Genomic DNA, 45,323 nt, shown 5'->3' on the forward strand with positions numbered 1-45,323 from the left:
ACGGCTCGCTGCGCCTGTCGTGGGAGACCGCCGAATCCAAGCAGCGCATCGGCCTGGCCGTCGACCACTGGACGAACGCCGGGGTGCAGCCCTTCGACACCCAGGTGCACGAGGACGACAGCAGCGTCCGTTATGTTCTGGCCGTCGGCGCCGACGAGCCGTTCGTGCTGGAAAAGAGCGTCAGCTACGCCGTCGGGCAGGCCTCCGAGGACCTGGCCGACGACGCGGAAGCGGGCCTCAGGACGCTCGCGGAGATCTTCGCCGAAAGTGCGGCGCACTACCGCGAGTACTGGACCACGAGCGACATCGTCCTCGCCGGCCAGACCGAACTCCAGCAGGCCGTCCGCTGGAACCTCTTCCAGCTGGCGCAGGCCACGGCCTGCGCCGACATCGCCGGCATCCCGGCCAAGGGCGTCAGCGGTTCCGGCTACGACGGCCACTACTTCTGGGACCAGGAGGTGTACCTGATGCCGTACCTGACGTACACCAGCCCGGGCAACGCCCGCCAGGTTCTCGAGTTCCGCCACGACATGCTCCCTGAGGCCAAAATCCGTGCCAAGGAGCTCAGCGTGGACGGCGCCCTCTTCCCCTGGCGCACCATCAACGGGCTCGAGGCGAGCGCCTACTACGCCGCCGGCACCGCCCAGTACCACATCGCCGCCGCAATCGCCTTCGCCACCAACCGCTACATCTGGGCCAGTGGCGACCAGGCGTTCCAGGAGACCCTGGGCTCCGAGCTGCTGATCGAGACCGCACGGATGTGGGTCTCGTTGGGCTTCTTCGGCAAGGACGGGCTCTTCCACATCCACGGCGTCACCGGCCCGGACGAGTACACCGCCGTCGTCAACGACAACCTGTACACCAATGTCATGGCCCGGTTTAACCTGCGCGCCGCGGCCGCGCTGGACCACCCGGACATCGACGACGCCGAACGCCAGCTCTGGGAGCAGGCCGCCACCCGGATGCAGCTGCCCTATGACGAGGACCTCCAGGTGCACTCGCAGGACAACGACTTCATGACCCTGGAGCCGTGGGACTGGAGCACGCCCCGGGACAAATACCCGCTGCTGCTGCACTTCCACCCCCTGGTGATCTACCGCCACCAGGTCCTCAAGCAGGCGGACAGCGTGCTGGCCATGTTCCTGCAGTGGCAGGACTTCACCGCAGAGGAAAAGCGCCGCGCCTTCGACTTCTACGATCCGATCACCACCGGCGACTCCACCCTGTCCGCCTGCGTGCAGGGCATCATGGCGGCCGAGGTCGGCTACGCCGACGCGGCGCTGAACCACTTCACGCACGCGCTGTTCATCGACCTGGACGACACCCACGGCAACACGATCGACGGTGTGCACATCGCCTCGACCGGCGGGGTGTGGAGCTCCCTGGTCAGCGGCTTCGCGGGCCTGCGCGACCAGGGCGCCGTGCCGTACTTCGACCCGCGGCTGCCCGCCGAATGGGAGGGTCTGTCCTTCCACCTGAAAATCCACGGCCGGCTGCTGCAGCTCGAACTGGCGCAGGGCTCCATCAGCCTGACCGTGCGCGAGGGCGCGCCGCTCGACATCGACGTGCGCGGCGAGCTATTCACGGTCGACGGCGACACGGTGCGGGTACCGCTGGCCCCGGTCGCGGAACCGGAGCCCACGATCTTCCCGAGCGGACTCCCGACGGCATCGATCCCGATCGTGCGCGCAGCGGTCTGAGCCGCCATAGCAACGCGGGGTCACTAGGCGCCCATGATCCCGAAGGACATGGGCGCTAGGTGACCCCGCGTTGCTTCGGGCCGGCCTGCCCTGCTCCGGAGGCTTCGGCAGGGGCCGTCGCATCCGCGAGGCTCTCCACCTGGTGGTCCAGCGGGTGGGCGAGTTCGTCGGCCATGACCGGGCACACCGTCCCGGCGATCAGGAAGATGAGCCAGACCGGCAGCACCTCGGCCGCCGGTCCGGCGAGGGCCATGGACACCGGCATCAGGGCCAGCGACACGAAGAAGTCCAGGCTCGACACGCGGCCCAGCAGGTGCGGCGGCACCCGGCGCTGCAGCAGGGTCCCCCAGATGACCATGCCCATGCCGCCGGTGGCACCGAAGATGAACAGCGCGGCAGCCAGCGCCCAGAAGCTGTCCATGATGCCGACGGCCGCGATTGGCAGGCTGCCCGCACCCCAGCTCACCATCATCACGCTGAGGTAGCGGCGCGGCAGCGGGAACGAGGCCGTGGCCAGTGAGGCGGCCGCGCCGCCGACGCCCATGATGGCGAGCAGGAAGCCGAACATGCGCGAGTCGCCGCCGAGCTGGTCGCGGACCACGAATGGCAGGAGCACCTCAATGGGGCCGATCAGGAACAACACGGAGATGCAGGCCCACAGCAGGGTCCACAGCAGCCAGGGCGTGCGGACCGTGTAGCTGACACCCTCCCGGAGGTCGTGCAGCAGGGAGGTCCCGGCGCGTTCGCCGGAACGGGCCCCGGATCCGGCGCCGCCCTCCGGACCCGCCCCGCCATCGGCTCCGGGCAGGGGCTGGCGATGGAGCAGGTTCAGGATGGAAAAGGCCAGCAGGTGGCATACCGCCACCCCCGTCACGGCGTGCGCGGGGGACAGCGCGGCGACCAGGATGCCCGCGACGGCGGGACCGGCGGCCTGCTGCAGCATGGGCCGCATCGTCCCCTCCATCCCATTGGCCGCGAGCAGGTCCTCCGGCGGCAGGATCCGGGGGAGGATGGCGGAGTAGGCGGGGAAGAAAAACGCCGCCCCGACGCCCAGCACAAACGCGCCGAGCGCGAGGTGCCAGAGCTGCAGCCAGCCCAGCATGGCCAGCCCGCTGATGCCGGCGATGACGGCAAGGTTGGCTCCCTCCACCGCGATGATCAGGAGCCGCTGCGGGAACCGGTCCGCCGCGATGCCGCCCGCAAGAACAAACGCGACGAGGCCCACGCTGCCCGCCGCCGCCACCAGGGAGAGCTCCAGCGGGCCGCCGCCCAGATGGATCACCTCATAGACCATCGCCACGGCCCACATTCCGGAGCCGAAAATGGAGATGGCCAGGGCCGCAATCAGCACGCGGTATTCCCGGTGCGCGAACGGGCGGAGGGCCCTCAGTGAGCGCATGGCTCCAGTCTAGAGGCCCCGTCCTGACCCGTCCCAGTCCCTGCGGGTACGCGCCGGCGGGGCGCTTCCGCGCCGCGGACGCGCACCCGGCTAGGCTCCTGTCATGAACTCATCGGCCACCGCGACGGCGCGGCGCAGCCTGGCGCTCCTCGGCGCCAACGCGGGACTCGCCCTGCACCCGGTGGACGCCGGCGGAACGCTGCTGCCGGGCGAGCCGGCGAGCTGCTTCGCGTCGTTCTGGACGGTCGACTGGTCGCGCTGGGGCGCAGGCAACGCGCTGCTGGTCGCCACGCTCCAGGGCTGGCGCAGCTACGGCACCAGCGAGTTCTTCGCTGCCTCCCTGGCCACCGAACTGACCCGTCATTTCCCGGAGGCTGCCCGGTTCCCGCTGGACGCCATCAGCCACACCGACGACGAGTTCGACGTGGTGCTCGACGCCGGGCAGGGATTCCGCGCCACCGGCCGGAAGGCCGGGCTGGAGATCAGCGGCGTCCTGGACCGCCGGCAGTTCGCGGCTCCCAACTTCCAGCTCGGCGACTCCAGCGCCTCACTCAGCAACGTGTACCTGCCGTGCAGCACCGGCCGGCTCGTGGAATTCGGGGTGGAATGGCCCGGTGCGGCCACCGTCTACCCCGGGCCGCTGGGCCCGGCGTCGTCGGCGTTCGTGGCCGTGGCTGAATCGTGGGCGCTCTAACTGCCGCCCCGGGACGGTGGCTGAGGCGCGGACAGGGCGGCCCGTGGCCTAGTGTTAAGACCAGACGAAGCTCAGCACCCTTATAGTTCACGAAGAGGCGATGATGGCCAAGCGCAGCAACCCGGCAGTGAAGATTGCCCAGAAGTCAGCACACAACGCGATGTTCGACGCCGAGGGCAAGCCCAAGCCGGGCGTCCACAATGTGCTCCTGCGGGCCGTTGAAGTCCAGCGCCCGCTGGTGCTGGCGAACCTTCGCCGGCTCCAGCGCAGGCATCCGCAGGCCACCGCGGCGCAGCTCGCCGCGATGCTGGAACGGGACTATCTCCTTGCCGTCACCGGCGGCGGCGCGCTGGTGGGCGGCGCGGCCGTGATTCCCGGCGTCGGCACGGTCGCCGCGCTGGGCCTCTCGGCCGCCGCGACCGTCGGGTTCCTCGAAGCCACGGCACTGTTCTCCACCTCCCTCGCCGAACTCCACGGCGTCCGGCTCGTGGACCCGGAGAAGGCCAGCACCCTGGTCATGGCGATCATGCTGGGCGAGGAGGGCACCGCGCTGCTGAGCTCTTTGAGCGGTCAGGCCGCGGGGCAGGGCAAGGGCCCCACGCAGGCCTGGGGCTCGCTCTTCGCCCGCCGGGCCCCCCTGACCGGCTTCGGCTCGGTGCGGGAACGGATGCAGACGATGTTCCTCCGGACCCTGCTCAAAAAACAGGGCACCGCCCTCCTGGGCCGGGCGCTGCCGTTCGGCATCGGCGCCGTCGTCGGCGGCGTGGGCAACCGGATGATGGGCCGCGCCGTCGTCGCGAACGCCAAGGAAGCGTTCGGCCCGATGCCGCTCGTCATTCCCGGGGAACTTGGGGGCCCGGCAGCAGCCGCCAGTCCGGCGGAAACCGAAAGCCCGGCCGCCGTGCTGGGCAGCAAGGACAAGGCAGCGCAGGAAGGCGGCACGCCTTGGATCTGAACGCTGACCTGGGGGAGTCCTACGGGACCTGGACCCTGGGCGACGACGCCGCGATGTTCCCGCTGGTCACAAGCGCCAGCGTGGCCTGCGGCCTGCACGCCGGGGATCCCGTAACCATGCTGGACACGTGCCGGGCAGCCTACGAGCTCGACGTCCGGGTGGGCGCCCACCTCGGCTACCCGGACCTCGCCGGTTTCGGCCTCCGGGCCATGGACATCACCTTCGATGACCTCTTCGGCGCCGTGCTGTACCAGCTCGGCGCCCTGGACGGGGTGGCGCACGCCGTCGGCGCCTCGGTGGACTACGTCAAGCTGCATGGGGCGCTCTACGACCGGACAGTGCGCGACGCCGAGCAGGCCTCCGCCGTGGTCGCCGCCATTCAGGCCTACGATCCGGGTCTTCCCGTCCTGGGGTTCCCGGGCTCCGCCCTGCTCGGCATCGCCCAGGAAGCCGGCCACCCGGTCTTCACCGAGGCCTTCGCTGACCGCGGCTACCTCCCGGACGGCACCCTCGTGCCGCGCTCGCAGGACGGCGCCATGCTGGACGACGTCGGCCGGATCACCGAACGCGCGGTGCGCCTCGCCACGAAGGGCGAGGTCGAGGCCATTGACGGCACCGTGCTCCGGATCGAACCGCAGTCGCTGTGCATCCATGGCGACACCCCCGGATCCCTCGCCACGGCCACCGCGATCCGCGCCGCACTCGAAAGCGCCGGCGTCGAACTGGAGAGTTTCGCCTGAAGCCGGCCTGAATGTGGCCAGCCGCCCTTTCCTCACGGGGATTTGCCTAGTGCCGTAGGGCCCTATCCGGGCCAGAAACGGCAACCTAGCTTTGGGGCATGACTGCCGGAGGCCCCGCGGGGTTAGATGGACCCGCCTCGGAAGCAATGTTGAAGCTCGGCCGGTTTTTCACGAAATGGGACCAAACCGAGGACGGCAGGGCAGTGTTCCGGGAAGGCGGCCGCAAGGGTGACATCTTCTATCGGGACCGGTGGAGCCACGACAAGGTGGTCCGCTCCACCCACGGGGTGAACTGCACCGGCTCGTGCTCCTGGAAGGTGTATGTCAAGGACGGCATCATCACCTGGGAGTCCCAGCAGACCGACTACCCCTCCGTGGGTCCGGACAGCCCGGAATACGAGCCGCGGGGCTGCCCGCGCGGGGCGGCCTTCTCCTGGTACACCTACTCGCCCACCCGGGTCCGGTTCCCCTACGCGCGGGGTGTCCTCGTGGAGATGTACCGCGAGGCCAAGGCCCGGCTGGGCGACCCGGTGCTGGCCTTCGCCGACGTCGTGGGGGACCCGGAGCGGCGCCGCCGCTACCAGCTGGCCCGCGGCAAGGGCGGCCTGGTCCGGGTCTCCTGGCAGGAAGCGATCGAAATCGCGGCCGCCGCGCACGTGAACACGATCAAGAACTACGGGCCGGACCGCTGCGCCGGCTTCTCGCCGATCCCCGCGATGTCGATGGTCTCGCACGCGGTCGGAACCCGCTTCATCCAGCTGATCGGCGGGGTGATGACGTCCTTCTATGATTGGTACGCTGACCTGCCCGTGGCCAGCCCGCAGGTCTTCGGCGACCAGACCGACGTCCCGGAATCCGGCGACTGGTGGGACGCGGGCTACCTGATGATGTGGGGCTCCAACGTCCCCGTCACCCGGACCCCGGATGCGCACTGGATGGCTGAAGTGCGGTACCGCGGCACCAAGGTGGTGACGGTCAGCCCGGACTATGCGGACAACACGAAGTTCGCCGACGAATGGCTCCCCGCCCAGGCCGGAACCGACGCCGCGCTGGCCATGGCGATGGGCCACGTGATGCTGAAGGAATTCTTCATCGACCGCGAGGTCCCGTTCTTCTCCGACTACGTCCGCCAATACACGGACCTGCCGTTCCTGGTCCGGCTCGAACGGCGCGACGACGGCTCCCTTACCCCGTCGAAGTTCCTCACCGCCAGGGACATACCGGCCGAGTCCCTGGCCGAGGACGCGGCGTTCCGCACCGTGCTGTTCGACAAGAAGTCCGGACGCCCAGCAGTTCCCAACGGCTCCATGGGGTTCCGCTACTCCGGCAGCGGGGAGGGCAAATGGAACCTGGACCTGGAGGGGATCGAACCGGCGCTGTCGCTGCGTGAGGTCTCCGGGGCCAGTGCCGAGATCCTGCTGCCCTGCTTCGAGGAGGCGGACGGCACCGGCAGCGTACTCCGGCGCGGAGTGCCCGTCATTGAGGTGGAGGGCGAGCTGGTCACCACCGTGTTCGACCTCATGCTGGCCCAGTATGGCGTCGGCCGCGAAGGCCTGCCGGGGGAGTGGGCCACCGGTTATGACGACGCCGCGACGCCCTACACCCCGGCCTGGCAGGAGGAGATCACGTCCGTCCCCGCGCAGGCCTGCATCCGGGTGGCGCGCGAATTCGCCCGCAACGCCGAGCAGTCCAAGGGCCGGTCCATGATCATCATGGGCGCCGGCATCTGCCAGTGGTTCCACGGCGACACCACCTACCGGGCGGTGCTGGCACTCGTGATGCTGACCGGCTGCATGGGCCGCAACGGCGGCGGCTGGGCCCACTACGTGGGACAGGAAAAGACCCGGCCGGTCACCGGCTGGTTGTCGCTGGCCAATGCGCTGGACTGGTCACGCCCGCCCCGGACCATGATCGGCACCGGCTACTGGTACATGCACACGGACCAGTGGCGCCAGGACGGTTACTCCGCGGATGCGCTGAAGTCCCCGCTGTCCACAGGGGCGATGGACGGCATGCACACCGCGGACGCGCTGGCCCAGTCCGCCCGGCTCGGCTGGATGCCTTTCTACCCTCAGTTCGACCGGAACCCTCTGGACCTCGCGGACGAGGCGGAGGCCGCCGTCGCCGCCGGCACGGCGCAGGACACCCCCAGCTTTATCGCGGACGCGCTCAAGAACCGCACCCTGAACCCGGCGATCGAGGACGTGGACGCCCCGGAGAACTGGCCGCGGACGCTCGTGCTGTGGCGCTCCAACCTGTTCGGATCTTCCGCCAAGGGCAACGAGTACTTCCTGCGGAACCTGCTGGGGACCCACAACAATGTCCTGGGCAAGGACCACGCCGAAGGCCTCAAGCCCCGGGACGTGAAATGGCACGATCAGGCGCCGGAAGGGAAACTGGACCTGCTGGTCTCCGCGGACTTCCGGATGACCTCCACCACGCTGCTGTCCGACGTCGTGTTCCCGGCCGCCACCTGGTACGAGAAGCATGACCTGTCCTCCACGGACATGCACCCCTTCGTGCACGCCTTTACCCCGGCGATCGATCCTCCGTGGGAGACGAAAACGGACTTCGACATGTTCCACCTGCTGGCCCAGGAGTTCTCCCGGATGGCCAAGACACACCTGGGCGTGCGCCGGGACCTGGTCAGCGTGCCGCTGCAGCACGACACCCCGGGCCAGCTCGCCCAGCCCGGCGGGATCGTCCGGGACTGGCGGGACACGTCCATCCCCGCGGTCCCCGGGCAGAACATGCCCATCTTTTCGGTCGTGGAGCGGGACTACACCGCCATCGCGGACAAGCTCGCCGCCGTCGGGCCGCTGGCCGACAAGCTGGGCTTCACGGTCAAGAACGTCACCTACAAACTCGCCGGACCCCTGGACCGGCTCAGCCGCTCCAACGGCGTGATGTTCGGCGGCGCCGCGGACGGCCGTCCCGCGATCGACACCGACGCGAAGATGGCCGAGGCCATCCTGGCCTTCTCCGGCACCACCAACGGCGCGCTGTCCGTGCAGGGCTTCAAGGATCTGGAACTCCGCACCGGGCGGAAACTGGCGGACTTGTCCGAGGGGTCCGAGGAAAAATTCATCACCTTCGCCCAGACGCAGGCCGGCCCGGTCCCGGTGATCACCTCGCCGGAGTGGTCCGGCTCCGAAACGGGCGGGCGGCGCTACGCCCCCTTCACCATCAACATCGAACGGCTCAAGCCCTTCCACACCCTGACCGGCCGGATGCACTTCTTCCTCGACCACGACTGGATGATCGACATCGGCGAGGCCCTGCCGATCTACCGGCCTCCGCTGGACATGCACAAGCTCTTCGGCGAACCCAAACTCGGCCAGGACGGGGCCATGGAGGTGGTGGTCCGCTACCTGACCCCGCACTCCAAGTGGTCCATCCACTCCGAATACCAGGACAACCTGCTTATGCTCTCGCTCTCCCGCGGCGGGCCGACGGTCTGGATGAGCCCCGCCGACGCGGACGCCATCAAGGTCAAGGACAACGACTGGGTGGAGTGCCTGAACATCAACGGCGTCCTGGTGGCCCGGGCCATTGTCAGCCACCGGATGCCGGCCGGTGTGGTCTACGTCCACCACGCGCAGGAACGCACCATCGACGTGCCGAAGTCCGAGGCCACCGGCCGGCGCGGAGGAATCCACAATTCCGTGACCCGGCTGCTGGTCAAACCCTCGCACCTGATCGGCGGGTACGCCCAGCAGGCTTACGCGTTCAACTACCTGGGCCCCACCGGGAACCAGCGCGACATGGTCGCCACCGTCCGCCGTCGTTCCCAGGAGGTGCAGTACTGATGCGTGTTATGGCTCAAATGGGCATGGTCATGAACCTGGACAAATGCATCGGCTGCCACACCTGTTCCGTGACCTGCAAGCAGGCCTGGACCAACCGTGCGGGCACCGAATACGTCTGGTTCAACAACGTCGAAACCCGCCCCGGCCAGGGGTATCCGCGCCGCTACGAGGACCAGGACAGGTGGCGCGGCGGCTGGGCGCTGAACAAGCGCGGCAAGCTGGTCCTCAAGGCCGGCGGCCGGGTCAAGAAGCTCTTCGGGATCTTCGCCAGCCCGGTCCAGCCCGAGCTCAAGGACTACTACGAGCCGTGGACCTACGACTACAAGACCCTCGTGGACGCGCCGCTGGGCGACGATTTTCCGGTGGCCCGGCCCAAGTCCCTGATCACCGGGAAGGACACAAAGATCACCTGGTCGGCGAACTGGGACGATGACCTGGGCGGTTCCACCGAGAACGGGCACCTGGACCCGATCGTGGAAAAGGTCCGGCGGGAATCCGAAGACAAGATCAAGTTCGCCTACGAGCAAACCTTCATGTTCTACCTCCCGCGGATCTGCGAGCACTGCCTGAACCCCTCCTGCATGGCCTCCTGCCCCTCCGGCGCGATCTACAAGCGCGTGGAGGACGGGATTGTGCTGGTGGACCAGGACAAATGCCGCGGCTGGCGGCAGTGCGTCACCGGCTGCCCGTACAAGAAGATGTACTTCAACCACAAGACCGGCAAGGCCGAGAAGTGCACCTTCTGCTACCCGCGGGTCGAGGTGGGGCTGCCGACGGTTTGCTCGGAGACCTGCGTGGGCCGGCTGCGGTATCTGGGGCTGTTCCTGTACGATGCCGACGCCGTCACGGCTGCGGCGTCCGTCACGGACCCCCAGCAACTCTACGACGCCCAGATGGACGTGCTGCTGGACCCGAACGACGCCGCCGTCCAGGCCGAAGCCCGGGCCCAGGGCATCCCGGAGGACTGGATTGACGCAGCCCGGCGCTCGCCGGTCTACGCCCTGGCCAAGGTCTACAAGGTGGCCCTGCCGCTGCACCCCGAATACCGGACCATGCCGATGGTCTGGTACGTGCCACCCCTCTCGCCGGTGGTGGACCTGCTGCGCGACCAGGGGCACGACGGCGAGGACGCCGGCAACCTCTTCGGCGCCATCGACGCGCTGCGCATTCCGGTGGAATACCTCGCGGAACTCTTCACCGCCGGCGACGCGGACCGGGTCACCGCGGTGCTAAGGAAACTCGCGGCCATGCGCTCCTTCATGCGTGGCATCAGCCTCGGCAACGACCCGGACGACTCCATCCCCGAAGCCGTGGGGATGGACAGCCAGACCATGTACGAGATGTACCGGCTGATGGCGATCGCGAAGTACGACGAGCGGTACGTCATCCCCAAGGCGCACGTGGAACAGGCCCACGACCTGGAGGAGATGGGCTGCTCACTGGATTTCGAGGGCGGCCCGGGCATGCAGGATTCCTCCCCGTTCGGTGAAGCCAGCGGCAGGCCCGTCCCGGTGGCGGTGGAAACGTTCAACGCCCTGCGGGACCGCCAGACCTCCGGCACAGCGCCAGGCGAAGCCACGCTGCGCGGCCGGGTGAACCTGCTGAACTGGGACGGGACGGGGGCACCAGCCGGGCTGTTCCCGGAAAAGGCGCTGTTGGCGGAAAAGCCGCCCGCGCCGCACGGTCCGGGTACTCCGGCGGACAGGGAACGGCTGTGAGCCGGCGCGAGCAGGTGGTCTATCTCGCGGCGTCCTGGTGCCTGTCCTACCCGGACGAGGAGCTCATCGGCAAGGTGCCGCTCATGCGGGCCGCGCTGGCGGAGTTCCCGGGCGCGGTCGCGGACTTCCAAGAGGTGCTGGATTCGCTGGAAACCAACCCGCCGATGGCAAGCCAGGCCCACTACGTGCGCGAGTTCGACCTCGGCAAGCGCCACGCCCTGCACCTGTCCTACTGGACGGACGGGGACACCCGGCGCCGCGGCGAAGTCCTGGGCAACTTCAAGAAAACCTACCGGCAAAGCGACATCCTGGTGGACACCCACGGGGAACTGCCCGACTACCTGCCGATGGTGCTGGAATACGCCGCTCTCGTGGACCTTGCCGCCGGCCGTGACCTGCTGGCCCGCTTCCGGGCGAGCCTGGAGATGCTCCGCTTCGGGCTGCTCCGGGACGAACTTCCGCACGCCCGGATCCTGCAGGCCATCTGCGCCACCCTGCCCGGGAAGTCTCCCGCGGACGAGCAGGCCGTGATGCGGATGGCCGGCTACGGTCCGCCCGCCGAAGCGGTGGGCCTGGACCCGTACGATCCGCGGCTGCTGCCCGTGAAGGGGGCCTGACCATGCTGGTGTCCGAAACCGAGCCCGGATCCGCCGCCGAAATCTCCGCCCTGGACATCGTGCTCTGGGGCGTCCTGCCCTACCTGATGGTCGTGGTGCTGGTCGGCGGCCTCGTCTGGCGCTACAGGTATGACCAGTTCGGCTGGACCACCAGATCCTCCCAGCTCTACGAATCCCGGCTGCTGCGGATCGCCTCACCCTTGTTCCACTTCGGCCTGCTCGCCGTGATTGCCGGGCACTTCTTCGGCCTGGTCATCCCGATGGCCTGGACCCAGGCGGTGGGAATGAGCCAGGACTTCTACCACTTCAACGCCCTTTTTGTGGGCGGCATTGCGGGTGTGGGAACGCTCGGCGGGATCCTCCTCCTGATCTACCGCCGCCGCACCACCGGGCCGGTCTTTATGGCCACCACCAGGAACGACAAGACCATGTACGTGGTGCTCACCGCGGCCATTGTGTTCGGCCTGTGGACCACCCTGGCCAGTGTTTTCGAGGGCGAGCACGGGCATAACTACCGCGAGACGGTGGCCCCCTGGTTCCGCTCGCTGTTCATCTTCCAGCCGGACCTGGCGGCCATGGCGGCTGCGCCGTTCTCCTTCCACCTGCACACTCTGGTGGGGATGGCGCTCTTCCTCATCTGGCCCTTCACGCGGCTGGTCCATGCCTTTACGGCTCCGTTCCATTATCTTTTCCGCCCCTACATCGTCTACCGCTCGCGGGACCGGGACAGGGATGGCAGCAAAGCCGGCGCCGCGGCCGCGCGGAACTCCACTGTCGCCGCCCGCCGGGGCTGGTCCGCCGTCGGAACCCGCGACCGGGACACCCGCAACCGCTGAGCCGTGGTCCGGCCGAGCGCACAACTGATGTCGAACTGAGAGGACCACCAGTGGCCGGATCAGCGCCCCTTCCTTCGGCCGCCCCCGCCGGGCGGACAGTCAACCTGGTGCTCGCCACCTCGGCGTCGGTGGTCGGTTTCTGGGCCTGGAACTCGGTGGCCACGCTCGGCGCCTTCTACACGCAGACCCTCGAGCTCACCCCTGCCGCCACCGGCGTGCTCGTGGCCATGCCGGTGTTCGTCGGCTCGCTGGGCCGGATCGTCGTCGGCACCCTGACGGACCGGTACGGCGGCCGGGCCATGTTCACCTTCGTGCTGCTGGCCTCGATCCTGCCGATCCTGCTCGTGGCTGTCGGCGGGCTCCTCAGTTCCTTCGCCCTGGTGCTCGGTGCCGGGCTGCTGCTGGGCGTCGCCGGAACGGTCTTCGCCGTCGGGATCCCCTTCGTCAGCGCCTGGTACGAGCCGTCCCGGCGCGGCTTTGCCACCGGCGTCTTCGGCGCCGGGATGGGCGGCACGGCGCTGGCCGCCTTCCTGAACCCGAGGCTGGTCGCCGGGATCGGGTACTTCCCGACGCACCTGCTGATCGCCGCGATCCTCGCGGTCATGGCGGCCCTGGTCTGGTTCCTGATGAAGGAATCCCCGGGCTGGACCCGCAACAACCTCCCCGTCCTGCCCAAGCTGCTCGACGCCGTGAAGACCCCGGTCACCTGGAAGATGTGCTTCCTCTACGCCGTGGTCTTCGGCGGCTTCGTCTCCTTCGCCACCTACCTGCCCACCTACCTCCGCGACGTCTACAGCTTCGATCCGAGCGGTGCCGGCGCCCGGACCGCCGGCTTCGCGCTGGCCGCCGTCCTGGCACGGCCGGTGGGCGGTGTGCTCGCGGACAAGTTCGGGCCCAAGCACGTGGTGATCACTTCCCTGGCCGGCGTCGCGGTCCTCGCCTGGGTGGTGAACCTGCAGCCCGACGGCGAGGTCCCCGCCGGCCTGACCTTCGTGGCCATGGCGGCGGCGCTGGGACTCGGAACGGGCGGGGTGTTCGCCTGGGTGGGGGTGCTCGCCCCGCCGGGGAAAGTCGGCAGCATCAGCGGAGTGGTCAGCGCCGCCGGCGGCCTGGGCGGCTACTTCCCGCCGCTGATCATGGGGGCAACGTACGACGCCGCGACGCGCAGCTACTCGATCGGGCTGCTGCTGCTGGTGGTCACGGCGCTGGCTGCGCTGGCTTTCACGATCTTCGCCCTGCCGGGCCGGGCGAAGGCGAAAGTCGCGGCCGCCTAGCCTGGGCGTCGGATTGTCAGCCGAAGGTCAGATGCGCCACCGTGAAGATCGCGAGCCCGGCGAGGGCGCCCACCACGGTGCCGTTTATCCGGATGAACTGCAGGTCCTTGCCGATCTGGAGCTCGATCTTCTGCGAGGTCTCCTCGGCGTCCCAGCGGGCCACGGTATCGGTGATGACCCCCGCGATGTCCGAGCGGTACGTCTTCACGAGGTACCCCGCGGCGTCCCCGATCCACTTGTTCACTTTTCCGGCCAGCTCCGGGTCAACCACCAGCCGGGTGCCGAAGTCGTGCACGGCAGCCTTGAACCGAACGGTCAGCTCGCTGTGCGGATCGTCGACGGCGGACAGCAGCGCGGCCTTGATGGTCCCCCAGGTGCGAGAGGCGAGTTCCCGGATCTCCGGATCGCCGAGGACCTGGGCCTTAATGCCTTCGGCCCGGGCGATCATCACCGGATCATGCTGCAGGTCCTGCGCGAGGTCCTTGAGGTACTTGTCGATCGACAGGCGGACCTGGTGCCGGGGGTCGGACTGCACGGCGCGGGTGAACTTCAGGATCTCCACGTAGACCTTGTCGCCCACGAGCCCGTCCACGAACGAGGGCACCCACGTCGGGGACCGGTCGGTGACCAGCCGGTTGACCGTTTCCTGGTTATCCCGCACCCAGTCCACGGTGCGGTCCACGAGCACGTCCACCAGGGAGTGGTGGTGGCCGTCCTCAAAAATGCGCTGGGCGACCCGGCCCACCGGCGGGCCCCACGGCGGGGCAAGCAGATGCCGCCGGACCATGCCCTCGATCACGGCCTGGACGTCGTCGTCGTTGAGCACGGTGAAGGCGCCGCGGATGACGGCGGCGCCTTCCTTGGCGACGCGCTCGGCGCCGCCGGGCCCGGAGAGCCAGGCCCCGGCCTTGCGGGCGATGTCAACGGAGGCGAGTTTTTCGTGGACCACCTGCTCGGAGAGGAAGTTGGTCTCCACGAATTCGCCCAGGGAGGCGCCGATCTGGTCCTTGCGCTGCGGAATGATGGCGGTGTGCGGGATCTTGAGGCCCATCGGGTACTTGAACAGCGCCGTTACCGCGAACCAGTCCGCGAGGGCTCCGACCATGCCGCCTTCGGCCGCGGCCCGGACGTATTCGAGCCAGGGGTACTGCTTCTGCAGGGCGAAGGCGACCACAAAGATGATCGCCATCAGGACCAGCAGCGAGAGCGCCAGCAGCTTCATCTTCCGCAGCGCGGACGCCTTCTCGGCGTCGCCGGCGGCCACGGTTTGGCGGCGGGCGGCACCGCCCGCCGCGGCGGTTCCGGCGTCGCCGTGGCCTTCCGTACGGGTACTTGTCTCAGTATTCACCTGCATGTGCCCAGCCTAGTCCCGCTTTGGCAGCGGCTGTCGGCTAACGTGTCAGCATGACGACTGACGAGTCCACCGCAGCCCGTCCGCTGGTCTACGCCCACCGCGGTTCAAGCGGGGCGTTCGCCGAGCACACCCGCGCCGCCTACCTGCAGGCAATCGCCGACGGCGCCGACGGTGTGGAATGCGACATCCACCTCACCCGCGACCAGCACGCGGTGCTGCTGCACGACGCCAACCTGGACCGCACCTCGGACGGCACCGGCCCGGTGGCGGACCGGACCCTCCACGAGCTCCGGCAGCTGGACTTCTCGTCCTGGAAGGGCGCCAGGATTCCGGACGCCTACGGTGCCAGGTCCACCCAGCTGCTGACGCTTCCGGAGCTGCTGGTGCTGCTGCAGGCCGCGGGCCGGGAGATCGGCCTGGCGATTGAGCTCAAACACCCCAGCCCCTTCCAGCTCAAGCTGGAGGACCGGGTCCTGGAGGTCCTCCAGTCACAGGGCTGGGACCCGGCGACGTCCCGGCTCGGCAACATCACGGTGTCCTTCATGAGCTTCAGCCCGGACTCGGTAAAACACCTGCTGAAGTCAGTCCCCTCCGACGCCGTGTGCCAGCTCGTGGACGACGTCGACGTCTTGGAGATCCGCGAGGAGCTCGGCCTGGGGGCGCTTACCGGCGGCGCGCTCGCGAACCTGATGAAGGCGGCGCAAACCGAAGCCGAGCGGATCCTGGACGACTGCGAGACCGGGCTGGCCGGGCCGGGCATCGACTATGTCCGCGGGCATTCCCGCACCATCCGGCGCTGGCTCAACTCCGGGCGCCGCTTCCGGGTGTGGACCGTGGACTCGGAAAACGACGTCGCGCTCTGCCAGGGGCTCGGGATCCACGAGATCACTACGAACCGGCCCGCGCAGGTCCTCGCCCAGCTGTTGGCCGACACGCAGAGCCTGCGCTAAGCGGGCGGTTGTGGGGGCCTTGGTGAGCGTGCGTCACCAGGTTGAACCACCGCGCTGAAACGGCACGCCCTCGATCACATAGCGGTGCAGTAGGTCTTCGGGGATGGTGTCGTCGAGGGGCTCCGGCCGGCCGGGATCAGGGGGCAGATCCTGGTCCATGTCCGTGCCCAATCCCATGTACCAGTTCATATCCACGTCTATGCCCAAGCTCTTGTTTGTGTCCGTGGCCGGGATGCCGGGTGGCCAGTGGGGTGGTTCCCAGTCCTGGTGTTCGCTGGGGTAGTTCCTTCCGGAGGGTGAGGTCCATCCTGGCGGGTGGTCTTTGCTGGCTCCGGCGGGTGTCCAGGCCGAGGCGTGTTTCAGCCGGTGGTGTTTCGGGCAGGGCTGGCCCAGGTTCGAGATCCCGGTAGCGCCTCCATCGGCCCAGGCCAAAAGGTGGTCCGCGTCGTTGTCCAGGGAGTGGTTGTTGCAGCCCGGGAAGGGGCATTTACCGTCGCGGAGCCGGAGCCAGTGCCGCAGGGCTTTCGTCACGCGGTAGCTGGTCCGGCCGATTTCCAGCGGGGCCCCGTCGCGTGGGTCGGTCAGGACCCGGTAGAAGGACCCGGCGCCCTCGGCGACCAGGCGGCGGGCCATGGACGGCGGAATCGGACCGTACCCGTCCAGGACGGCCGGTTCGTCGGTGGCACCGAGCAGCGACAGGACCGGGACGGTGACCAGGACCTGCGCCCGCGGGACCGGCACACCCCCGCACCCGCCGTTGTCATCGGCATCGGCATCGGTACCGCCGGCGGTCCCGTCGGTGCCGAGGAGCAAGGTCGCGGCGATGTCGGCGCGGAGCTGGGTCAGGGTCCGGGGCTCCTCCGGGCCCTGCACCGCGCGGGCCGCGGCGGTGGTCCGTTCCCAGATCCCCGCGGCGGTATCGGCCGGGAGATACGCGGAGAGCCAGGCCATCCCGTCCCGGTCCGGGACGTACTCGACCCGCCGGTCCGCAGCACACCTGGTGTGGCGTTCTTCGATGCTGACCGGGTGGTGGCGTTCCCGCCAGGCACGTGCCTTGGCGCGGAACCGTCCCGGGACGAGCTCACCGGCCGGGCACCCCCGGGCCGGGCTGGGCGCGTCGGGGTCCAGGAAATGCGCCTCCAGGCCCGCCGCGCCGGCCGGGTCCAGGTTGCCGGTTTCGGCCACGATGATCCGGGCGTGCTGCCAGGAAATCGTCCCGGCCTGCAAAGCCGCCAACGTCAACGGCAACCCAGACGTCAGGGCCACACACTCGGACAGGAACGCACTCGCGGTTCGTTCACTGACCGTCAGCACACACGCGACCTCAGCTACCACGGCCATCTCCCGGGCGGTACATTCCTGCGGAGACACCGCCGGGGACGCCAACGCCGTGGTGGCCTGCAGATACTCGGCGGCAAAGCGCACGTTCAACGCCGCGGCCCGGGCCTCCCACCGCGCCATCTCCGCCATCCCGTCCAGGCAAGCATCCGCCAGGTCCCGCAACAGATCCACGTCCCGGAACGGATCAGCTTTTCGCAAAGCATCCCCGCCTGGCAGGCCATCCGCCCCCGCCCCGGCGAAGGCGGCAAGCGCAGCCGTGGACTCAGCGAAGGCCGCCAGGGCCTCCCTGCTGTCCACACTCCAGGCTGTGCTGCCATCCACACTTCCAGAATATGACCGGGCTCCGACAAAAATGATGGACCGGCTTGGGTTGCCGCGGTACGCCCGCACTGGCTGACACCCGGAGAGGGCCTTGTCGTCAAGGCACGGGTGCTCCCGGGGTGCTCGGCCTGCACCCATAAGCGGCAACTACCCGCATAAGCGGCAACTAGCCGCTTCAGGACGTCCGCTGGACATGGTTCCGGCACGCCAAAGCCGACGTGTACCACTGGCAGCGACGCCCTACGCGGCGAGATCGCGGCGGCGCCAGCCGGAATAGCCCAGCGCCGCGAGGGCCGCTGCGGCCACGCCGAGGACCGCCAGCGCCGGCACGTCACCGGCGTCCACCGGGAGCAGCGGGGAGTGCCGGAACGGGGAGAGGTCCATGAGCCATTCGGGGGCGTTCCAGAGCACCCCGAATTCCCCCAGGGCGACGAGGGCCAGCAGGAGGCCCCAGACCGCCCCGGCCAGCCGGGGCGCCCAGCCGAACACCGCCAGCGCAACGCTGGTCACCACCCAGGCGGCGGGGACCTGGGCCAGGGCGGCCGCGGCGCTGCGGCCCACCAGCGCGGCGTCGTCGACGGCGAAGGCGGCGCCCGCCCCGATCGATACGCCGGCCAGCAGGAGCAGCAAAGCGACTCCGGCCAGGGCAAAGATGAAGTGGCTGCTCGCCCAGCGGACCCGGGTCGTAGCCGTCGCCAGCAGGGCTTCGGTGTGGCCCGCGGCCTCCTCGCTGCGCAGGTGGCTGGCGGAGGACACCCCGTAGGCGGCCGCCAGCACCCCCATGATGCTGATCTCCGCGGCCAGGAAGGCGTCCGTCAGTGCCTGCTGGCCGCCCATCAGCTTGATCAGGTCCTGCGCGTTCGGCGAACTCAGCAGCTCGCCCACGTTGCTGGCCAAGGATCCGATCACGACGCCGAAAATCACAAACGCCACGGCCCAGGCCAGCAGCACCCGATACTGCAGCCGCACGGCCAGGTCCCACACGCCGGAGAGAGCGCCGACAGCCGGCCCGGGGCGCGCAGCGCGGAGTCCGGAGCCCAGGTCGCGCCGGGCACGGAGCACAAAGGCCGCCGGAACCAGCACGAGGCACAGGCTTACCGGCAGCACCAGCACCCACAAGCGGTCCCCGGCGAATGCCCGGATCTGCTGGTTCCACCCGATGGGCGAGAGCCAGGAGAGCGCCGAGGGGCCCGGTTCGGCCAGGTCACCCACGGCGCGGAGCGCATAGGTGATCGCGACGAAACCGATGCTGAGCCCGGTGGCGGCCCGGGCACTGGCGGTCAGCTGGGCCGCCAGTCCCGCCACGGCACTGAAGGCCATCCCCGTGGCAGCCCAGCCCAGCCCGAAGGCAAGGGACCCGACGGCCGGCAACCCGCCGGCCGTCAGCGCGGCCGCCGCGAGCAAGCCGAGGACCACATTGGCGCCGAGGCCGATGCTGAGCGCGGCCGCCAGCGGGGCGTCCCGGCCCAGCCTTCCGCCGCCAAGCAGCTCCAGGCGTCCGCTCTCCTCGTCGCTGCGGGTATGCCGGATGGTGAGGATCACCATGAGGACGGCGAGGATGGCGGTCATGAAGGCGGTGTACTTGATCAGTGAGAGCGCACCGATGGAGGTGGGATCGTAGATCCGTCCGAACAGGGCCACCATCGAGGCAGTCGCGTTCAGGACCGTGGCGGCCTCGACGCGGCTCGCCAGATCCGGATAAAGCTCGGTTCCGGCCAGCGCCGTCGAATAGGCGATCAGGGCAAAGCCGAGGATCCAGACCGGCAGCAGCAAACGGTCCCGCCGCAGCCCGAGCCGGATCAGGACACCGGTTCCGGCCAGGGTCTCAGGCATCGCCGGCCTGCCGTCCGCCCGGCCCGGGGGAGCCGGGCCTGCCCGGCGGGGTGCCGACGGCGGCGGCCGGAACCCCGGCGGCGATGTCACCGTAGTGGCGCAGGAAGAGGTCCTCCAGCGTCGGCGGCTGGCTCGTGAGGGACTTCAGTCCCGCCGTCGTCAGCGCTTGCATCAAGTGGGTCAGTCCGGCGGGCTCGACCTGGGCGTTGACCCGGTGGTTCGTCACGACGACGTCGTGGACGCCGGGCAGGAGGTCGAGACCGGGAGGCACCGTGGCGACGTCGGCCGTGACCGCGGTGCGGGTCAAGTGCCGGAGCTGCTCCAGCGGGCCGGTCTCCACCACCCGCCCGGCGCGGATAATGCTGACCCGGTCGGAGAGCGCTTCAGCCTCGCTGAGGATATGGCTGCTCAGCACCACGGTGCGCCCCTGGGCGCGCAGTTCGCGGACGCAGCCGCGGAAGGCGTCCTCCATCAGCGGGTCCAGGCCGCTCGTCGGCTCGTCCAGCAGGAACAGCTCGGCGTCGGTGGCCAGGGCAGCCACGAGGGCCACTTTCTGCCGGTTTCCCTTCGAGTAGGTGCGGGCCTTCTTCGTGGGGTCCAGCTCGAACAGTTCCAGCAGCCGCTCGCGGCGCGCACGGTCCTGGCCGCCCTGCAGCCGGCCCAGCAGGTCGATGACTTCTCCGCCGGTGAGGTTCGGCCAGAGGGCCACGTCCCCCGGGACATAGGCCAGCCGGCGGTGCAGGGTCGCCACCTCGCGCCAGGGGTCCAGGCCCAGCACCCGGATAGAACCCGCGCTGGAGCGCAGGAGGCCCAGCAGGAGCCGCAAGGTGGTGGACTTGCCGGATCCGTTGGGGCCGAGAAAACCGTGCACCTCGCCGGCCGCCACCTCGAAATCCAGTCCGTCCAGGGCCGTCACGGCCCCGAAGCGTTTTACGACGCCGGTCATTTCCACGACACTGCTCATGGTCAACAAGGTACGCCGGATTGACGGACAGGCGCCCCTGCGGAAAGTCCCCTTTTAAGTGCAGACAGCCGCAGTTAGCGAGGGCTCCGCGGCTGTGATTGAGTTGTTCCATGCCATCTCGCTGGTCCGGCCGGGACACCCAGACGCTTTCCGCCGTAGCGATGAGCGCCCTGCTGCTGGCCAGCGCCGCGAAGCACTTCGACGATCCCGGTTTTTTCGCCCCCGTGGTTCCGGACTTCCTGTGCCGCGACGACACCGGCGAACGGTCCAACAGCCCCCTCGCCGTGCTGGCCCGCGAGGAATGGGTGGCGCTCAGTGGCCTGCTGGAGGCGGGCGCCGCCGTCGGGCTGCTGATCCCGGCGACCCGCCGCGCTGCCGCCGGAGGCGTCGCGGCCATGTTCACCGTTTTCCTCGCCGGACACCTCGATGCCCTGCGCAAGGCGTACGGCCCGGACGGGACGCCCGGCCAGCGCCGCGCGCACACCCTGCGGCTGCCGCTGCAGGCACCGCTCATTGCCTGGGCCTGGAGCCTCCGGAATCCTGGCCGGCGGTGAGGCTCCTGCAGTCCCCGGCCGTCCGGGTCGGGCTTTCCATCAGCATCGCCACCGGCCTCTATGGCGTGTCCTTCGGTGCATTGTCAGTCACCTCCGGGCTCGACTTCTGGCAGACCATGGCGTTGAGCCTGCTGCTGTTCAGCGGCGGCTCGCAGTTCGCGTTCATCGGGGTGGTGGCCGGCGGCGGTTCCGGCATCGCCGCGATGGGAGCTGCCACTTTGCTGGGCATGCGCAACGGGATCTACGGCATGCAGATCAACGCGCTGCTGCAGCCCCGCGGCTGGCTGCGGTTCGCCGCCGCCCACGTCACCATCGACGAGTCCACCGCCACCAGCACGGGCCAGACCGACCCGCTTGAGCAGAAGCGCGGCTTCTGGACCGCGGGCCTGGGCATCTTCGTCCTCTGGAACCTGTTCACCGCCGTGGGCGCGCTCGCCGGAGCGTCGCTGGGGGATCCCAAGCAGTGGGGCCTGGACGGAGCCGCCGTCGCGGCGTTCCTAGGCCTGCTCTGGCCGCGGCTCAAGGGCCGCGAGCCGGTGGCGATCGCCGTCGTCTGCGCCCTCGCCACCGTGCTGGCCGTACCGTTTGTCCCCGCCGGGGTGCCGATCCTGGTGGCCGCGGTGGTGGCCGCAGCCGTCGGCTGGTTCAGCCATGGCCGCAGCGACGAGGGACTGGAACCGGACGTGGACCCCTACGCCGAACACCCGCACGTGCGTCCCTCCGGAGATGCCGCATGAGCCTGTGGATGTGGCTGCTGCTCTCCTGCCTGCTGGCTTACGCCTGGAAACTGCTGGGCTACCTGGTCCCGGCCAGTGTGCTGCGCGACCCCAGGATGTCAAGGATCGCCGGGACCATGACCATTGGCCTGCTGGCCTCCCTGGCGATCGTGAACACAGTGGCCTCCGGGCAGACGCTGGCGCTGGATGCACGCCTGGGGGCACTGGCCGCGGCCGGGATGGCCCTGCTGTTCCGGGCGCCCTTCCTGGTGGTCGTCCTCGCCGGCGCCGGCGCGGCAGCCGGACTCAGGCTGCTGGGCTGGAGCTAGCAGCTCCGCGCCGTGCTGCTCCGCCGACTGGCGCCGTACCGCTCCGTAACGGTCTTTAGTCCCTACTTGCCGCCAAGGCCCCGTGGGAGCATTCGGGTATGAGCGACAACGAGGATCCGGATACGCCTGCGCCCGGCAAAGGCGAGCATTCCAAGCCGCACGAGCCGTTCGTTCCGCCGGGTGCCGAGTCCACCCGCGAGCTGCGGGATGTGGCCCGGCGGCGCCGGGAGGCGGAGGAGAAGCTGCAGCACCACCTCCAGGAGGCCAAAGAGAAGCCGTCGGAGGATTGATGCTGAGAAACCGGCTCTCGGAGCGTCTGCAGGATCTCCTGCTCGACAACGACGCACTGGAGGATTTCCTCCGGCAACTGTCCAACCTGGCCGCCGAGTTCGCCGCCGCCGAAACCGGCCGCCCGGTGCTGTGCTCGGTGCGGCTGGCCCGGCGCCGGCAGCCGACAGTCCTGGCCGGCAGCGGCCCCGAGGCCCTGATGCTGGACAGTATGCAGGACGGTGTGGCGGAGGGCCCGGGACTGGAGGTCCAGCAGGCCGGGCTGGCGGTGCTGGTGCCGGACACAACGATGGATCCCCGGTGGCGGCGCTACCAGCGGGCAGCCGCCCAGCGCGGGAACCGCAGTATCCTCGCCGTACCGCTGCTGGCGGATCGGGACGCCACGGCCATCCTGACCTTCTCCTCGACGTCGCCCGAGGTTTTCGACGACGGCGCCGTGGCAGCGTGCGGGGCGCTCGCCCTCCGCGCCGCCAAGGTGATGCGGCTGGCTATCCGGCTTGACTCCGCCAAAGGCCTGCAGCGGGACCTGCTGCAGGCCATGCGGTCCCGGACCGTGATCAACCTGGCCACCGGAATCCTCATGGCCCAGAGCCGCTGCTCGCAGACCGAAGCGTTTGAGCTGCTGGCCCAGGTCTCCAACACCCGGAACGTCAAGCTTCGGGTCATTGCCGACGAGATCCTCCAGAGGTTCGACGGCGGTCCGGCCGGAACAGCAGTCAGCGCCTGAGCTCCTACCGCGGTGCCCCGAGGCCGGCGAGCCTAAGGATGAGCTGCAGCCCGTCGGGCGTTCCCGGCCAGTGCCGGCGCACCGCGTCCGCGCCCGCCCGCGCGATTACCGAGCGCAGCACGAGGGCCACAATGATCACGTCGTCTGCATAGCCGAGGACGGGAACGAAGTCCGGGACAAGGTCGATCGGGGAGAGCAGGTACGCCAGGAGCAGGGCAAGCCTAATCCGCACCCCGGCGCCCAGGGACTTGTCAGCGAGCAGCCGCCGCAGGAGTCTCAGCAGGTCCGGCAGCAACCGCAGCGCATCCTTCATCGCGACCGTTTCCGGGTGCCGGCGCGCATAGCCCCACAGGAGGAGCAGCAGGACTGCGTAGACCAGCAGCACGCCGCCAACGGCGCCCGCCACGGTTTCCCAAGACACCGGGACTATCCGAGGACAAAGTCGAACGCCGTCCCCGGCAGCGGTGCCTGCGGCGGCAGCGGCCGGTGCGGGCGCTCGGTGCGGATGGCGTCCTCGACAAGCGCGACAGGCCGGCGCCAGGCATCCGAACCGGCCTCCATGGTGTCCACAACGCCGATCAGCATGGCCAGCAGGCGGATCAGGTCCGTCATCGAGATGTCGCTGCGCAGGGTTCCCTGCCCCTGTCCGCGGCCCAGGAGCACGGCCACGGATTCGATCAGGTCGCCCGTGATGCCGGTGAGGAGCCCGCGCCGGCCGGCGACGGCTCCCAGCAGGTTGGCTTCTTCGCTGGCAACGCCCATCAGAGCGTCAATGACACGGAAGAGCCCGTCCGCCGCGTCCGGCGCGGCGAGGGCCTCCTCGATGACCGGATCGACCAGCAGGCCGAGCTGGCGGTGCAGGGCCGCGAGGACCAGTTCTTCCTTGTCGGCGAAATTCCGGAAGAGCGTGGCCGGGCCGACCCCGGCCGTCACAGCGATGGTCTGGAGCGGCACCTCGGGGCCGTGCTCCCGGAAGCACTCCCGGGCGGCGGTGATGATCTTGTCCACGTTCCGCGCGGCATCGGCGCGGAGCGGCCTGCGGTCTGCTACCCGGTTCATTTGCTCAGGTTAGCAACGCGGAGCCGGGTCGGGGAGGTTACTTCCGGGTATTGGTTTATGTGACGGACCCGGCGGCAGGCTCCGGGGCGGGCCCCGTCCGGGAGCGCGGCGTTTCCGTGCTCCACCCGGGCCGCCGGGCCTCCCGAGCACGTGAAAGACTGGTGCCATGTTGCTTGCATTCTCTGTCGCCCCCTCAGGCCGTCCCGCGCGCACTGCCGATGACCCGTCCGCCGGTTCCGCGGCCGTCCCGGCGGACGAGGCTTCTGTCCACGACGCCGTCGCCGAGGCGGTGCGGATCGTCCGGGAGTCCGGCCTGCCGAACCATACCGACTCGATGTTCACCACGATCGAGGGCGAGTGGGATGAGGTCTTCGACGTCGTGAAGCGGGCCACCGAGGCCGTGGGCCGCTACGGCAGCAGGGTTTCCCTCGTCATCAAGGCCGACATCCGGCCGGGCTTCACCGGTGAACTCACCGGAAAACTGGACCGCCTGGAGCAGGCGCTCGGCGACTAGCCAGGCGGCGCCGCGGGCCGGAAATCCGGGCCGTCCGGAGCCTACCGCCGGGACTGCCCAGCTGGAAGACTGAGGGGCATGTTCGAGCATCAGCCCACCGCCCGCTGGATCGCCGTCGAAAACTTCCTGTCCGAGCTGGTCGTCCGCCCGGACAACTCCCTGAAACGTGCCGTCAGCTCCGCCCTCGAGGCGGGCCTGCCGCCCATCGAAGTCACCCCCACCGCCGGCAAGCTGCTCAAACTCCTGGTCCAGCTCTCCGGCGCCCGCAGGGTCCTGGAGATCGGGACGCTGGCCGGGTTCAGCACCATTTGGATGGCCCAGGGACTGACCGACGGCGGCCGGCTGCTCACGTGCGAATACCTCCCCAAACACGCCAAGGTCGCCCGAGCCAATGTGGACGCCGCCGGGCTGGGCCACCTTGTGGAGATCCGGGTCGGGGCGGCACTTCAGACGCTGCAGGCCCTCGCCGACGAGGGCGAAGAGCCCTTCGACTTCGTCTTCATCGACGCGGACAAGGAGAACAACCCGCACTATCTCGACTGGGCCATCCGCCTCGGCCGGCCCGGCACCGCCGTCGTGATGGACAACGTGGTCTGGGAAGGCGCCGTGCTGGATCCCTCCATGGACGCCGTCAACGCCCCCGGCATCATCAGCGCGCTGCATATGCTGGGCGAAGACCCGCGGCTGGACGGCACCGTCATCCAGACCGTGGGCTCCAAAGGCTGGGACGGCTTCGCCCTCGCGCGGGTGTTGTAGCGGCAGTGAAGTCTCGCAGCGGCGACGGGACGGCCACCGGAATTCCCCAAGTGCTAAGTGTGCTTAGATTTAGTGAGCAGCCTGAATTTGCTGAGCAGTAGCCCGGCCGAAAGGCGTGGACGCCGGGAGCACCAGACGCACTTCGAAAGGGAACAGGCCACCGAAATGAACCGGACTCCCGACTCCCCGCCGCCCCTCGCCGTGAGGATCAGTTCCGCGCCGGAGCAGCTGGCAGGCCTCACCCCCCTGCTGGAGGCGGCCCACTCGGCCGTCGGCGACGTCCCGGCGTTGCTGGAGCTGGCCAAAGCCGCAGCAGAAGCTGCCCCGCTGCCCGGCGAGGGCCGGACAGCCTTCCTGTGGGAGATCCTGGCGTCCGTCACGGCCGTGGACGTCGCTGCCGGACGCGCCATTGAACCCCATCTGGACGCCGCGGCGATCCTCGCCCAGGCCACCGGACAGCCCGCGCTGGACGGCCGGGACCGCCCGGACCTCGACGGCGTCCGCTCCGACGGCGCCTGGGGTGTGTTTGCCGCCGAAGCCGCCGGCCAGCGGCTCGAAGCGAAGCCGGCGGACAGCGGTTTCCTGCTGCAGGGTGCCAAACCATGGTGCTCGCTGGCCGCCCAGCTGGACCACGCCGTTGTGACCGCCCATCTGGGCGACGGCGGACGGGCAGCCTTCGCCGTGGACCTCCATGCCCAAGGCGTCAGCTTCGAGGATCCGCAATGGACCAGCCGGGGACTCCGGGAAATCCCGAGCGGCACGGTGCACTTCGCCGCCGTCCCGGCCGTGCCGCTGGGTGATGCCGGCTGGTATTACCGCCGGCCCGGGTTCGCGTGGGGCGGCATGGGTGTGGCGGCCTGCTGGCTGGGCGGCGCCGTCGCGGTGGCCCGCGGCTTCAGGGCGTCCCTGCTCACGGCGGCCGACGGCGGCCGCACCCCGGACCAGCTCGCACTTGCCCACCTCGGCGAGATTGACCGCACCCTCACCGCCCTGACCGGATACCTTGCCCGGACCGCTGCGCGGATCGATGCCGGGGAACTCACGGACACGGGAGCGTGGAGCGAGGCACTCCGCATCCGCGGCGCCGTGGCCACCGCCGCCGAACGCATCCAGACGCTGGTCAGCCAGAACCTCGGGCCCGGACCGCTCGCCTTCGACGAGGTCTACGGCAAGCGAATGGCCGACCTCGCGCTCTACATCCGCCAGCACCATGCCATGCGCGACGACGCCCAGCTTGGTGCCCTCACGCTCAAGGGGGAGCACCCATGGTGAGCTTCACCCATCAGGACGCCGGAACCGGCGAGGATGCCTGGGCAGCCAGCGGACTGGCTGCGCTCCCGGAGCTGCCGCTGGCCGCCGCGGAGCTCGCCGGCCAGGCGTTCATCGTCCTGGCCGCGCATCCGGACGACGAATCCCTGGGCGCCGGCGGGCTGATGGCCCGGCTGCGCGGGCTGGGCGCCTCCGTCACGGTGCTGTTGTGCACGGCGGGGGAGGCCTCCCACCCGGACTCACCAACAACGACGCCGGAACAGCTCGCAGCCGTGCGGCTTGAGGAATTCGGCGGCGCGCTGGCGCACCTGCTGGGGGACCCGGAGTGGCGGTTCCTCGCCCTGCCTGACGGCAAGCTCGCCGATCACCGGGCGGAGGTGCACGCCGCGCTACAGCAGGCCATCGCTGAAACAACGGCCGCTTCGGGACTGCCCGCGGAACGCATCACCCTCGTGGCGCCGTACCGGCACGACGGCCACACGGACCACGAGGCGCTGGGCGCCGCAGCGGCCGAGGCGGCCGGCGCAGGCGGCCACGGGCTCCTCGAATACCCCATCTGGTACTGGCTCTGGGCGGACGCCACCGACCCGGCCTGGCAGTCCTGGCTGCGCCTTCCGCTGGACCCCGGCGCACAGCAGGCCAAGGCAGCGGCAATGGCCTCCCACATTACCCAGGTCCGGCCCCTGTCCGGCCAGCCCGGGGACGAGGTGCTGCTCCCGCTGGCGTTTCGGGAGCACTTTGAACGTCCGTTCGAGACTTTCGCGTGGCAGCGTCCGGCCGCCGCCAGCAGCGGTGGCTCCTACGCCGCCGCTGACGCGGAAGGCGTATTCGACGCTGTCCACACCGGAAACGAGGACCCGTGGCAGTACACCACCAGCTGGTACGAACACCGCAAACGCGCCCTCACCCTCGCTGCCCTGCCCGGCCTGCACTACGAGGCAGGGCTTGAAATCGGCTGCTCGATCGGGACGCTCAGCGTGGAACTCGCGCAACGCTGCGCCAGCTTCACGGCCGTCGACGCCAGCAGCGCCGCGCTGGTCCACGCCGCCCGGCGCCTCGCACACCTGCCCGCAGCCCGGACCCGCCACCTCACCGTCCCGCAGGACTGGCCGGACGGCCGTTTCGACCTGATAGTGGTCTCCGAGGTGGGCTATTACCTCGCGCACGGCGAGCTCGCTGAGCTGTTCGCACGGGTCGAGTCCGCTCTTCTGCCCGGCGGCACCCTGGCCCTGTGCCACTGGCGCCACCCCATTTCCGGCTGGGAGCTCGACGGCGACTCCGTCCACGCGGCCGCCCGCCGCCACCTTGGCTGGGCCGACGCCGGTCTCTACCGGGAACGCGACTTCATCCTGGAGGTTCTGATCGCGCCGCAGTCCGGTAAGGAACCGCGGCCGGCAGCGGCACTCCTGCCGGGCCCGGAAGGCTAGTCGGCATGGCCGCCCACGCCCTGCCGCTGCCCCGCGGACACAGCATCGACCGGATCGCCGTCGTTATGCCCGCCCACAATGAGGACGAGCACCTCGGCCGCGCGCTGCTGGCAGTACAACGCGCCGCCGACGCCCTCCGCCGGGTCCGGCCCGACGTGGACGTCAGGGTGACCGTGGTGCTGGACAGCTGCACCGACGGCTCCGCCGGCATCGCCGCCCGGTACGCCGCGGCGGACGGCCGCTTCAGCGCCGTCGAGGTAGCCTTCCGCAACGCCGGTGCCAGCCGGGGCGCAGGGATCCGGGCTGCCGGGATCGGGACAGCGCGGCGACGAGCGCCCGGCAAGCGGTGGACACCCCCGCCGTGGGCCGGACGGACCTGGCTGGCCAACACGGACGCGGACTCGCAGGTTCCGGAAAACTGGCTCATCCGGCAGCTGGAATTCGCCGACGCGGGAGCCGACGCCGTGCTGGGATCGGTGGAACCGGACCCGGACGGAATGGATCCGGAGCTGCATCGGCGCTGGCTGGAACGCCATCCCTTCGAGGAGGACCACCCGCACATCTACGGAGCCAACTTCGGGGTCCGGGCCTCTGCCTACCTGGCGGCCGGAGGCTTCCCGAAGCTGTCTTCGCACGAGGACCGGACCCTGGTGCAGAGCCTCCGCAGCCGCGCCTTCACCGTGACGGCGACGGACAGCATGCGAGTGCTCACTTCGGGCCGCATCCACGCCCGGGCGCCGCACGGCTTCGGCGCCTACCTTCGGACACTGGGACGGCACCGGCCACCTGCGGTCGACTGACGCGGAAGGTTCATAGACCGATCTGCCAACTCTTGGGGTGCAATTCAACGCGGGGAACGCCGACTAGCTACGACGCAGGAACTGCGCGGAGTGCAACTGGGTGCCAGGCGCGCCGCCGTGACCTTTGGCCCTAACGGGCGGCACCCGCGGGGCGCACCCTCAATCCATGAGCTACCTGCCCCGGGCCGGTCTGCGGTGCTGCGCCTAAACAGCACCGGCCAGCCGTGACGCCGGAGGCTCCCGCCGGGGGGCCAAGCGCCGGGGCGTTAGCGGGCGTTGAAGGCCTGAGCTCCGCCGAGGCGGCCCGGAGGCTCACCCAACTCGGAACGAACAGGCTGCCGGAGGCCGGCACCGTCCCCGGCTGGCGCAAGCTGCTGGCCGAACTGACCCACTTCTTTGCCATCCTGCTGTGGGGCGCCTCCGTGCTGGCCTACCTGGCGGGCATGCCGCAGCTGGCCATCGCGATCGTCGTCGTGATCCTGGTGAACGGGACCTTCGCCTACATCCAGCAGGAGCGCGCCCAGCATGCCGCCTCCAAGCTCCGCGAGCTGCTGCCTGCGATGGTCTCGGTCCGCCGGGACAACCGCGTCATCAAGGTCCACACCACCGAGCTGGTGCCGGGCGACGCCGTTGTCCTGGTGGCCGGCGACCGGGTGCCCGCGGACCTCCGGCTGGTACTGGCGGCCGGCTGTTCGGTGGACGAATCGATGCTCACGGGTGAAAGCGAGGCCCTCGCCAAGGTCCCCGGCGACACGGTCTTTGGTGGGACCTTCCTGGTCAACGGCCAGGCCGAAGGCGTGGTCTCGGGAACAGGCGGGAAGACCCGGCTCGCCGAAATCGCAGCCCTGACGGGAAAGGTGGAGGCGCCGCCGAGCCCGTTGGCGCGGGAACTGCAACGTATCGTCCGGATCACCGCCACGATGGCCCTGGGCATTGGTGTGCTGTTCTTCGTCCTCTCGCTGCTGGTCGGAATCTCCTGGCGGGACGCCTTTTTGTTTGCGATCGGCGTGATGGTGGCGCTGGTGCCCGAGGGCCTGCTGCCCACCGTCACGCTGTCCCTGGCCGTCGGGGCGCAGCGGATGGCGCAGCGCAACGCACTGGTCCGGAACCTGGAAGCGGTGGAAACCCTCGGCTCCACCACCTTCATCTGCACAGACAAGACCGGCACGCTCACCCAGAACCGGATGAACGCCGTCGAGGTCTGGACCCCGGCCGGGGTGCTGAGCGTCATCGGCGCGGGGTACGGTCCGGAGGCTGAGGTCACCGGGACGGGAGCCGGGGAGGCGCAGCACCTCAGTACCGCCGCGCTGGCCGCGTCCGTGGGCCGTGCGGTGCTCCGCGAGGGCAAGTGGATCCCCGAGGGCGATCCGATGGAGGCCGCGATTGCCGCGCTGGCCGCCCGGCTGGCCGGCCCCGGGCGAGATCCCGGGTCGGGTCCAGCCGAGCTTGCGGTGTCGCACCGCTTCGCCTTCGATCCCCGGCGGCTGCGGGAGTCCGCGATCGTCGGCACCACGCTGTACGTCAAGGGCGCCCCGGAGTCCGTGATTCCGCTGTGCGGGCACGGCGGCGGCGACGCCGGTGAGGCAGCGGGCGCCGCCCGGGCGCGGGAGATGGTCGATCAGATGGCCTCCCACGGGCTCAGGGTGCTGGCCGTGGCCGAGCGGACCCTGCCCGGCCCGCCCGGCGCCAGCTTCAAACTGGAGGAGGTCGAGAGCGGGCTGACGCTGCTGGGGCTGATCGGCCTGCACGACCCGCCCCGGGCCGAGGTCCGGGTGGCACTCGAAGCGGCCCGCGGGGCCGGCATCAAGGTGGCCATGGTCACCGGCGACCATGCCTTCACGGCGGCCGCCATCGCCCGCGAAACCGGGCTGATCGGATCCCCCGAGCTGGTGCTGGAGGGTCACAACCTGCCTGAGGACGACGCCGTCCTGGCCGCGCTGCTGGACCGCGACGGCGTGGTGGTCAGCCGGGTCACCCCGGAACAGAAACTCCGGGTGGCACGCCTGCTGCAGGGCCGCGGCCACGTGGTCGCGATGACCGGCGACGGCGTCAATGACGGCCCGGCCCTGCAGCAGGCCGACATCGGCGTGGCCATGGGGCTGAGCGGCACGGACGTGGCCCGCGAGGCGGCGGACCTGGTGCTGCTCGATGACGACTTCGCCACCATCATCGCCGCGGTGGAACAGGGCCGGGCCACCTATGCGAACATCCGGCGCTTCCTGACCTACCACCTGACGGACAACGTCGCCGAGCTCACGCCGTTCGTGATCTGGGCGCTCGCCGGCGGGCGGTTCCCGCTCGCGCTGAGTGTGCTGCAGATCCTCGCCCTCGACATCGGCACCGACCTGCTCCCCGCACTGGCGCTGGGCAGCGAGGCCCCGAGCAAGGGAACACTGAAACGCCCGCCCGAGCGCAGGCACCTGATGGACCGGGCACTGATGTTCCGGGTGTTCGGGCTGCTGGGGCCGGTCGAGGCGCTCTTCGAAATGACGGCGTACACGGCGGTACTGCTCGGGGCCGGCTGGACCCCGGGGGCGGAGCTGCCGGCGGCGGACGTACTGATGGCCGCCTCGGGCGCCGCGTTCACCACCGTGGTCCTGGCCCAGCTTGCCAACGCCTTCGCCTGCCGCAGCGCCTCCGTACCGCCGTGGCGGCTCGGCTGGTTCACCAACCGGCTGCTGGTCTGGGCGGTGCTGGCCGAACTGGGACTACTGGCGGTGTTCCTGTTCCTCGGGCCGCTGGCCACCCTGCTGGGCCACGCCCCGCCGTCGCCCGGCGGACTGGCCGTGGCGCTCGCCGCCATTCCCGCGGTGCTGCTCGCGGACTGGCTGTACAAGATCGCCCGTCACCGCCGGGCCGGGAAGGCCATACCGGCCACCAAGGTCCAAAGACTCTGACCCCGGACGGCCCGCCGCCGCAGGATGGGTGCAGTGGCACCGGACTGCACAGGATAACCCTCGCCCGGCGCGCCCTTTCCTATTTGCCGAAAGCAGGAGCTGCGACATGGCTGAATCCCCGGTGCTGTGGTTTGAAGAGATCGGGATGGGCGATGTCCCGCAGGTGGGCGGCAAGAACGCCTCCCTCGGCGAACTCATCCAGTCCCTCAAAGCCAAGGGTGTACGCGTGCCGGACGGCTTCGCCACCACCGCGGACGCCTACCGCCGGTTCCTCGAAGTCAACGGGATCGAAGCCGAGATGCGCTCGCGGATCCAGTCCTACCGCGCAGGCGAGACCTCCCTGCGCGCCACCGGGGAGGCCATCCGGGAGCTCTTCCTGGAGAGTGAGTTCCCTGCGGACATCGGCGAATCCATCCGCTCCCACTACCGGGAGCTGGGCGAGCGCGCTGGACTGGGCCGGCTCTCCGTCGCGGTCCGCAGCAGCGCCACCGCCGAGGACCTGCCCGATGCGAGCTTCGCCGGGCAGCAGGAGACGTTCCTGAACGTCGCGGGGGAGCGGGAACTCCTGGACGCCTGCCGCCGCTGCTACGCCTCGCTCTTCACCGACCGGGCCATCAGCTACCGCGAGGTCAAGGGCTTTGACCACCTCGACGTCGCGCTCTCGATCGGGGTGCAGCGGATGGTGCGCTCCGACGTCGGCGCCTCCGGGGTGATGTTCTCCATCGACACGGATTCCGGCTTCCCGCGGGTGGCCGTGGTCAGCGCCGCCTGGGGCCTGGGCGAAACCGTGGTCCAGGGCACCATCAATCCGGACAAATACCTCGTGTTCAAGCCGCTCCTGGCACAGCAGGAGTTCGCGCCGATCATCGAAAAGACCCTCGGTTCCAAGGACCGGAAAATGGTCTACAGCCGCGGCGGCCACGCACGCACCAAAATGGTGGACACCTCGGACGCGGAACGCCGCGCCTTCGTCCTGGACGACGCCGAGATCCTCGCGCTGGCGCGCTGGGCCGTGAGCGTTGAGGAGCATTACGCCCGGCCGATGGACATGGAGTGGGCCCGGGACGGCGTGACCGGGGAGCTGTTTATGGTCCAGGCCCGGCCGGAGACGGTCCAGTCGCAGAAGACCGGCTCCCGGTTCACCCTCCATCACCTGCTGGAAACCGGCACCGTGCTGGCGCGCGGCGCCGCGATCGGCGACTCCATCGCGCAGGGCACCGCATGTGTGATCAGGAGCGCGGCGGACATCGAAAACTTCCGCGACGGCGCCATCCTCGTCACCGAAATGACCGACCCGGACTGGGTTCCCATCATGAAACGGGCGGCCGGCATCGTGACCGACCACGGCGGGCCCACGAGCCACGCGGCGATCGTGAGCCGCGAACTCGGGGTCCCCGCCGTCGTCGGCACCGGCAACGCCACCACCGTCCTGGCCGAAGGCCTCGCAGTGACCATTTCATGCGCCGAGGGCGATGAGGGCCGCGTCTACCAGGGCAGCCTTGCGTTTGAAACCGAGGAGGTGGACCTCGGGGAGCTGCCGGAGACGCACACCAAAGTCATGGTCAACATCGCCAGCCCCGCGGCCGCGTTCCAGTGGTGGCGGCTGCCCGCCGACGGCGTCGGGCTGGCCCGGATGGAATTCATTATCAGCGCCCTGATCCGGATCCACCCGATGGCACTGGTCCATCCCGAGCGGGTCACCGACCCCGGCGAAGCCGAGCAGATCCGCGCCCTGACCAGCGGATACGCGGACCCCAAGGACTACTTCGTGGACGCCCTGGCCCTGGGCATCGCCAAGATCGCCGCGCCCTACCATCCCCGGCCGGTGATCGTCCGGCTCAGCGACTTCAAGACGAACGAGTACGCGCACCTGATCGGCGGGTCCGCCTTCGAGGAGCCGGAGGAGAACCCCATGCTCGGCTTCCGCGGCGCCTCCCGCTACTACGACGAACGCTACCGCGAGGGATTCGCCCTTGAGTGTGTGGCCCTCAAACGGGTCCGGGAGAAGCTCGGGTTCGGCAATATCATCGTGATGATCCCCTTCTGCCGGACCCCGCAGGAAGCGGACCGGGTGCTGGCCGTGATGGCGGAGAACGGTCTGGTCCGGGGTGAGAACGGCCTGCAGGTCTACATGATGTGCGAGATCCCGTCCAACGTTGTCCTCGCCGAAAAGTTCGCCACCCGCTTCGACGGCTTCTCCATCGGCTCCAACGACCTCACCCAGCTGGTCCTGGGCGTGGACCGGGATTCGGCGCAGCTGGCCTCACTCTTCGATGAGCGGGACGAGGCCGTCATGGCGATGATCAGTGAGGCCATCCGCAAGGCCCACACCGCAGGGATCAAGATCGGCATCTGCGGCCAGGGTCCCAGCAACCACCCGGAGTTCGCGGAGTTCCTGGTCAGCGAGGGCATCGATTCGATCTCACTGAACCCGGACAGCTATCTCAGGACCGTTCCGCGGATCGCGGAAGCCGAGAAACAGGCGCGGGCCCGCTAGCGCCGCCGGCGGGCTTTAGCCCCGGCTCCGTTGTTCCGGCCCCCTTCTTGCCGGGGCTGAGGGCGCGCAGCGCATTGAGGATCGTAGCCAGGTCCACAAGTTCCTGGGACAGGGCGCCGGCGATGGCTGGGATGTAGCCGGCCGCCGCTGCGATCATCAGCGCCACGCTCAGCCCGATCCCGATCCAGATGCTCTGCAGCGCCACCTTGATGGTGCGCTGGCCGATCCGGACGGCGGATGCGGCCTTGGACAGGTCATCGAGGATGATCACGACGTCGGCCGACTCGCCTGCCGCCGTCGAGCCGCGCGCACCCATCGCGATCCCGACGTCGGCGACGGCCAGGACCGGGGCGTCGTTGACGCCGTCACCGACCATCATGACCGGGCGGAGGGGCAGGGACCGGACGGCTTCGACCTTGTCCGCAGGCATGCACTCGGCGCGGACATCGGTGAGCCCGGCCTCGGCCGCGATGTGCTCGGCGGTGGCGAGCGCATCGCCGGTCAGCATAATGGTCCGGGTGACACCGAGTTCCTTGAGCTCGGCCAGGGTGCGGCGGGCTTCCCCGCGGATGGGGTCGCTCATCACCAGGCACCCGGCGAATTCCCCGGCCACGCCCACGTAGATGGCGAGTTCGCCGCTGGCTAGCTCCGTTTCCTCGACGCCGGGGGCCGATTCGGCCACGAAGTTGGGCTTGCCGACCACCACGTCGCGGCCGTCGAAGCGGGCCCGGACGCCGTGCGTGGCGAATTCGGTGGCCTCCGTGGCGGTTTCGAACATCAGCCCGCGGGTGCGCGCGGCCTCCATCACCGAGGCAGCCAGCACATGGGAGGAATACTGTTCGGCGGAGGCCGCCAGGGCGAGGACCTCGTCCTCGGTGAAGGACCCCGAGGTCCGGACCCCGACCAGGGACGGACGGCCGTAGGTGAGGGTGCCGGTCTTGTCGAAGGCGACCGTCTTGATCCGGCTGAGCTGTTCCAGGACACCGGCGTACTTGACGATGATGCCGCCTCGCGCGGCGCGGCTCATGCCGCCCAGGAACGCCACGGGAGCGGCGATCAGCAGCGGGCACGGGGTGGCCACTACCAGCACTTCCGCGAACCGGGCCGGGCTGCCGCTGATGATCCAGCCGACCGCGCCAAGGAGGTACGCGAGGGCAGTGAACGGTACGGCGTAACGGTCCGCGAGCCGCACCATGGGCGCTTTGCTGTCCGCCGCTTCCTTGACCAGGGCCACGATGCGGCTGTACTGCGAATCCTCCATCCGGGCCGAGACCTGCATCCGGACCGCGGCCTCACCGTTCAGGGAGCCGCTCATCAGCCCCTCGCCGGCGACCCGCTCCACCGGCAGGCTCTCCCCGGTGAGCGAGGATTCGTCGAAGCTGCCGGATTCGGAGAGCAGGACGCCGTCCAGAGGCACCACCTCACCCGGCCTCACCAGGAGGATGTCACCGATCTGGACCTCGGTGGCGGCAACATCCTCGTGTTGGCCGTTGGCGGAGCTTCCGCCGGTCTGGGTTTCGGCGGCGGAGGTGCCGCTGCGTTCCCGGTGGGCCGTTTGCGGCACGCGCTCCAACAGGGAGGTCAGTTCTTTCTTGGCCCGGCCGGCCGCAAAGTCCTCAAGGGCTGTGCCGCCGGCCAGCATGAGGACAATGATCATGGAGGCGATGTACTCGCCGACCAGCACCGTGCTGACGATCGCTGTGACCGCCAGGATGTCGATGCCCCATTGGCCGCCGATCAGCCGGCGGACCATGCCCACGGCCAGATACGCCGCCACGGCCAGTGCGTAGATGCTGGCCGAGATCTGCGCAATCAGCGGCTGCCCGGACAGGAGCAGTATGAGCACCGCGAGCAGGGCAGCTATTGTGCCCGCAACCAGCGGATACCGGAGCAACAGTTTCACGGATATCCTGCCTTCGCATTCGCGCTATTTTCACGCTTTCCACTATCTGCATCCTACTGCGGACCCCTCCCGTGGAAGGCCGTACGGGCGCAGGTTACGAGGCGCCGGCAGGCGGCCCGCTCACGGGCATGAGACGCTGGAACGGGGCGCGGGAGGATCCGTCCCGGCGCCAGACCGGCCCGCATGCTGGGGCCCGGTGACGGCCCCGCACAAAGTACCAGGAGGAATGCCGTGCGAAGCAGTTCAGACACCGTTGAAACCAGGACTGCCCTGGTGGTTGGGGCCAGCGGGATTGCCGGATCTGCCCTGGTTGACAGGCTCGCGGATGGGGGCTGGGACGTTGTGGCACTGTCCCGCAGCCCGATCCGGCGCGGCGATGTCCGCCATGTGAGTGCGGACCTGAATTCGCTGGACAGCTTGCGGGAAGCCCTGGCCGGCGAACGGCCGAGCCACGTGTTCTACGCCGCGTGGTCACGGATGGCCACGGAGCAGGAAAACATCGAGACCAACGCGGGCATGCTGCGGAACCTGCTGGCCAGCCTCAGCGGCCACCCGGTGAAGCATGTGGCCCTCATGACCGGGCTGAAGCATTATCTGGGTCCGTTTGAAGCCTATGCGGCGGGGAAGATGCCGGACACTCCCTTCCGCGAAAGCGAGCCGAGGCTGCCGACGCCCAACTTCTACTACGCCCAGGAAGACGAGCTGTGGGCTGCCGCCGGGAAGCAGGGCTTTGGCTGGTCCGTGCACCGGGCGCATACGGTGATCGGGCATGCGGTGGGCAATGCCATGAACATGGGTCTCACGCTCGCCGTCCAGGCGTCCATCTGCCGGGAACTCGGGCAACCGTTCATCTTCCCGGGCTCCGAGACGCAGTGGAACAGCCTCACGGACATGACGGACAGCGGGCTGCTGGCCGAACACATGATCTGGGCGGCCACCGCTGACGGGGTGGGCGACGAGGCCTACAACATCGTCAACGGCGACATCTTCCGCTGGCGGCGCATGTGGCCTGCGGTGGCCGCCTATTTCGGGGTCGAACCCGTAGGGTACGCCGGTGAGCCCCGCCCGCTGGAACAACAGATGATCGGCAAGGAGGGCCTCTGGACGGACATCGCCGCCCGTCACGGGCTGGCCGAACCCGACCTCGCCCGGCTCGCCTCCTGGTGGCACACCGACGGTGATCTGGGCCGGAACCTCGAAGTGGTCACCGATATGAGCAAGAGCCGCCTGGCCGGTTTCACCGGGTACCGCCGAACGGAAGACTCCTTTATCCGCTTATTCGACCGCTTCCGGGCCGACCGGCTGATTCCGGCAGCGCCCGGGGCCCCTTCAGCCTGACAACCAAGCAACGCGGGGTCACTTAGCGCCCATCCGGAGGGTCAACATGGGCGCTAAGTGACCCCGCGTTGCTTGAGGGTTTGGGCTGGGACCGGGCACTTCAGCCCTAGCCCGGCTGTGGCCGGTGGTGCCACAGTGGAGCATGTGGTCGATCTTGTCCGACCGGCGCCGCTGGGTGGCAGCCGCGGCTGCGGTGCTTCTGCTGGCCGCCGCGGTCGTGCTCGCGGTCGTCTTTTCGGCGTCGCAGCCCTCAGCGGCCCCGACGGCGCCGCCTTCACCGTCGCTCCCGGCTACGGCCAGCCCGTCGGACAGCCCGCCGCCGGGTGCGACGCCGTCGGATACTCCAGTCCCTAGCGGCACGGCTCCGGCCGGGCCGGCGCCCCGGCCTCCGGTGCCGGTGCCGGCGCCGCCTGCGCCCGTCCCGCCGGCACCCGCCCCGCCTGCCCCTGAACCGCCGGCGCCCGCCCCGCAAACCACGTTCCCCGCTGCGCTCGTCGGCCGCGACCTCGAGGTGATTCCGGGGGCCGGCGCGGTGGTGGCTCTGACGTTCGACGCCGGAGCCAACTCCACCGGGCTGCCCAGCATCCTGCAGACCCTGGCCGCCACCGGAGTACGCGGCACGTTCTTCCTCACCGGCAACTGGGCCGCCGCCAACCCGGCAGGAGTCGCGGCCATCGTGGCGGGCGGCCACCGGCTGGGCAACCATTCGATGACCCATCCGGGCTTCACCGGGCTCCCCGATGCCGCGATCGGGGACCAGTTGGCCGGAGCCGAGCAGGCCATCCGTGCCGGCGGAGGGAATCCGCGGCCGTTGTTCCGCTTCCCGTTCGGCGAACGCGACACCCGCACCATCGCCACGGTCAACGCCTACGGTTACCTGCCGGTCCGCTGGACCGTGGACACGCTCGGCTGGAAAGGCAGCAGCGGAGGGATCACGGCGCAGATCGTGGCGGACCGGGTGTTGGCCCGGCTCCAGCCCGGGGAGATCGTGCTGATGCACATCGGCTCCAACCCCGACGACGGGACCACCCTCGACGCCGACGCCCTGCCCGGGATGATTGAGCGGATCCGCCAGGCCGGCTACGGCTTTACCACCCTCGATGCGCTGCTGGGCTGACACCGGCACGGCAGCCGGGGAGCGGTACGGCACTGCAGCACAACGCCCCTGTCGCGGAGGCCGGATGGCTGATACGACTGTGGCATGACGGAGTCGCCCACCCTCGCCGCCGCACTGGCGCCCGTCGATGCCGTGATCTTTGACCTCGACGGGGTGGTCACGGACACTTCGGAGCTCCGCGCGGCGGCCTGGAAGCAACTCTTTGACGAGGTCCTCCAGGACCCGCGGCTTCCGGCTGGGACCCGCCGGGACCCGTTCAGCACCGATGACTACCTGGACCTGGTGGCGGGCCGGACCTGGGAGGACGCGGTAGCCACCTTTCTGCGCTCCCGCGGCGGGGCCATTCCGGACGGCGCACCCTCGGATGGTTCCGGGGTGTGGAGCGCCTTCGGCCTCGCAGCACGCCAGAATGAACTGTTCGACAAACTGCTCAGCACCAACCCGGTCCGGGCTTTCCCCGGCACCGCGGACCTGCTCGGCAGACTGAAGGCCGGCCGGATCCCCGTGGTGCTCGCCACCTCCGCGAGGAACGCCGGCGCGCTGCTGGCCGCCGCAGGGCTCGCGGACGTCTTCGATTACATCATCGACGGGCAGACTGCCCTGGAGCGCGACGTCGCGGGAAAGCCGGCCCCCGCGCTGCCGCTGGAAGCGGCGCGCCGGCTGGAGATCCCGCCCGCCCGGGCGATGGTCATCGAGGAATCAGTCGCCGGGGTGGAGGCCGGCCGGCGCGGCGGTTTCGGCCTGGTGGTCGGCATCGACCGGGCCGGGCGCCGGGATCCGCTGGAAGCGGCGGGCGCCGACGTCGTCGTCGAGGATGTCAGCCAACTGGACATCGGCCTCGTCATCAAGCACCCGTGGCTGCTGGTCTACGAGGGCTTCGACCCGGCGCACGAGGGCCACCGGGAAGCCCTCACCACACTGGGCAACGGTTACCTGGCCACCCGGGGAGCCGCGCCGGAGCACCGGGCCGGGGCAGTGCACTACCCCGGCAGTTATCTCGCCGGGGTCTACAACAGCCTGCACAGTGTGGTCCAGGGCGAGGAATCCGACGACGAGCACATCGTCAACATCCCCGACTGGCTGCCACTGGATCTCCGGATCGACGACGGCGCCTGGTGGTCCGCGGGCGGGCTCACGCTCCGCAGCGAGCGGCGCACCCTGGACCTGAAGCGGGCGGTGCTGACCCGGGAGGCGGTCCTGGAGGACGACGCCGGGCGGCAGCTCCGGCTGCTGCAGCGCCGCCTCGTGTCCATGGCCACGCCGAACCTCGCCGCCCTGGAGACCGTCATCACAGCTGTCGGCTGGAGCGGCGGCGTCAGCATCCGCAGCGGCTGCGACACGGACGTCACCAACTCCAATGTCCCCGAGGACGCGGCCCTGTCCAACCGGCACCTTGGGTCCGTCAAGGTTGAAAGCTCCGGGGCCGGCCCGGGCACCGCCGGCCTCACCGTGCAAGCCCGGACCGTCACCAGCGGGATCGGGATCGCCCTCGCCCTCCGGACGGAAGTGTCCGGAACCGACGGACCGGCCGGGCACGGAATTCCCGAACAGCTGGGCGGTCTGCACACCCACCGCTTTGAGCTTTCCGTGGCTGCGGGGGAACCGCTGACGGTACTCAAAACCGTAGCCGTGGCGTCCTCCCGCGATCACGCCATCGCCTCCCCACTGACGGCAGCCCGGGCCGTTCTGGCCCGCGCCCCGGGCGGTTTCGCGGCGCTGCAGGCCGAGCACGAGGCCGCGTGGGCGATCCTGCTTGACCCCTTCGTCATCGAAATGGATGACAGCTCGCAGGCGCAGCTCATCCTCAACCTCCACGTCTTCCATCTGCTGCAGACGCTCACCACCCATACCGCCGAACTGGACGCGGGCGTACCGGCCCGCGGACTGCACGGCGAGGGCTACCGGGGCCACGTCTTCTGGGATGAACTCTTTGTTCTCCCGCTGCTGAACTCCAGGCTGCCCTCGCTCGCGCGGGAGCTGGTCGATTACCGGTGGCGGCGGCTCGGCGCAGCGCGGGACGCGGCCCGGGCAGCGGGGCTGAAGGGGGCGATGTTCCCGTGGCAAAGCGGCAGCGACGGCACGGAACAGACGCCGAAGCTGCTGTTCAACCGGCGGTCCGGGCACTGGATTCAGGATCATTCCCGGCTCCAACGGCATGTTGGCCTCGCTGTCGCGTACAACGCCTGGCAGTACTTCGAGGCCACCCAGGACCGCGGCTGGCTGACCGAGCACGGCGCGGAAATCATCGTCGACGTCGCCCGGTTGTTCGCGTCGATGGCCGAGTTCGACCCGGCCGATGACCGCTTCCACCTCCGGGGCGTGATGGGACCGGACGAATACCACACCGGATATCCGGGCGACCCCGGCGGCGGACTGAACGACAACGCGTACACCAACATCATGGCAGCCTGGGTGTTCGACCAGGCCGTCTGGATCATGCATTCCGTCCAGGGCTTCGACATGGAGGAACTGCGTGCCCGGCTGCTGGTCACCGCCGCCGAGATCGAGGCCTGGGAGCACCTCAGCCGCCGCATGTTCGTTCCCTTCCACGACGACGGCGTCATCAGCCAGTTCGACGGCTACGACGCGCTGCGGGAACTCGACTGGAAGCATTACCGCCGCAGCTACGGACTCATCGAGCGGCTGGACCTGATCCTGGAGGCGGAAGGGGACAGCACCAACCACTACCGGCTGGCCAAGCAGGCCGACGTCCTGATGCTGCTGTACGTCCTGGGCGAGGACCAGCTCATCGAATTCCTGGCCCGGATGGGCTACGCCGTCACTCCCGCTCAGATGGCCGCCACGGTGGACTTCTACCTGGCCAGGACGGCGCACGGATCCACGCTCAGCCGGGTGACCCACGCGTCCGTACTGGCGCAGCGGGACCCCGACCGGGCGTGGGCGGTGTTCCGGGAGGCCCTGGACGCGGACCTGGATGACACCCAGGGCGGAACCACCAGCTTCGGCATCCATCTGGGTGCGATGGCCGGGACGATCGACGTCGTCCAGCGCAGCTTCGCCGGTCTGCGGATCACGCGCGACGCCCTCGACTTCGCGCCCCGACTGCCCGCCGAACTGAGCCGGGTAGACTTCCAGGTCCGCTACCGGGACCAGATGCTCGCCATCCAGCTGGAACGCGACCGGCTGACGGTGTCGGCGGCCCCCGGTGACGCCGCCCCGGTGCTGGTGCGCGTAGGAGTCCAGCGGGTGCTGCTCAGAGCGGGCCAGGAACAGGTGTTCCTGCGCAAGGACAGCTGAGCCGGTTGGTGCGCCGGGCCGGCTACGGAGCGTCCATCCGGAGCACGGCTGCTCCGGTGACCCGGTCCTCCGACAGATCCAGCAGGGCCTGGTCCGCGGCCGAGAACGGATAGGACACCGTGGTGGGGCGCAACGGAATTTCCGCGGCGACGCGGAAGAACTCCTCGCCGTCGGCCCGGGTATTGGCGGTGACACTGCGCAGCTGGCGTTCCTGGAACAGCTCCGTGGCGTAGTGCAGCGGCGGAATGTCACTTAGGTGGATGCCGGCGACGGCGAGCGTGCCGCCCCGGTCCAGGGCACGCAGGGCCACGGGAACCAGGCTGCCGGCTGGGGCGAAGAGGATAGCGGAGTCCAGCGGATCCGGCGGTTGCTCTTCGGCGCCGCCGACAAAGGTCGCCCCCAGCTCGTGGGCGAGTTCGCGCGCTTCCTCGGACCGGGTCATCACATACACGCGCGCGCCCTGGAAGAGCGCAATCTGTGCCGTCAGGTGCGCGGACCCGCCGAAGCCGTAGATTCCCAGCCGTCCGCCGATGGGCAGGTCGGCACGGCACAGGGCGCGGTAACCAATGATTCCCGCGCACAGCAGGGGTGCGGCCTCGTCGTCCGTGAAGCTTGCCGGGAGCCGGTAGGCAAAGTTCTCGGCCACCGTGATGAGTTCGGCGTAGCCGCCGTCGCGGTCCCAGCCGGTAAACACGGGGGAGAGGCAAAGGTTCTCCTGGCCGCGCAGGCAGAAGCGGCAACTGCCGCAGGTTTTTCCGAGCCAGGCAACCCCCACCCGGTCGCCGGGGGAGAACCGCGTGGCGCGGGCCCCGCACGTGATGACTTCGCCGACAACTTCGTGTCCCGGGATGACGCCGGGGCGCCGCGGCGCGAGGTCGCCCTCGGCCAGGTGCAGGTCGGTGCGGCAGACTCCGCACACCCGGACCCGCAACAGCACCTCCCCGGGACCCGGCCGGGGATCGGGACACTCGTCCGGCACCAGGGGGCCGCTTCTCATCGGCCCGGGCTGTCCTACCCGCCAGGCTCGCACGGGCGTCCTCCTCTGCTAGAACCTCCAGCTCCCCTCTGAAGGCGGTGGTCCGGTGGAGCGGGGTCAGCGCGTTATCAGGACGTTGCCGCGCGCCTTGTTCAGGATGGCCGTGACAGTATTGCCCGGGCCGCCCTCACGATTGTGGGTTCCAATGACCAGTACTTCGGCCTCAGCCGCGGCGGCCAGCAGTTCCTTGGACGCCGCGTGGCCCTCCCGCAGGACCCCTGAGATCGACAGCTCCGGGGCCAGGTTGCGGGCCTCCTCGAGGGTGTGGTCCAGGAGTTCCTGGCCGCGCAGCGGGCCATGCCGTCCGTGGCCTTCCCGGGTGCCGCCGCGGGTCTGGTCGATGTGGACGATCTGCAGGGCGGTGCCAAGCATCCCGGCCAGCCGGACGGCCGCGGCCAGCGCCGCCGAACTCCGGGAGGTCCCGTCGATTCCAACAACAACCGGGCCAGCGGCCTGGCCGGGGCTGCGCAGGCGGCGGATAACCACCAAAGGGCAGGGGGAGGAACCGGCCAGGTCGAGACAGACTGATCCGGCCACGTGCCCCAGCACGCCGCCCAGTCCGCGGCTGCTGACCACCAGCAGGCGGGCATTACGGGCAGCGTCGCGCAGTACCGCAGCCGGGAGACCGGTTTCCATGACACCCTCGACGCCGGATTCGGATTCCGAGGCGGCTGTTGCGACGGGGCCGGATTCCGCGGCGGCTGTTGCGGCCCGGCCCCGCGCGGGCCGGCCATGCGCGGCGGCGACATCCGCGCGGGCCAGGTCAACACCTTCCGCCAGGACCACCTCGGCGGCGTACCGCAGCCCGCTGCCTTCGACGCCCTTGACCGGTCCGAGCTTCTTGGTGAAGATGGGCCAGACCCAGGCATGCACCACGCGGAGCCGGTACCCGCCGGCGGCCGCGTACTCCGCGGCCCACCGGACGGCTGCCTGCGCTGCTTCGGACCCGTCGTAGCCCACTGCCACGGTGGTGCGTTCGTCCCCTGCGGCGGGTGCCGTCATGCGTCCTCCCGGTCAGCCATGTCCGCCTCCGGGCGGCACTTTGCCCCCAGTAGAACGCAAGGCCCCGGAAAGGGCTAGGGGCTTTGGTCCCGCGGGTTGCGGGGCTGGTCCCGGTCGGACCGGGTGTCCGTGGCGGTCTCCGTGTTGGCGGCGCTGTGCTGTTCGCGGAGTTGGCGGCCGTGTTTGATGTCTTCTTCTTCTTTTGCCTGGAGTTTGTCGCTTTGTTTGGTGTCGCGGGGTGGCAGTTGGATGGTTTCCTCGGCTTCGATGCCGGCCTGGAGTTGGCGGCCGCGTTCCATTTCGGCGTCGAATTCGGCGCCGAAGAGCAGTGACATGTTCAGGATCCAGAGCCAGAGCAGGGATACTATGACGCCGCCGATGGTGCCGTAGGTTTCGTTGTAGCTGCTGAAGTTCGCGACGTAGAACCCGAAGGCCAGGGACGCGAGCAGGAAGATGACCAGCGCGATCAGGGATCCGAGGCTCATCCAGCGGAACTTGGGCTGCTTCACGTTCGGGGTGGCGTAGTAGAGGATGGCGATCGCGGCCACGACGAGCAGGATGATGAGGGGCCATTTGGCGATGTTCCAGACGGTCAGGACCGCCCCGCCCAGGCCCAGGGCGCTCCCGACGGACTCGGCGACCGGGCCGCTGAGGACCAGCATCGCGGCGAGCAGCACCACGATCAGGACGGTGGTGATGGTCACGGCGAGCATGGTGCCACGGAGTTTGATGAAGGGCCGGCCCTCGTCGATTTCGTAGATCCGGTTCATGGCCCGGCCGAAGGCCCCGACGTAGCCGGAGGCGGACCACAGCGCGGTGAGGATACCGATGACCAGGGTCAGCCCGGCCGCGGAGGAGCTGCTGAGCTGCTGGACCGGTTCGCGGATCGCGTCGACCGTGTCTCCCGGGGCGAAGCCCTGGACGATGTCCAGCAGCGCCCCGGTGGTTTTCTCGGGCTGGCCGAAGATCCCCAGCAGGGACACCAGGGCCAGCAGCGCCGGGAAAATGGACAGCACGGAGTAATAGGTCAGGGCCGCGGCGAGGTCCGGGCACTGGTCCTTGGTGAATTCGCGGAAGGTCTTCTTGGCGATGTACCGCCAGGAGGGTTTGCTGACGTCCGTGGGGCTGTCGGGTTTGCGTCCGTCATCCGGGGCGGGCGCGGTGCGGGACTTGGCGGTGCTGCTCTCCTGCGTTTCGGCATCGGCGGGGTTCTGGGACATGGCGGGTTCTTCCTTCGGGGGTTTTAAGTGCGTCAGGCCGGCCGCCCGGCGCGTGAGCGCTGGACGGCCGGCCGGGTGCCAGCGGGATCAGGCCTGCTGGACGTTGTCCCT

36 protein-coding genes (1 of these 36 cut by a window edge) are annotated in these 45,323 nt (G+C 69.6%); 25 read left to right on the plus strand and 11 right to left on the minus strand.

Translation table 11 applies throughout. The annotated features are described in order from the left end of the window. Nucleotides 1-1,700, plus strand: the 3' portion of a protein-coding gene (locus ABIB29_RS08890) for a glycoside hydrolase family 65 protein (RefSeq protein WP_354171953.1). Its footprint begins 631 nt before the window's first position; only the last 1,700 of its 2,331 coding nucleotides appear in the window; its start codon lies beyond the left edge, outside the window; it ends in the stop codon at nt 1,698-1,700. Nucleotides 1,701-1,755: 55 nt separating this feature from the next. Here the strand turns inward: ABIB29_RS08890 and ABIB29_RS08895 are convergent, their stop codons facing one another. Further along, on the minus strand, nt 1,756-3,099 hold the full coding sequence (locus ABIB29_RS08895; protein ID WP_354171955.1) for an MFS transporter: 1,344 nt from the start codon (nt 3,097-3,099) through the stop codon (nt 1,756-1,758). Between the two features lie 103 nt (nt 3,100-3,202). On the opposite strand from ABIB29_RS08895, the gene ABIB29_RS08900 reads away from it, so the two are divergent. The 8 genes from ABIB29_RS08900 (at nt 3,203) to ABIB29_RS08935 (ending at nt 13,742) form a co-directional block, all read left to right on the plus strand. Beyond that, the gene (locus tag ABIB29_RS08900) at nt 3,203-3,793 is read left to right on the plus strand and encodes a hypothetical protein (RefSeq protein ID WP_354171956.1); all 591 of its coding nucleotides are present in this window, start codon (nt 3,203-3,205) and stop codon (nt 3,791-3,793) included. 103 nt (nt 3,794-3,896) lie between these two features. Beyond that, a complete protein-coding gene (locus ABIB29_RS08905) occupies nt 3,897-4,748 on the plus strand; it encodes a hypothetical protein (protein WP_354171958.1) in 852 nt (283 codons plus the stop codon). Next, nucleotides 4,739-5,488, plus strand: a complete 750-nt coding sequence (locus ABIB29_RS08910) for a LamB/YcsF family protein (RefSeq protein WP_354171960.1) — start codon at nt 4,739-4,741, stop codon at nt 5,486-5,488. Before ABIB29_RS08905 ends, ABIB29_RS08910 begins: the two co-directional genes overlap by 10 nt. Nucleotides 5,489-5,586: 98 nt before the next feature. Beyond that, a complete protein-coding gene (locus ABIB29_RS08915; RefSeq protein WP_354171962.1) occupies nt 5,587-9,297 on the plus strand; it encodes a nitrate reductase subunit alpha in 3,711 nt (1,236 codons plus the stop codon). After that, the gene (narH, locus tag ABIB29_RS08920; protein ID WP_354171964.1) at nt 9,297-11,015 is read left to right on the plus strand and encodes a nitrate reductase subunit beta; all 1,719 of its coding nucleotides are present in this window, start codon (nt 9,297-9,299) and stop codon (nt 11,013-11,015) included. The genes ABIB29_RS08915 and narH overlap by 1 nt, the downstream gene beginning before the upstream one ends. Then, nucleotides 11,012-11,632: a nitrate reductase molybdenum cofactor assembly chaperone gene (gene narJ, locus ABIB29_RS08925; protein WP_354171966.1), complete on the plus strand. Its 621-nt coding sequence runs from the start codon at nt 11,012-11,014 to the stop codon at nt 11,630-11,632. Before narH ends, narJ begins: the two co-directional genes overlap by 4 nt. Before the next feature lie 2 nt (nt 11,633-11,634). Further along, nucleotides 11,635-12,468: a respiratory nitrate reductase subunit gamma gene (gene narI, locus ABIB29_RS08930; protein WP_354171968.1), complete on the plus strand. Its 834-nt coding sequence runs from the start codon at nt 11,635-11,637 to the stop codon at nt 12,466-12,468. 50 nt (nt 12,469-12,518) lie between these two features. Continuing rightward, nucleotides 12,519-13,742 carry an MFS transporter gene (locus ABIB29_RS08935; protein ID WP_354171970.1) on the plus strand — a complete coding sequence of 408 codons (1,224 nt, stop codon included), beginning with the start codon at nt 12,519-12,521 and terminating at the stop codon, nt 13,740-13,742. Between the two features lie 16 nt (nt 13,743-13,758). On the opposite strand, the gene ABIB29_RS08940 is transcribed toward ABIB29_RS08935, so the two are convergent. Then, nucleotides 13,759-15,096, minus strand: a complete 1,338-nt coding sequence (locus ABIB29_RS08940; RefSeq protein WP_354171972.1) for a DUF445 domain-containing protein — start codon at nt 15,094-15,096, stop codon at nt 13,759-13,761. Between the two features lie 50 nt (nt 15,097-15,146). Between ABIB29_RS08940 and ABIB29_RS08945 the strand changes: the two genes are divergently transcribed. Beyond that, nucleotides 15,147-16,046, plus strand: coding sequence for a glycerophosphodiester phosphodiesterase (locus tag ABIB29_RS08945; RefSeq protein ID WP_354171974.1), 900 nt, complete (start codon nt 15,147-15,149; stop codon nt 16,044-16,046). Nucleotides 16,047-16,079: 33 nt separating this feature from the next. Here the strand turns inward: ABIB29_RS08945 and ABIB29_RS08950 are convergent, their stop codons facing one another. From ABIB29_RS08950 to ABIB29_RS08960, 3 genes are all read right to left on the minus strand, one after another. Next, complete coding sequence (locus ABIB29_RS08950) at nt 16,080-17,708, minus strand: HNH endonuclease signature motif containing protein (RefSeq protein WP_354171976.1); 1,629 nt, start codon at nt 17,706-17,708, stop codon at nt 16,080-16,082. A gap of 240 nt (nt 17,709-17,948) precedes the next feature. Continuing rightward, nucleotides 17,949-19,541 carry an ABC transporter permease gene (locus tag ABIB29_RS08955; protein ID WP_354171978.1) on the minus strand — a complete coding sequence of 531 codons (1,593 nt, stop codon included), beginning with the start codon at nt 19,539-19,541 and terminating at the stop codon, nt 17,949-17,951. After that, nucleotides 19,534-20,505 (minus strand): ABC transporter ATP-binding protein, encoded by a 972-nt coding sequence (locus tag ABIB29_RS08960; RefSeq protein ID WP_354171980.1) that lies wholly within the window; start codon nt 20,503-20,505, stop codon nt 19,534-19,536. The genes ABIB29_RS08955 and ABIB29_RS08960 overlap by 8 nt, the downstream gene beginning before the upstream one ends. A 110-nt stretch (nt 20,506-20,615) precedes the next feature. Here ABIB29_RS08960 and ABIB29_RS08965 point away from each other — a divergent pair, with 110 nt between their 5' ends. The 5 genes from ABIB29_RS08965 to ABIB29_RS08985 all read left to right on the plus strand — a co-directional run bounded on the left by ABIB29_RS08965 (nt 20,616) and on the right by ABIB29_RS08985 (nt 23,119). Beyond that, the gene (locus ABIB29_RS08965) at nt 20,616-21,059 is read left to right on the plus strand and encodes a DoxX family protein (RefSeq protein WP_354171981.1); all 444 of its coding nucleotides are present in this window, start codon (nt 20,616-20,618) and stop codon (nt 21,057-21,059) included. After that, nucleotides 21,056-21,796, plus strand: a complete 741-nt coding sequence (locus ABIB29_RS08970; RefSeq protein WP_354171983.1) for an AzlC family ABC transporter permease — start codon at nt 21,056-21,058, stop codon at nt 21,794-21,796. The genes ABIB29_RS08965 and ABIB29_RS08970 overlap by 4 nt, the downstream gene beginning before the upstream one ends. Next, the gene (locus tag ABIB29_RS08975) at nt 21,793-22,104 is read left to right on the plus strand and encodes an AzlD domain-containing protein (RefSeq protein WP_354171984.1); all 312 of its coding nucleotides are present in this window, start codon (nt 21,793-21,795) and stop codon (nt 22,102-22,104) included. Before ABIB29_RS08970 ends, ABIB29_RS08975 begins: the two co-directional genes overlap by 4 nt. A gap of 98 nt (nt 22,105-22,202) precedes the next feature. Next, the gene (locus ABIB29_RS08980; protein WP_354171986.1) at nt 22,203-22,394 is read left to right on the plus strand and encodes a hypothetical protein; all 192 of its coding nucleotides are present in this window, start codon (nt 22,203-22,205) and stop codon (nt 22,392-22,394) included. Next, complete coding sequence (locus ABIB29_RS08985; protein WP_354171987.1) at nt 22,394-23,119, plus strand: GAF and ANTAR domain-containing protein; 726 nt, start codon at nt 22,394-22,396, stop codon at nt 23,117-23,119. Before ABIB29_RS08980 ends, ABIB29_RS08985 begins: the two co-directional genes overlap by 1 nt. A gap of 4 nt (nt 23,120-23,123) precedes the next feature. On the opposite strand, the gene ABIB29_RS08990 is transcribed toward ABIB29_RS08985, so the two are convergent. Further along, nucleotides 23,124-23,540: a YkvA family protein gene (locus ABIB29_RS08990; protein WP_354171989.1), complete on the minus strand. Its 417-nt coding sequence runs from the start codon at nt 23,538-23,540 to the stop codon at nt 23,124-23,126. Nucleotides 23,541-23,545: 5 nt separating this feature from the next. Further along, on the minus strand, nt 23,546-24,178 hold the full coding sequence (locus ABIB29_RS08995; protein ID WP_354171990.1) for a TetR/AcrR family transcriptional regulator: 633 nt from the start codon (nt 24,176-24,178) through the stop codon (nt 23,546-23,548). A gap of 166 nt (nt 24,179-24,344) precedes the next feature. Between ABIB29_RS08995 and ABIB29_RS09000 the strand changes: the two genes are divergently transcribed. The 7 genes from ABIB29_RS09000 (at nt 24,345) to ppsA (ending at nt 34,338) form a co-directional block, all read left to right on the plus strand. Further along, complete coding sequence (locus tag ABIB29_RS09000; protein WP_354171992.1) at nt 24,345-24,692, plus strand: thiamine-binding protein; 348 nt, start codon at nt 24,345-24,347, stop codon at nt 24,690-24,692. 78 nt (nt 24,693-24,770) lie between these two features. After that, nucleotides 24,771-25,448, plus strand: coding sequence for an O-methyltransferase (locus tag ABIB29_RS09005; protein ID WP_354171994.1), 678 nt, complete (start codon nt 24,771-24,773; stop codon nt 25,446-25,448). 165 nt (nt 25,449-25,613) lie between these two features. Beyond that, complete coding sequence (locus ABIB29_RS09010) at nt 25,614-26,720, plus strand: acyl-CoA dehydrogenase family protein (protein WP_354171996.1); 1,107 nt, start codon at nt 25,614-25,616, stop codon at nt 26,718-26,720. Then, nucleotides 26,714-28,144 (plus strand): PIG-L family deacetylase, encoded by a 1,431-nt coding sequence (locus ABIB29_RS09015; protein WP_354171998.1) that lies wholly within the window; start codon nt 26,714-26,716, stop codon nt 28,142-28,144. Before ABIB29_RS09010 ends, ABIB29_RS09015 begins: the two co-directional genes overlap by 7 nt. A 5-nt stretch (nt 28,145-28,149) precedes the next feature. Further along, the gene (locus ABIB29_RS09020) at nt 28,150-28,944 is read left to right on the plus strand and encodes a glycosyltransferase family 2 protein (protein ID WP_354172000.1); all 795 of its coding nucleotides are present in this window, start codon (nt 28,150-28,152) and stop codon (nt 28,942-28,944) included. 224 nt (nt 28,945-29,168) lie between these two features. Next, nucleotides 29,169-31,841, plus strand: a complete 2,673-nt coding sequence (locus ABIB29_RS09025) for a cation-translocating P-type ATPase (protein ID WP_354172002.1) — start codon at nt 29,169-29,171, stop codon at nt 31,839-31,841. Nucleotides 31,842-31,947: 106 nt separating this feature from the next. Then, entirely contained in the window at nt 31,948-34,338 is a 2,391-nt protein-coding gene (gene ppsA / locus ABIB29_RS09030) for a phosphoenolpyruvate synthase (protein WP_354172004.1), read from the plus strand. Here the strand turns inward: ppsA and ABIB29_RS09035 are convergent. Continuing rightward, nucleotides 34,286-36,241, minus strand: coding sequence for a heavy metal translocating P-type ATPase (locus ABIB29_RS09035; RefSeq protein ID WP_354172006.1), 1,956 nt, complete (start codon nt 36,239-36,241; stop codon nt 34,286-34,288). The two genes, ppsA and ABIB29_RS09035, sit on opposite strands and share 53 nt — an antisense overlap. Nucleotides 36,242-36,472: 231 nt before the next feature. Here ABIB29_RS09035 and ABIB29_RS09040 point away from each other — a divergent pair, with 231 nt between their 5' ends. From ABIB29_RS09040 to ABIB29_RS09050, 3 genes are all read left to right on the plus strand, one after another. Next, nucleotides 36,473-37,579: an SDR family oxidoreductase gene (locus ABIB29_RS09040; RefSeq protein WP_354172008.1), complete on the plus strand. Its 1,107-nt coding sequence runs from the start codon at nt 36,473-36,475 to the stop codon at nt 37,577-37,579. Between the two features lie 142 nt (nt 37,580-37,721). After that, on the plus strand, nt 37,722-38,696 hold the full coding sequence (locus ABIB29_RS09045; protein ID WP_354172010.1) for a polysaccharide deacetylase family protein: 975 nt from the start codon (nt 37,722-37,724) through the stop codon (nt 38,694-38,696). An 84-nt stretch (nt 38,697-38,780) separates the two neighbouring features. Then, the gene (locus ABIB29_RS09050; RefSeq protein ID WP_354172012.1) at nt 38,781-41,954 is read left to right on the plus strand and encodes an HAD family hydrolase; all 3,174 of its coding nucleotides are present in this window, start codon (nt 38,781-38,783) and stop codon (nt 41,952-41,954) included. Between the two features lie 22 nt (nt 41,955-41,976). On the opposite strand, the gene ABIB29_RS09055 is transcribed toward ABIB29_RS09050, so the two are convergent. From ABIB29_RS09055 to ABIB29_RS09065, 3 genes are all read right to left on the minus strand, one after another. Then, complete coding sequence (locus tag ABIB29_RS09055; protein ID WP_354172013.1) at nt 41,977-42,984, minus strand: zinc-dependent alcohol dehydrogenase family protein; 1,008 nt, start codon at nt 42,982-42,984, stop codon at nt 41,977-41,979. A gap of 63 nt (nt 42,985-43,047) precedes the next feature. Beyond that, nucleotides 43,048-43,992 (minus strand): universal stress protein, encoded by a 945-nt coding sequence (locus tag ABIB29_RS09060; RefSeq protein WP_354172015.1) that lies wholly within the window; start codon nt 43,990-43,992, stop codon nt 43,048-43,050. Nucleotides 43,993-44,066: 74 nt separating this feature from the next. After that, nucleotides 44,067-45,212 carry a YihY/virulence factor BrkB family protein gene (locus ABIB29_RS09065; RefSeq protein ID WP_354172017.1) on the minus strand — a complete coding sequence of 382 codons (1,146 nt, stop codon included), beginning with the start codon at nt 45,210-45,212 and terminating at the stop codon, nt 44,067-44,069. Between the last annotated feature and the right edge of the window lie 111 nt (nt 45,213-45,323).

The sequence above is a fragment of the Arthrobacter sp. UYEF36 genome (genome assembly GCF_040547025.1).
In the GTDB taxonomy this organism is placed as follows: domain Bacteria; phylum Actinomycetota; class Actinomycetes; order Actinomycetales; family Micrococcaceae; genus Arthrobacter.

Bases quoted from the DNA above. Each gene is read 5' to 3' on its own strand.
- ABIB29_RS08895 (WP_354171955.1), bottom strand. From the start codon at position 3,099: ATGCGCTCACTGAGGGCCCTCCGCCCGTTCGCGCACCGGGAATACCGC.
- ABIB29_RS08900 (WP_354171956.1), top strand. From the start codon at position 3,203: ATGAACTCATCGGCCACCGCGACGGCGCGGCGCAGCCTGGCGCTCCTC.
- ABIB29_RS08905 (WP_354171958.1), top strand. From the start codon at position 3,897: ATGGCCAAGCGCAGCAACCCGGCAGTGAAGATTGCCCAGAAGTCAGCA.
- ABIB29_RS08915 (WP_354171962.1), top strand. From the start codon at position 5,587: ATGACTGCCGGAGGCCCCGCGGGGTTAGATGGACCCGCCTCGGAAGCA.
- narH (WP_354171964.1), top strand. From the start codon at position 9,297: ATGCGTGTTATGGCTCAAATGGGCATGGTCATGAACCTGGACAAATGC.
- narI (WP_354171968.1), top strand. From the start codon at position 11,635: ATGCTGGTGTCCGAAACCGAGCCCGGATCCGCCGCCGAAATCTCCGCC.
- ABIB29_RS08940 (WP_354171972.1), bottom strand. From the start codon at position 15,096: ATGCAGGTGAATACTGAGACAAGTACCCGTACGGAAGGCCACGGCGAC.
- ABIB29_RS08945 (WP_354171974.1), top strand. From the start codon at position 15,147: ATGACGACTGACGAGTCCACCGCAGCCCGTCCGCTGGTCTACGCCCAC.
- ABIB29_RS08955 (WP_354171978.1), bottom strand. From the start codon at position 19,541: ATGCCTGAGACCCTGGCCGGAACCGGTGTCCTGATCCGGCTCGGGCTG.
- ABIB29_RS08960 (WP_354171980.1), bottom strand. From the start codon at position 20,505: ATGAGCAGTGTCGTGGAAATGACCGGCGTCGTAAAACGCTTCGGGGCC.
- ABIB29_RS08965 (WP_354171981.1), top strand. From the start codon at position 20,616: ATGCCATCTCGCTGGTCCGGCCGGGACACCCAGACGCTTTCCGCCGTA.
- ABIB29_RS08975 (WP_354171984.1), top strand. From the start codon at position 21,793: ATGAGCCTGTGGATGTGGCTGCTGCTCTCCTGCCTGCTGGCTTACGCC.
- ABIB29_RS08980 (WP_354171986.1), top strand. From the start codon at position 22,203: ATGAGCGACAACGAGGATCCGGATACGCCTGCGCCCGGCAAAGGCGAG.
- ABIB29_RS08985 (WP_354171987.1), top strand. From the start codon at position 22,394: ATGCTGAGAAACCGGCTCTCGGAGCGTCTGCAGGATCTCCTGCTCGAC.
- ABIB29_RS08995 (WP_354171990.1), bottom strand. From the start codon at position 24,178: ATGAACCGGGTAGCAGACCGCAGGCCGCTCCGCGCCGATGCCGCGCGG.
- ABIB29_RS09000 (WP_354171992.1), top strand. From the start codon at position 24,345: ATGTTGCTTGCATTCTCTGTCGCCCCCTCAGGCCGTCCCGCGCGCACT.
- ABIB29_RS09005 (WP_354171994.1), top strand. From the start codon at position 24,771: ATGTTCGAGCATCAGCCCACCGCCCGCTGGATCGCCGTCGAAAACTTC.
- ABIB29_RS09010 (WP_354171996.1), top strand. From the start codon at position 25,614: ATGAACCGGACTCCCGACTCCCCGCCGCCCCTCGCCGTGAGGATCAGT.
- ABIB29_RS09015 (WP_354171998.1), top strand. From the start codon at position 26,714: ATGGTGAGCTTCACCCATCAGGACGCCGGAACCGGCGAGGATGCCTGG.
- ABIB29_RS09020 (WP_354172000.1), top strand. From the start codon at position 28,150: ATGGCCGCCCACGCCCTGCCGCTGCCCCGCGGACACAGCATCGACCGG.
- ppsA (WP_354172004.1), top strand. From the start codon at position 31,948: ATGGCTGAATCCCCGGTGCTGTGGTTTGAAGAGATCGGGATGGGCGAT.
- ABIB29_RS09045 (WP_354172010.1), top strand. From the start codon at position 37,722: ATGTGGTCGATCTTGTCCGACCGGCGCCGCTGGGTGGCAGCCGCGGCT.
- ABIB29_RS09050 (WP_354172012.1), top strand. From the start codon at position 38,781: ATGACGGAGTCGCCCACCCTCGCCGCCGCACTGGCGCCCGTCGATGCC.
- ABIB29_RS09060 (WP_354172015.1), bottom strand. From the start codon at position 43,992: ATGACGGCACCCGCCGCAGGGGACGAACGCACCACCGTGGCAGTGGGC.
- ABIB29_RS09065 (WP_354172017.1), bottom strand. From the start codon at position 45,212: ATGTCCCAGAACCCCGCCGATGCCGAAACGCAGGAGAGCAGCACCGCC.